The organism is Maritimibacter sp. 55A14 (genome assembly GCF_003122205.1).
Classification (GTDB): Bacteria; Pseudomonadota; Alphaproteobacteria; order Rhodobacterales; family Rhodobacteraceae; genus QEYE01.
On sequence record NZ_QEYE01000001.1, the window covers coordinates 278,440 to 330,366 of the forward strand.

Below are 51,927 nucleotides of genomic sequence, written 5' to 3' on the forward strand. Positions count from 1 at the left end.
ACATGTTCAAGGTCTCGGGCATCTGGGTCTCGCCTTTCGAGGTGGAACAGGCGCTGACCTCCCACCCCGCCGTGCTGGAGGCCGCAGTCGTCGCGGCGCAGGACGAAGACGGGCTGCAAAAGCCCAAGGCCTTCGTCGTGCTGAAATCCGGCGCCGACCGCGACGGGCTGGAGGAGGCGCTCAAGGAGGTGGTCAAGGACCGGATCGGCAAGTGGAAATATCCGCGCTGGATCGAGATCGTGGAGGAATTGCCGAAGACCGCGACCGGCAAGATCCAGCGCTTCAGGCTCAGGGGAGAAGGCTGATGGAATGGTCGGATGGCGCGAACGTGATGATCGAGGCCGGCGGCAAGCGGCTGGAAGGCGCCTGTTTCGGCCCCTCGCCGGAGAAGGCCCCGACCATCGCGCTGCTGCATGAGGGGCTGGGCTGCCTGGCGCTCTGGCGCGACTTTCCGGCCCGGCTGGCCGCGGCGACGGGATTTGGCGTCTTCGCCTGGTCGCGCGCAGGTTACGGGCGGTCCGACCCGGCCGACCTGCCCCGCCCGCTCGACTACATGACGCGCGAGGCGGTCGATGTGCTGCCCGAGGTGCTGTCGGCTATCGGCTTTCGCCGCGGCATCCTGATGGGCCATTCCGACGGCGCGACAATCGCCGCGGTCTATGCCGGCAGCGTCGAGGATTTCCGCATCCGCGGCCTGATTCTGATGGCCCCGCATTTCTTCACCGAACCCGGCGGGCTGGCCTCCATCGCCCAAGCCAAGACCGCCTACGAGACCGGCGACCTGGCCGCGCGGATGGCGAAATATCACGACAATCCCGACATTGCCTTCCGCGGCTGGAACGACGCCTGGCTCGATCCCGGCTTCAAGGCGTGGAACGTGGCCGAGGTGATCGACTATCTGCGCATCCCGGTGCTGGCGATCCAGGGCGAGGCCGACGAATACGGGACGCGCGCCCAGATCGACGAGCTGGAGACGCGCAGCTACGCGCCCGTCGACGTGACCATGCTGCCCGGCTGCGGCCATGCCCCGCAAATCGACGCGCCGGAGGCGACGCTGGCCGCGGCGGCCGAGTTCACCGCCCGGCTGGAGCGGATCGAACATGCCGAGGTGGCCGTGTCGTGACCCGCAGCCCGCCCCTCCCCACGCGCGCCTACTTGCCCGGCCGCACCCCCCGCCCTGCAAAGGGCTTCATGGATGGGGTGATTGCCGAGGCGCCCGCGGTCACGCGCGATGCCGGGCACGGGTCCAATATCGTCTGGACCTACGGGCGGCGGCTGATCGCGGAAGGCTTCTACTGGGAGGCGCACGAGGTGCTGGAGCCGGTCTGGATGAACGCACCGCCCAACTCGCGCGAACGGCATATGGTGCAGGCCGTGATCCACTTGGCCAATGCCGGGTTGAAGCGGCGTATGGGCAAGCCGCGCGCGGCGGCCAGGCTCGACGCACTGGCGGCCGAATGCGCCGGGCGCGCCTTTGCCGGGCGCGACGGCGCGGTGATGGGCCTTTCCCCGGCAGCGCTGGATGAGATGCGACAGGGAATCGCATGCGTAACGGAGGCGGAACAGGTATGATGCATTATATTTCACATTTCGGATATGGCAGAAAAAGCGCTCAACGCTTTGTGTTTAAACAACATAATGCCAGGAAATGCCAATCCACCTCTTCTCTTGCCCTGACGCCAAAATGCACTATCTTGCAGAAACGTTACGGCGCCGGCCCGACGCCCCGCCCGCAGCAGACAGGAGACCGACCGTGACCAAGCGCATCGACTTTCAGACCGACCCGTCAAAGTACCGGCACTGGCGCGTGGAATATGACGGCCCGGTCGCGCATCTCTACATGGATGTGGACGAGAAGGGCGGACTCTTCGACGGCTACGAGCTGAAGCTCAACTCCTACGATCTGGGCGTCGATATCGAGCTGTCCGACGTGGTGCAACGGATGCGCTTCGAGCACCCGGAGGTCGGCGCGGTGGTGATGCGTTCGGGCAAGGACAAGGTCTTCTGCGCCGGCGCGAATATCCGCATGCTGGGCGGGGCGGCCCATGCCCACAAGGTCAATTTCTGCAAATTCACCAACGAGACCCGCAACACCTATGAGGCCGCCGGCGCCGAGAGCGGACAAAGCTATATCTGCGCGGTGCGCGGCGCATGCGCGGGCGGCGGCTACGAGCTGGCGCTGGCCTGCGACCACATCATCCTGACCGATGACGGCTCATCTTCGGTGGCGCTGCCCGAGGTGCCGCTCCTGGCGGTGCTGCCGGGCACCGGCGGGCTGACCCGCGTGACCGACAAGCGCAAGATGCGCCGCGACCTGGCCGATGTCTTCTGCGCGATGGAGGAAGGCGTGCGCGGCCAGCGCGCCAAGGAGTGGCGGCTGGTGGACGAGGTGGTGAAGAACTCGCAATTCGATCAGACCGTGGCCGAACGCGCCGCCGAATTCGCGGCCCGCAACAACCGCCCCGCAAACGCCGAAGGCATCGCCCTGCCCCCGCTCGAGCGCAGCTTCGCCGAGGACGGCAGCGTCAGCTATTCGCTGGTCGAGGTGTCGATGGACCGCGACGCGGGCGTGGCGACGGTGACGATCAAGGGCCCCGACACGCCGCCGCCGGCCAACACCGGCGAGTTGCACGCGCAGGGCGCACAGGGTTGGGCGCTGCGGGCGGCGCGCGAACTGGACGACGCCATCCTGCATCTGCGGCTCAACGAAACGGAAGCCGGGGTTATCGTACTGCGCACCCAGGGCGACCCGGCGGCGGTGGCTGCGCATGAGGCATTCCTGCTGGCGCATCGCGATTTCTGGCTGGCCAACGAGATCCTGCTCTACTGGAAACGGCTGCTCAAGCGCATCGACGTGACCTCGCGCACCCTGACCGCGATGGTCGAGCACGGCTCCTGCTTCGCGGGCATGCTGGCGGAGCTGATCTTCGCCGCCGACCGCAGCTACATGATGGAGGACGAGTTCGAGGGCGACAATCGGCCGACGGCCACGGTCACGCTGACCGAGGGCAATTTCGGCCCCTACCCGATGGGCAACGAGCTGACCCGGCTTCAGACCCGTTTCCTGGGCACGCCGGAGGCCGTGGAGGCCGCCAGGGAACGTATCGGCGAGCCGCTCGAGGCATCTGATGCCAGCGATCTGGGCCTCGTGACCTTCGCCTTCGACGATATCGACTGGGAGGATGAGATCCGCATCTTCCTGGAGGAGCGCGCGAGCTTCTCGCCCGATGCGCTGACGGGGATGGAGGCCAATCTGCGCTTTGCCGGCCCCGAGACGATGGAGACACGGATTTTCGGCCGCCTGACCGCCTGGCAGAACTGGATTTTCCAGCGCCCCAACGCGGTGGGCGAGGACGGCGCACTGCAACGCTACGGCACCGGGCAGCGCGGCGCTTTCGACATGCGCCGGGTCTGAGGATTTCACGCGAGGAGAGACGACATGCTTGATCTGAACAATGTCAGCTACGACACCATGATCCCCAACAATGTGGGCCTGTCGCAGGACCGGCGCGTGCTCAAGGCCCTGGAAAAATGGCACCCCGGCTATATCAACTGGTGGAACGACCTGATCCCGCAGAATTTCCAGGAGAGCCTGGTCTATCTGCGCACCGCCGTCAGCGTGGACCCGAAGGGCTGGGCCAAATTCGACTACGTGAAAATGCCGGAATACCGCTGGGGCATCCTGCTGGCCCCCGCGGTGGAGGACCGGCGCATCCCCTGCGGCGAGCATGCCGGCCAGCCCGCATGGCAGGAGGTACCGGGGGAGTACCGCGCCATGCTGCGCCGGCTGATCGTGATCCAGGGCGACACCGAGCCCGCCAGCGTCGAGCAGCAGCGCTTCCTGGGCAAGACCGCGCCCTCGCTCTATGACATGCGCAACCTCTTCCAGGTCAATGTCGAGGAGGGCCGCCATCTCTGGGCGATGGTCTACCTGCTGCAGAAATATTTCGGCCGCGACGGGCGCGAGGAGGCCGACGGGCTGCTGCAACGCTCCTCCGGCTCGGAGGAAGCGCCGCGGATGCTGGGCGCCTTCAACGAGGAGACGCCGGACTGGCTGTCGTTCTTCATGTTCACCTATTTCACCGACCGCGACGGCAAGATGCAGCTCGAGTCGCTGGCGCAGTCGGGCTTCGATCCGCTCTCGCGCACCTGCCGCTTCATGCTGACCGAGGAAGCCCACCACATGTTCGTGGGCGAAACCGGCGTGGGCCGCACCATTCAGCGCACCTGCGAGGCGATGAACGAGGCCGGGATCACCGACCCCTACGAAATAGACAAGGTCCGTGCCCTGGGCGTGATCGACCTGCCGACGATCCAGAAGAAGCTGAACCTGCATTACACGCTGTCGCTCGATCTCTTCGGCGGCGAGGTCTCGACCAACGCGGCCAATGCCTTCAACGCGGGCATCAAGGGCCGCTACATGGAGAACCGGATCGAGGACGATCACAAGCTGACCGGCGCCACCTACCCGGTGTCCGAAGTGGCCGGCGACGTGATCCGCGTGGCCGACGCCCCGGCGCTCACCGCGATCAACATGCGGCTGCGCGACGACTATACCCGCGACGCCGCGGGCGGCGTGGGGCGCTGGAACAAGATCATCTCCAAGGCCGGCATCGACTTTGAACTGAAACTGCCGCATGAAGGGTTCCACCGCCAGATCGGCGTCTTCGCGGGCGTGCCCGTGACCCCCGAGGGCCGGGTGATCAGCGCGGAGGAGTGGGAGGCAAAGCGCGCCGAATGGCTGCCCACCAGGGCCGATGGCGATTTCATCCAGTCGCTCATGGTACCGACATTCGAGACGGGGAAATACGCCGGCTGGATCGCGCCCCCGAAAGTGGGCATCGACAACAAGCCGGGCGACTTCGAATATGTGAAACTGCACATGGCCTGACCGCTGCGCCCCGCCCCGGCCGGTCGGTGGCGGGGCACCGGCAGGATTTGAGTATTTCGGGAAAGATGAAGCGGCGGGAGGGCCGTGCCGCCCGGATCGCCGCAGGGGAGAGATCATGACCAAGCCGATGAAGCAGCATCTCATCGACCCGGAGATCTGCATCCGCTGCTACACCTGCGAGATGACCTGCCCGATCAACGCGATCGAGCACAATGACGACAATGTCGTGGTCGATCCCGATATCTGCAACATGTGCATGGCCTGCATCCCGGTCTGTCCCACCGGGTCCATCGACGAATGGCGGGTGGTGCGCGAGCCCTATTCGCTGGAGGACCAGTACGGCTGGGACGAGTTGCCCGAGCAGGAGGAGTTCCCCGCCACAGCGTCAGAGGCCGAGACATCCATCGAGGCGATGGACGAGGCGATGGCCGCGCTGCTGGCCGATGCGCACAAGGGGGCGGGCGGACGCGCCAGGGCGCCGGTCTCCGCCTCCAAGCCCACGGTCAATCTCTACACGATTTCCAAGCCGGTTGAGGCCACGGTGCAGGGCAATTACCGGCTGACGGGCGACGACGCCGACAACGACGTGCGCCACATCATCCTGGATTTCGGCGCGACGTCCTTTCCCGTGCTCGAAGGCCAGAGCATCGGCATTACCGCGCCGGGCACCGATGCCGGGGGCAAGCCGCACCTGCCCCGGCTCTACTCCGTATCCAGCCCGCGCGACGGCGAGCGGCCGAATTACAACAACCTGTCGCTGACCGTGAAGCGCGAGCCGCATGGCGTTTGCTCCAACTATGTCTGCGATCTGAAGGCGGGCGACAAGGTGGCGGTGACCGGGCCCTTCGGATCGACCTTCCTGATGCCCAACGACCCGGAGGCGAAACTGTTGATGATCTGCACCGGCACGGGCTCTGCGCCGTTCCGGGCCTTCACCATGCACCGGCGGCGCACCAATCCGGGTGCGACCGGGCGCATGAGCCTCTTCTTCGGCGCCCGCGCCCCCGACAGCCTGCCCTATTTCGGCCCGCTGAAGAAAGTGCCCGAGAGCGCGCTCGCCAAGAATTTCGCCTTCAGCCGGGTCGCGGGCCAGCCAAAGACCTATGTCCAGGACAAGCTGCGCGAGCAGGAGGAAGCCGTGGCCGAACTGATCTGCGACCCTGCCACGCATGTCTATATCTGCGGGTTGCGCGGTATGGAGGAAGGCGTCGAGAAGGCGCTCTCGAACATCGCCGAAAGCACCGGCACGCAATGGCTTGCCTTGCGCGACACGATGCGCGAGGAAGGCCGGTATCACGTGGAAACCTATTGATGGATCAGACGAATTTGCCCGAAGTGGCTGTTTTCCGGCACCGGATCAAGGTGCGCTGGTCGGATTGCGACCCGGCGCAGATCGCCTATACCGGGCGCATCCCCTATTTCGCGCTGGAGGCAATCGATGCCTGGTGGGAATCGGTCACCGGCACGGACTGGTTCCGGCTCAACGTCGATCGCGGCATGGGGGCGCCCTTCGTACATCTTTCGGTCGACTTCCGCGCCCCGGTCACGCCGCGCGCGCCGCTCGATTGCGAGGTCCGGCTGACACGGCTGGGGGAAAGCTCCATCGGGTTCGCGGTGCGCGGGTTGCAGGACGGCACGCTCTGCTTCGAGGGCCGTTTCGTGGAAGCCTTCGTGATCGCCCATCCGATGCGCAAGACGGCGATCCCCGCCGGGATCCGCGCCCGGATGGAGCCTTATCTGGTGGCCGAAACGGCGCGCTGAGTCGGCAAGGCGTCGCAGGGGCCTGGAAATATATTGCATGTCATTGCCCGCTATGGCTAGATTTTGCGGCAGGTAGCCGAAGTGGAGACCAAGGATATGCGCGCCAGTCCCGGATTGAGCGACACGATCTTGCAGGATACTGCGCAGGACGCCGCATCGGCGGATGTGGACGCGTTCATCGCACTGGTGGGTGCTCGGACGCGGCGCGCCCGTGCGTTGCGGGCCATGTCGCGCCGCGTGCTGTCGGAACGCTCGGGCGTGTCGCAGCGCTATCTCGCGCAGCTTGAAAGCGGCCAGGGCAATATCTCCATCGGGCTTTTGATGCGGGTGGCGCAGGCGCTTAAAATGCGCATCGAGTTCCTGGTCGGCGAGGACGACCCGTGGGAGTCGGAGACCGTGCAGATGGCGCAGCATTTCCGCGACGCCTCGCCTGAGCAGCGCCAGCGCGTGCGCCAGATCCTCAATGTCGGCCCCGATCACGAGACCCGGCGTCAGCGCATCTGCCTGATCGGGTTGCGCGGTGCGGGCAAGTCCACGCTGGGCCGGCTCCTGGGCGCCGAGCTGGGCCTGCCCTTCACCGAGCTCAACCAGCACATCGAGGAGCAGAGCGGCATGCCCGTGGCCGAGGTCATGGCGCTTTACGGCCAGGAAGGCTATCGGCGGCTGGAACACGAAGCGCTGGAGCGCATCGTCACCGAGCGCGACGCGGTGGTGCTCGCGGTCGCAGGCGGGATCGTTTCCGAATCCGAGACATTCACCCTGCTTCTGCGGAATTTCCACACGATCTGGCTGCGCGCGAGCCCCGGCGAGCATATGGAACGGGTCCGCGCCCAGGGCGACCGGCGTCCGATGGCCGGCAATCCCAAGGCGATGGAGGAACTCACCTCGATCCTGACCAGCCGCGAGGCGCTTTATGCCCGCGCCCAGGCCACGGTGAACACCTCGGGCGAGAGCGTCGAGGACAGCCTGGCCCGGCTCCGGCACGTGGTGGAGGAGTTGGGCATCGCCGCCGATGAAGACTGAGGCCGACGGCAGGGCGCATATCGCACACGCCGAGGCCCGCGCGCGTGCGCAACCCGCGGGGTTCCGGCCCGTCCGTTCGGCCCTGCTGGCAGGATGCGGCAATGTCGGAGCCGGGCTGGCCTTCGCGCTCGACGCGGCGGGTATCGCGGTTCATGTGGCGGAACGGCCCGACGCGGTGGCGCGCTGCACGGACATGCTGGGCCGGCTGGTGGATGACGCGGTGGCGCGCGGGCTCTGCCCCGCGGGCGAGGCCGCGGCGCGCAAGGCACGGCTTGCCCCCCGCGCCGGGCTGGCGGACCGGCCGCCTGCGCAGATCGCCATCGAGGCCGTGGACGAGGACCCTGACGAAAAGGCCCGCGCCCTGCGCGCGCTGGAGGCCGCCGCGCCCGAAGCGGAGGCCGTCCTCACCTGCAGCGCCAGCCTGCCCGTCGATGCGCTGGCCGGGGCCTGCACCCTGCCCGCGCGACTGACTGGCCTGCGCATCCAGCCGCCCGCGCATCTCAGCCGGCTGGCGGAGATCGCGCCGGGGCCGCGCACTGCGCCCGAGGCGCGCGCGGCCGCACTGTCGCTCGCGCATATGCTGGACAAGCTCGCCCTGACGCTGGCCGCCGGCGCCCCCTCGCCCGTCGAGCGGCTGCGCCGCCGGATGCTGGAGGTCGCGGAGATGATCCTGCTCGACGGCTCGGTGCCCTGGGAAGTGGACGCGGCGATGGAAGCGTTCGGCTTCTCCCCCGGTCCTTTCGCGGCGCAGGACATCACGGGGCTCGACGCGGATTACGTGATCCGCCGGCGCGCCGCCCCCACCCGCGACCCGGCGCGCCGCTATGTGCCGATCTCCGACCGGATGGTGCAGGAGGGGCGGCTGGGCCGCAAGGTGGGCGTCGGCTGGTACCGCTATCCCGGCGGCGGCGGCGCAGTGATCGACCCGCTGCTGGAGGACATGATCACCGAGGAGGCCCGCTTCGCCCGCGTCAGCCGACGGGAATTCGACGCAGACCAGATCCGGACCCGGCTGATCGCCGCACTGGTCAACGAGGCCGCCGCGATACTGGACGAGGGCGTGCTGGCAAGCGCCGCCGAGATCGACTTGGTGTCGGTCCACGCACTCGGCTTCCCGCGCGCCCGCGGCGGGCTGCTGTGGCATGCCGACCGGATCGGGCTCGCGCGGATCCTGGACGACCTGACCCGGCTGGCGCGCGAGGACCCGGCGGTCTGGACGCCCGCGCCGCTTCTCGCGCGACTGGTCGCGGAGGGGCCGGGTTTCACCGATGCGGCGGGCTGAGAGACGGCTGAGAACCTGTTTCGAGACCCTGAACCGAAACGGTGAGGATGGACCTCGCGACCGCTTGCAGGTCCGGACACGAGCCACGCGGGGCCAAGGGACAAACCTTCGCCTATGTATCGCGCCAATTCGAAGTCACGCCCGCCCCGGCCTCCGCGCCGGGGGCCCGTCGCCGGATGCGCGAGGCCCCGGACCAAGTCCGGGGCGGGGCTCCGATCAGACGCGACAGGCTCCAGGACCATGAATTGCGGATCGAAACGGAGCCTGCCTAGCGCGGCGTCACCGGACCTGCGGCCACGACCGGGTTGCGGATTGTGCCGATGCCGTCCACCCCCGCCTCGATCACATCGCCGGGCCAGAGCCATTCCTGCGGCGTCCGGCCGGCGCCCACGCCCTCGGGCGTGCCGGTGGCGATGATGTCGCCGGGCTCCAGCGACATGCCACGCGAGATGTCGGCGATCAACTCGGGTATCTTGAAGAGCATGAAGCGCGTGTTGGAGCGCTGCTTCTCGACACCGTTCACGGTCAGCCAGAGGTCGAGCGCATGGGGGTCTTCCAGTTCGTCCGCGGTGACGATGCAGGGACCGAAGGGCGCGTAGGTATCCATTCCCTTCGAATAGATCCACTGCCCCGCCCGGCGGTTGTCGCGCGCGCTGATGTCGATCATGATCGAATATCCGAAGACGTGATCCATCGCCGCCGCCTCGCTGACGCGGCGGGCGCGGTTGCCGATGATGACCGCCAGTTCCACCTCCCAGTCGAGCTGTTGCGTGATCGAGCCGTCATGCTCCACCGCGCCACCCGGCCCCACCACGGCGGTCGGCGGCTTGGTGAAGATCACCGGCTCCTTGGGCAGGTCCTTGTCGGTGTCGAGCGCGGCGCTCGATTCGGCCACGTGCTCGGTATAGTTCAGCCCGATGCCGAAGATGTTCTTGCGCGGCCGCGGGATCGGCGCCAGCAGGTCCACATTGGCCAGCGGCCGAGCGCAGCCCACGGGCCAGTCGCCCTCGGCATGGTCGAGCGCGCCCGCCAGCGCGTCGAGCCCCGGACGGCCCAGGTCGATCAACGCGTTCATCTCGTCGGGCAGATCCTCGCCCAGCGCCGCGCCAAGCGCCGCGACATCCACCACGAGATCGTCGCGGATCACACCCAGAACGGCAGGCGCATATAGGTTTTCCCTGTATGTTATCAGTCTCATGCACTGCTCCCTTGATTCTGGATCGGTTGCTGGCCGCCGTTTTCGCCGAAGGCTTCCTCGCGAAAGAGGCCCAGTGCCTGCATCACCGGCAGGTCGTTGAGGCAGAAAAGGCAGGCGTCCTCGGTCTCCGACCCGTTCGCGTGTTCGTGCCAAGCCCATGACGGCACGCAGAAAATGTCGCGCTCCTGCCAGTCGAAACGCCGGCCGTCGATGACAGAATGTCCGCTCCCCTTGCAGACCTGGTAGAGAAAGCTTCCGGTGTGCCGGTGCGCCTGCGTGGCCTCGCCCGGCCGCAGCATCTGCATGCTGGCCCCCAGCGTCTGCATCACCGGGCCCGATGTGACCGGGTTCATGTATTGCATCAGGATGCCGTCAAAGGGCGACCCGTCGCTGGCCGCGGCATGGGCCTCAAGCGCCTCGTATGTCCGGTCCCATTCATATTTGAACATTGGCGAATAACCCTTGTCCCAGGCCCCGCCGCCGGGCCGCAAGCCCGGATTGCCCCAGATCGCGGTCATGTCGTCCACCGGATGCGCGACGGCCTGTGTCAGATCGGGATGCACCTCGTAGAAATTCGCCTCCAACGCGTTGACCAGCGGGATGTCCAGCCCGTCCTGCCAGATGCAGGGCGTACCGTCACAGGCCACGGCATGCTCATGCCAGGTGCCGTTCGGGGTGAGCACGAAATCATTGGCGTTCAGGGTCATCTTGTGGCCGTCCACCACCGTATAGGCGCCACGCCCCTCCATGATGAATCGGATCGCGCTGGCGGAATGCCGATGGGCGGAGGCCTGCTCGCCCGGATGCATGACCTGCAGCCCGGCATAGATCCAGCCTACCGCGGCGGCCACGTCCGAACGGCCCGGATTGTTCAGGTAGACCACGCGCCGCCCCGCCTTCTCGGGCGTGACCAGTTCGACCGAGCGCAACACATGCGCGCGCAAATCGGTATAGCGCCAGATCATCGGCACCGATGACGATTGCGGCTCCCAGGGCTCGATCTTGTTGGCCACGGTCCAGAGCGCTCCCGCGCCGTGGCGCTCCAACTCGTCGTAATAGGCCAACAGTTCCGGCGTGTCCTCGACATTCGCGCGGCCGGGGACATCTTCGCGATAGCGGTCATGGCGTGCCATCCTCGGGTCTCCCTTCCCGTTGACATCGGCATGCCCGCAGGCTCTCCCATTCGCGGCAGAGGGTAAAGCGGTTTCTCCCCTGCGCGCTACTCCCCCGGCCGGCTGATCTGTCCGCCGCCGACCGCGGCAGCCACGCCGGTTGTTCCCGGGCAGCTTGTCGGCAGCCCGTAGAGCACCCGCACGCCCAGATAGGCGAAAGCCTGCGCCTCCAGCATGTCGCCGTCGAGGCCCACATCCTCCACCGGCTGGACAAGAACATCAAGTTCCGCCTGCAATACATTCATAATATGAGCGTTTCTTCGCCCACCACCTGCCACCAGAAAACGCTCCACCGGGGCCGGGAAATGCTCCGTCCCGCGCGCCACCGCAGCCGCGATGCATGCGGCGAGCGTCGCGCAGGCGTCTTCGGTCGTCAGCTCCGACATGGCGTCGAGGAGAAATGAAAATTCGTTCCTGTCCAGAGACTTGGGCGGTATTCTGAAGAAATGCGGCTGCTCCAGCATCCGCGCCACCACGGCCGCGTCCGCCCGCCCGGCGGCGGCCAGCGCGCCGCCCTCGTCACAGGCCGGCCCGCCGCGCGCGCGCAGCAGATCGTCGATCGGCGCGTTAGCCGGACCGGTGTCGAAGGCCAGCAGCGCGCCCTCGGCCTCCGGCGCGGCGGCCCGCGGATCGACCCAGGTCAGGTTGCCCACCCCGCCGAGATTGAGGAAGGCCACCGGTCCGCCGGCGCCGATCCGGCGCGCGCAGGCCCAGTGGTAGAAGGGCGCCAGCGGCGCGCCCTCGCCGCCCAGTGCTACGTCGGAACTGCGGAAATCCCAGACCACGGTCAGGCCGCTTTGCTCCGCCAGCCGCGCGCCGTCGCCTGCCTGATGCGTGCCGCGCCCGCGCGGCTCATGCGCCAGCGTCTGGCCGTGAAATCCCAGCAGGTCCACGCCCTGCGCCCCGGCCAGCAACTCGGCATGGGCGGCACGCACCACCGCCTCGGCCGCCGCCACGCCGGGCTCGCCCGGCCAGCGGCCCTGTGCGGCGGCCAGCGTCGCGCGCTCGGCGTCGGTATAGGGGCGATAGCCCGTCTCGCCGAATTCCAGGATCTCCACCCCGTCGGTGCGCAGGAGAGCCATATCCACCCCGTCCATCGACGTGCCCGACATCGCCCCCAGCGCCCAGAGCGGCGCGCGCTCCCTGCCGTGTTTGCGCATGGCCTTTTCCTTTGCCCCCGGCGCCTGTATGGAGAAGCGCCCGGTGACAGAATGGACCACGCCCGCATGACCTACCACCCGAAATCCGAGTTTCTTCAGGTGATGACCGAGCGCGGCTATCTCGCCGATTGCACCGATCTGCAAGGCCTCGACAAGGCGCTCGCCGCCGGCGCGCTGCCCGGCTATATCGGCTTCGACGCGACCGCCCGCTCGCTGCATGTGGGCTCGCTCATCCAGATCATGATGCTGCGCTGGCTGCAGAAGACCGGCCACAAGCCGCTGGTGCTGATGGGCGGGGGCACCACCAAGGTGGGCGATCCCAGCTTCCGCGCCGACGAGCGCCCGCTGCTGACCCAGGCGCAGATCAACGACAACATTGCCGGCATCCGCGCGGTCTTCGCCTCCTATATCGACTTCGGCGACGGGCCGACCGGCGCGGTCATGCTCGACAATTCCGAATGGCTCGACGGGCTCAACTACCTGGACTTTCTGCGCGATATCGGGCGGCATTTCTCGGTCAACCGGATGCTGGCCTTCGAGTCGGTCAAGTCGCGCATCGACCGCGAACAATCGCTGAGCTTCCTGGAATTCAACTACATGATCCTGCAGGCCTACGACTTCCTGGAGCTCTACCGCCGATTCGGCTGCCGGCTGCAGATGGGCGGCTCGGACCAGTGGGGCAACATCGTCAACGGCATCGACCTGACCCGCCGCGTGGCGGGGGCCGAGGTCTTCGGACTGACCTCGCCGCTACTGACCACGTCGGATGGCCGGAAGATGGGCAAATCGGCAGGTGGCGCGGTCTGGCTCGATGCGGGCATGCACTCGGTTTTCGATTTCTGGCAGTTCTGGCGCAACACCGCCGATGCCGATGTCGGGCGCTTCCTGAAGCTCTATACCGAACTGCCGCTCGACGAATGCGCGCGGCTGGGCGCGCTCGGGGGGGCGGAGATCAATACGGCCAAGATCGCGCTGGCCAATGCGGTGACGACGCTCGCCCACGGGGCCGAGGCCGCCAAGGCCGCCGAAGAGACGGCGCGCGAAGTCTTCGAGAAAGGGGTTTCTGGACCTATGTCTGCGCATGAGTCAGGCGAGGATGTGGCGTCAATTCAAGGGCGCGTTAGCAGCTTACCCACTCTGAAGCTCACACGGGAAGAACTTGGAAAAGGTCTGTCTATTGTCCAAGTCTTCGTCCGCTCGGGCCTGGCGAAATCCGGCAAGGACGCCAAGCGCCTGATCGCCGAGGGCGGCGCGCGGCTCAACGACGAACCGATCACCGATCCGGGCCTCGTGCTCGACGCGGGCGCGCTGGCGCAGCCGGTCAAACTCTCCGCCGGCAAGAAACGCCACGCGCTCGTCACGCTGGACGGCTAGGCGCACCCCCCCCCCTTTCATCTTTCCCCAAATACTCACTTTCCCGGCGCCAGCCACAATCGGCGGCGCCGGGACGGGGCGCCTTACATGCCAAGTGCCTCGCGGTAAAGCTCCAGGATCGCCTCTTCCTCGCTCAACTCCTGCGGGTCCTTCTTGCGCATCGCCACGACCTTGCGCAGCACGCGCGTGTCGTAGCCGCGCGCCTTGGCCTCGGCCATGACCTCCTTCTGCTGATCGGCGATGTCCTTCTTCTCGGCCTCCAGCCGCTCGAAGCGCTCCACGAAGGAGCGCAGCTCCTCCCGCGTCACGCGCGTGGTCTCCGAAATGCCGTCGCTCTCGTCGTTCATCCTGCCTGTCCTCGTCTCTGTCGCGGACCCCGTTCCTAGAGCGCGCGCGCGCGCCCCGCAAGGCCCCCGAATGCGGGGTGTCACACCAGTCCCTCGAGACCCTCCAGCAGCGGCCCCAGATGGGCCTCATAGCGCCGCCAGTCCTGCGAGCTGCCGCGATAGACCGGCCGGCGGACCTGCGCGGCGCTGGCCGTGCTGACCGCGCGGGCCGAGCGGTGCGGTGCCAGGCAGGCCGCATCCCAGTCCAGCCCGCAGGCCGCCAGCAACCGCCGCGTGCCCGCCTCCGGGTCTTCGGTGAAGGCCTCGTAATCCAGATCGGCGATGCGGCCGGGCAGACACGCGTGCCAGCGCGCCATCAGATCGGCATACATCCGGTAATAGGCCGCGATATCGGCAAGGTCGCAGGCAAAACCCGCCCGCGCGCTGGCAAACCAGGTACGGAAGACCGACCAGCAGACGGCCCGCGCGTCGCGCCGCAGATGGATGACCGGGGCCTCGGGAAAGGCCGCGGCGATCAGCCCGGCCAGCAGGAAATTCTGCGGCATCTTGTCGGTGACGAACGCGCGCCCCGCGCCGCGCTGCGCCAGCCCGGCGAGATAGGCCTCGCGCAGCACTTCCAGGCCCGTGCGATCCGGCCCCGCGAAGCCCGGATCGGCGGCGGCGCGCAAGAGCGGCCCGGCCGAGCGGCTGAGCAGTTCCAGCTCGCCCTCGCCCGCCACGTCGCGGTGGCAGGCCAGGACCTGTTCGATCAGCGTGGTGCCCGATCGCGGCATTCCGACGATGAAGATCGGACAAGGCGCGGCGCGGCGGCGCGGCGCCAGCGGCGGGGCGGTCAGCCGCGCTGCCCGGTCGAAGAGCGCACGGTCGGCCTCGATCCGGTAGTCCAGCGCGGATTTGCGCAGCGCGCCGGCACGGGCGAAATGATCGAAGGCCGCCGCCGTCTCGCCCAGATCGTCGTGCGCCTTGCCCAGCGCGTGATGGAGCATCGCCCGGCCGGTGGCGTCGCGGCCCGGATCGGCGGCAAGCGCTTCCATCCGGTCGAGCCGCGAATCGCCGGGCTGTGCGGGTGCCACGAGCCCCAGCGCCATATGCGCGGCGGCATGATCCGGATCGGCTGCCAACGCGCGCCGGTACGCCTCGGCGGCTTCCGCCATCCGGCCCAGATCCTGGAGCGCGACCCCCATCCCGAACTGCGCCGCGGCGCGTTCGGGCGCAAGCTCGGCGGCGCGGCGGTGGCTCTCCAGCGCCGCCTCCGCCCGGCCCGCCAGGCGCTGCACATCGCCCAGCCGGCTCAGCACCCGCGCGTCGCCCGGCGCCAGGCGCAGCGCCTCATCGAGGCTCGCGATCGCGGCCAGGTGCCAGGCCCCCGCACTCAGCTTCTCGCCGAGTCCGTAATGGGCGCGCGCCGCGTCGGGCTCGGCGTTGAGCGCGCGCAATTCGGCCAGCACCTTGCGGTTGCGCGGGAAGCGTTCCAGCACTGCGGCCAGCAGGTCGAACGCAGCCTGCGGGTCGCCCTCGCGGGCAAGCCGCCGGGCGCGCGGCACCGCCTGCGCAACATTGGGAAGCGGTCCGGCCATCCTGCCCTGCCCCGTCTGCAATTCTTTGCCGGGCCGAACGTAGGGTCAGGCCCCGTTATCTGCAACCCGCCAGCGCGGATGCTTGCGCGCGAACCGGCGGCGGGGTATTGGCGGGCCATGGAATGGCTCGTCTATATCGGCGCGGTTTTCGCGCTCGCCGGGTTCGGCCTGCTGGTCTGGTGCATCCTGCGTGTGGCCCGGGCGCGGCGCGCCAACCTCTCCGACGAGGCGCTGCGCGCCGAGGTGCAGAAGGTGGTGGCTCCCAATCTGGGCGCGCTCTTTCTGTCGGCTCTGGGGCTGATGATGATCGTGGTGGGCCTCTTTCTGAACTGACCGCTCAGAGCCCCGCCACCCAATCCAGTATCTCCGCGACCATCGGTCCGGTCTGGCCGGGGCTCAGGATGTCGCCGGCGATGACATGGGCGAACGGGTCGTCGCCCATCCCCATGCGGCGCGGAGCGACCGTCACCGGTCCGCCCCAGCGCCCTGCCACCAGCCGGGCCGCGGCCGGGTCCACCACCTGGTCCGCGTCGGAGAAGGTGAAGAAGGCGGGCAACGCGAGCGCGGAGTAGTCGCGCGCCCGCGCTTCGGCCACCATCGCGGCCATCGGCACCAGCGCCTCGGTGGGATAGCGCGTGGTCCAGTAGCGGGCGTGGGCGTCGTTCTGCGCCGCGAAGCTCCGCTCCGCGCCTGCGATCAGTGGCACCCAGCGACGCGCGTAAGGCAGGGTTAGCAGCGCGGCGGCCGGGTTCTGCACCCGGAAGTTGGGCGAGACGAAGACAAGCGCGTCGATCTTATTGGCCAGGTCGGGCTCCGTCGTGGCGAGCGCGGCCAGCGTGGCCCCGGTGGAGGTGGCAAGCACCAGCACCCGGTCGCCCAACCGCCGGCCGATGGCCAGCGCCTCTTCCGCGTCACGCCACCAGGCTGCGACTCTGGCTTCGGCCAGCGCCGCCCCGCCGCGCCCGTGTCCGGCGAGCCGCGCGAAATAGAGATTGGCGCCCAGCCCTTCGGCGAGCCTGTCGGGCACCGGGCGAATCTCCTGCGAGGTGGCCGAGAAACCGTGCAGATAGACCACCGCCCAGCCAGTGCGCGCGCCGGGCTCTCCGGCCCAGAGGACGTGCTTTTCCGTACCGGACGTGATGTCGGTGAACCGCGCCTCCCGCCCCGCCAGATAGGCGTCAATGTCGGCGCCGATCACGGCCGGGTCGAAGGCCGGGCCGCGCGCCACCGGCTCTCGCGGCCCGTAGAGCGCCAGCAGCACGCCGGCGAGCGCAAGCGCGGCGAGAGCGACCAGCGCGCCCTTCAGGACGCGGCGCAACGCGCTCATCCGGCGCGCTCGAGCACTTCGGCCAGGCTCTGCTCGATCAGCATCAGGCATTCGGGGTCCGAGAAGCGGTGATCGGCGCCCTTCACCAGCGTCAGCCGGATATCCCCGCCGTCGGCATGGTCGAGAAGCCTGAGTGCGACCGAGATGTCCACATCGGCATCCGCCGTTCCTTGCAGCAGCCGCACCGGAAAGGGCAGCGCCAGCGGGGCGCGCAGCACCAGATGTGCGCGCCCGTCCTCGATCAGGCGGCGGGTGATGCGGTAGGGCTCGTCGGAATAGTCGGAGGGCATGTCCACATGGCCCGTATCCATCAGCGCCGCGCGCTGCGCGGCATCGAAACCCGCCCACATGCTGTCCTCGGTGAAATCCGGCGCGGCGGCGATGCCGAGCATCCCGGCGATGCGGCCGGGCCGTGCCTTCGCGGCCAGGAGCGCGATCCAGCCACCCATCGAAGAGCCGACCAGTACCTGCGGCCCCTCGGTCAGCGCGTCGATGGCTGCGACCGCGTCCTCGGCCCAGTCGCCGATGGCCCCTTCCAGGAAAACGCCGGAGGACTGCCCGTGGCCCGAATAGTCGAGCCGCAGAAAGCTTCGGCCCATCGCGCGCACCCAGGCTTCGAGATGGAGCGCCTTGGTGCCCTCCATGTCCGAGCGGAAGCCGCCCAGAAAGACCACGCCGGGGCCGGAACCCGAACTCTGCTCATAGGCGATGTGCCGGCCCTGCGGCGTGTCGAGAAATTGCGGCATGCGGCCCTCCCCGGCGCTGGCTTCTTCCAGTGCCGCGGAGCCTAGCGCGCCGGGCGCGCGCCGCGCAACAGCGCCCCGGCGTCAGCCCGCGCCGACCTTCCGCGCCTCGGCCGGGAGGGCGGCGCGCATCGCGTCGGTCAGCCGCTCCAGCCCGCGCTCCTCCAACTGACGTATACGTTCCTTGGAGACACCCATCTGCACACCCAGTTCCGACAGGGTCGGCGGATCCTCCGTCAGGCGGCGTGCAACGACGATGCTGCGCTCGCGCTCCGGCAGGGTCCCGAGCGCATCTTCCAGCGCGTCGTGAAGCCGCGCACGGTGGCTGCGCTCCATCACCTCGTCGGCGCCCAGCGGCGTCTCGTCCTCCAGCAGGTCGAGCCATTCGCGCCCGTCCTCGTCGGCGCGCTGCGGCGCGTTGAGCGACATGTCCGGTCCGGACATGCGCCCGAGCATGTCGCGCACCTGCTCCTCGGGCACGTTGAGCTCCCGCGCGATGGCGCCGACCGGGTCGCGGGCGGCGGGGCTGTCGGGGTCGTCGGCGGCGCGGCGTTCGATCTGCGCGCGCACGCGGCCCAGATTGAAGAAGATCGACTTCTGCGGCGCCGTGGTGCCGGTGCGCACGATCGACCAGTTGCGCAGGACGTAGTCGCGAATCGACGCCTTCACCCACCAGCTTGCATAGGTGGAGAAACGCGCGCCGTGGTCCGGGTCGAACTTTTCGGCCGCCTTGAGCAGGCCGAGATTGGCCTGTTGCAGCAGGTCCTCCTGCGACAGCCCGTAGCGGCGGAACCCACGCGCCAGTGACACCGCCAGCCGCCCATAGGCATTGATCAGGCGGTGCAGCGCGGCCTCGTCGTGCTCGTCACGCCAGGCGCGCGCCAAGCGCTGCTCGGTTTCGGCATCGAGCATTTCCGTAGCCATCGCCTGCTTGCGGAAATCGCGATCCGCGCTGACATGCATGTTCATGGCGTTTCCCCCGGAGTTAGTAGCGTGTCGAAACTATTTCCCAAAGCGCCGGTCTTGTCAAGATAATGTCGGAACGCTATTTCACCGTCATGACAGCGTCACGCAGGGCGGCGCATTGCGCCGAGTTGATCATCCATCTTGCCCGGCTCGCCCAGAGCGGCGAGACCGATCCGCGCCTGACGCCAGCACAATGGACGGCGCTGCGCTATTTCGCGCGCGCCAACCGGTTCTCCCGGACGCCATCGGCCTTTTCCAGCTTTCACGCCACCACGCGCGGGACCGCCTCGCAGACCGTGAAATCGCTGGTTGCGCTGGGGCTGCTCGAAGGCCAACGCAGCGAGGCGGACGGGCGTTCCACGCTCTTCGAGCTGACCGCGACGGGGCACGCGCTGCTGGAGCGCGATCCGCTCTGCTGCCTGACCGCGGCGCTGGACGGGCTCGCGCCCGAGACCCGCGCCGCCCTGCTGGACGGGTTGCGCGACGTGCAGACCGGGCTGGCTTCCGCCCGCGGGACCGAGCATTTCGGCACCTGCGGCGATTGCTGCCACCGCGAGAAATCCTCGGGCGGGGGATGCTACTGCGCCTCGGTGCTCGCGACCGTGCCCGAGGGTGAGGAAGGCAAGCTCTGTATCGGCTTCGCGCCGCGCGGCGGCAGCGGGCCGGCATGACGGAAACCCTGCCGAACCGGCTGCGCGCGTATGTCATGGGCCTGAAACGCCGGGATCTGCCAATCGCTTACGCCGCACTGGCGCAGGCGCTTGACGTGCCGGGTCCGGGCCGGATCGCCCGGCTGGGCGCGGCGCTGGAGACGTTGATGGCCGAAGATCAGGCCGCCGAGCGGCCCTTCCTGGCCGCGCTCGTGATCAGCCGCAGCGGCAGCGGCATCCCGGCGCCGGGATATTTCGACGCCGCCACCGCCCTGCGCGGCACACCCGATCACGACCACGCGGCCGAGATGGCCGCGGCCCTGCGCCATTATTTCACGGGCTGACTGACGCGAAGGCGCGTTGACTTCCCGCGCCGGTCCGTCCAAAAACCCTTCCCGACACATCTGACCCGCAACCGGGCGTTTCGTAGGCGCCAAACCGACGAGGAGACAGGCCGATGGCCGATATTTCCCTGACATTTCCAGATGGCAACGCGCGCAGCTTCCCGCAGGGCGTCACCCCCGCCGATGTCGCAGCCGAGATATCCAAGTCACTGGCCAAGAAGGCGATCTCGGCCACCGTGAACGGGCGGCACTGGGATCTGCAATGGCCGATCGAGGACGACGCGACGATCGCAATCCACACGATGAAGGATGAAGATCAGGCCAATGAGCTGATCCGCCACGATCTGGCCCATGTCATGGCCCGCGCAGTGCAGGAGCTCTGGCCGGACGTCAAAGTCACCATCGGCCCGGTCATCCGGAACGGCTGGTATTACGATTTCGACCGCGAGGAGCCCTTCACCCCTGAAGACCTGGGCGCGATCGAAAGGAAAATGAAGGAAATCATCAACCTGCGCGATCCCGTCAGGACCGAGGTCTGGGACCGCGACCGCGCGATCCAGCACTACAGGGACACCGGCGAGCCCTTCAAGGTCGAACTGATCGAGGCGATCCCCGAGGGCGAACCGGTGCGCATGTACTGGCACGGCCACTGGCAGGATCTGTGCCGCGGCCCGCATCTGCAGCACACCGGCCAACTGCCCGCCGACGCCTTCAAGCTGATGAGCGTGGCGGGCGCCTATTGGCGCGGCGATTCCAACCGCCCGATGCTGCAGCGGATCTACGGCGTGGGCTTCACCGGCAAGGAAAAGCTCAAGGCGTATCTGACCTTCCTCGAAGAGGCCGAGAAACGCGACCACCGCAGGTTGGGCCGCGAGATGGAGCTGTTTCACTTCCAGGAAGAAGCGCCCGGCATGGTGTTCTGGCATCCCAACGGATGGTCGATCTACCGCACGCTCGAAGACTACATGCGGCGCAAGCTGGACCGTGCCGGTTATCGCGAGATCAACACACCTCAGGTCGTCGACCGCAAGCTGTGGGAGGCCAGCGGGCACTGGGACAAATACCGCGAGAACATGTACATCACGGAGATCGACGAAGAGCACGCGAATGAAAAACGCGTCAACGCCCTGAAGCCGATGAACTGCCCCTGCCATGTGCAGATCTTCAACCAGGGCATCAAATCCTACCGCGATCTGCCGCTGCGGCTGGCCGAGTTCGGATCGTGCCATCGGTACGAGGCGCATGGCGCGCTGCACGGGCTGATGCGGGTGCGCGGGTTTACGCAGGATGACGCGCATATCTTCTGCACCGAGGACCAGATCGAGGACGAATGCAGCAAGTTCATAGACCTGCTGGGTTCGATATACAGCGACATGGGATTCTCGAAGTTCGACATCAAGTTGTCGACCCGCCCCGAGGTGCGTGTGGGCTCGGACGCGGTCTGGGACAAGGCCGAAGCGGCCCTGGAAAAGGCGATCCTGTCGGTGCGCAACGATTACGAGCTCGACCCCGGCGAAGGCGCCTTCTATGGACCGAAACTGGATTTCAAGCTGACCGACGCGATCGGGCGGGAATGGCAATGCGGCACCTTCCAGGCCGATTTCAACCTGCCCGAGCGGCTGGACGCGACCTATGTGGGCGAGGACGGCGCAAAGCACCGCCCGGTGATGCTGCACCGCGCGATCCTGGGCAGTTTCGAGCGTTTCCTGGGCATCCTGATCGAGAACCATGCCGGGCGGCTGCCGCTCTGGCTGGCGCCTCGGCAGGTCGTGGTGGCCTCCATCGTCTCGGACGCCGATCCCTTCGTGGATGAGGTCGTGGCGGCGCTCACGGCCACCGGGCTGCGGGCCGAGGCCGACACCCGCAACGAGAAGATCAACTACAAGGTGCGGGAGCATTCGCTGGGCAAGGTGCCGGTGATCCTGGCTGTCGGCGCGCGCGAGGTCGAGGCGCGCAGCGTCTCGATGCGGCGGCTGGGCGACAACCGTTCCGAAGTGGTGGCGCTGGAGGACGTGGTCGCGCATCTGGCCGCGGAGGCCCGCCCGCCCGACCTGCGCTGACGCGCCGGGCACAAAAAAGGCCGGGAATATGCATGCAAGCCCCTTACCGGCTGCGTTGTGGATCGCGACTGGCTTCAGGCGCGATCTGCAACCGCGCACTGACTGCTTTGAGCCACAGTGCTTGGTGCTGCGCTATGCATGAATGTCCATTTTAAGAAGAACTGCCTTTAACCGTAACCGCGTGCTTAATCTAGGGGGTACGTCTTAAAGATGCCAAATTGGATGACTAATGTCATGGCCGAAGAAATGCGTTGAATAACAACCGACAGGCGATGACATGACAAAGATCAGACGTCTTTCGATGCTGGGCAGACGTCTTTCGATGCTGGGCAGACGTCTTTCGATGCTGGGCAGACGTCTGGTCATTGGGGCGACGTGCGGCGTTTTCGTGCTATCCAATGTTGCGATGTCGCAAACCTCTAAGGCCTCTGACGGTCCGAGATTCCTAGGGGTCGGAGAGCGAAGCAGCATGTTTAAAGACGCCCCTATACCGGATGAATGCGACTTCATTTCCTACAACGTCAGTTTTTGTACTGATGGGACAGATTGGGTATTGGAACGTAAACCGATACACGGTGAACAAGCGCTTTATCAGCTTTCCGAAGATCGCCGCGCGTCATTTACGGTGATCCCTATGAAAAAAAACGCTGCGCTCAACCTTACCCCGGTTGAAATAGAAACACTGTTAGATCAGCGAATTTTTGCGGACGGTCCACGGGGCCAAATGACAATCGAGACAAATGCCTCAGAAATACTAGTGCCCAATGGAGGGATACTGCATAGGCGGGCTTTTGTCAGAGACACCGAAGGCCATGTCCACCTGTTGCAGGTTACTGTGTCGACACTCAACTATGGACTTGGCTTTTTTGAAACGACGATGGCGCTTTCCAGCACAGTTGAAACACCACAGATTTCAGAGGAACACTTTGCTTTTCACGATGAGTTTCTCAAAATCATACGGATATCAATAAGCGTCAAGGGGGTTCTGACCTATTGAGGAAAGCCGCCATCTGCATAACCGCTGCGGACGGCAGCTCCGTCCCGCAGAGCAAACCTCCAGGATAAAACACGCCCTCGCAGACATCTGCGAGGGCGCAAATCCATCGAGGCCCGATAAGGCAGCAAGGCAGCCCACTCGGCCCGAGGATGCAACCAATCCCGAAAGGGGCTTGATCTGCACGTCCGGCCTTTCCGTTTTCAGGGGCGGCCGCGTCAGTTCGACAGGGCAGTCCTGATCTGCTCGACCACCTGCGAAATCATGTCCGGGTCGTCGCGTGCCTGTTCGAGAGAAGCCTCGATGGCGGCCCGCTCCATCGGGTCGATATCGGCATCCTCGATCAGCGCGCTCAATTCCTCAACGGTCGGGTCTTCCATCGCATTGAGCTGCTCCAGCGTGGAGCCGGTCGCGGTATCCTGCGCTTCGTCGATGGCATCGGCAGTGGCGTCCGCGGCGTCTGTCGCCGTCTCGGTGGCCGAATCGACCGCGTCGGAAGCCGCGTCACCCGCCGCATCGGCGGCATCGCCTGCGGCATCCATCGCATCGCCGGCCGTATCCGCGGCGGCGTCCGCTGCATCCTGCATGGCCTGCCCTGCGGCTTCGGCCTCGTCCTGCATGTCAGCGGCCGCATCGTCCCCGGCCTCGCCAGCCCCCTCGACAACATCGGGGGCCGTGATCTCTTCATCCGCGACCGAAACCGGCGCGGGCTCCTCGCGGGCCCCGAAATACAGATACCCGGCGACAGCGGCCACGACGACCAGGCCTATCCAAACATACTTCATGATCAATCCACCCTCGGTAGGCCGCGTCGTCCTTCCGGGCAAGCCCCGGACAGGATGCGGCGCCGTTGAATTAGGTGCGGCGCCAGGATGGGTCAATGCGTGGATCAAGATGCCGCGGGTTTCGGCGGACGGACGCCGTCCTCCGGGCCGAATCAGCTTGATTGCCCACTGGCCCCTGTCTATTTTCGCCCGAGTTACGTTTTACCACAGAAGGACTTGAACCCATAGCCCGCAGACCTCACAACGCGCCCCCGACGCGCGACACCGGCCCCCGTGTAAATGAACGCATAAGGTCGACCGAAATCCGGCTCATCGGCCCCGAAGGCGAAAATCTGGGCGTCTCCACCCCCGAACATGGTATGCGGCTGGCCGACGAGGCCGGGCTCGATCTGGTGGAGATTTCCCCCAACGCGAATCCGCCCGTCTGCAAGGTGATGGATTTCGGTAAGTTCAAATACGAGACGCAGAAGCGCGAATCCGAGGCCCGCAAGAAGCAGAAGATCATCGAGATCAAGGAGGTCAAGTTCCGGCCCAACACGGACACGCATGACTATCAGGTCAAGCTCAGGAACGTGCTGCGCTTCCTTGAGAACGGCGACAAGGTGAAGGTCACGCTGCGTTTCCGCGGCCGCGAGATGGCGCATCAGGAATTGGGCCGCGAGTTGCTGGAACGCGTGGCCGAGGATGTGAAGGAAATCGGCAAGGTCGAGAACATGCCGAAGATGGAAGGCCGCCAGATGATCATGATGGTCGGCCCCGTCAAATAGCGATGAACCGCCCGCCTTCCGCGCAGGCCCCGAAATACGATGCGGTGGCCGAAGACGGGCGGATCTCCGCGCCCACCTATGACCGTAACATCGCGCCCCTAACCGAGGCGCTCGCCCCCTGGCTGGAAGGCCGGACGGGGCGCGCGCTGGAGATCGGCTCGGGGCCGGGCCAGCATGTCACCGCGCTGGCCCGCAGCTTTCCGTCGCTCTCCTGGACCGGCTCCGACCCCGATCCGGCACATCTGCGCAGCATCGCCGCCTGGACCGCCCATCTGGGCGTCCCCGTGGCGCCGCCGCTGGCGCTCGACGCCGCGACCGAATGGGCCGCGCGTCCGGACATCGCAGCCATCGCCCCGCTGGAGCTGATCCTGAACCTCAATGTCATCCACATCACCCCGATGGAGGTTGCGCGGGGCATCCTGCGAGGCGCGGGGCAATGCCTGGCGCCGGGCGGGCTGCTGGCCTTCTACGGCCCGTTCCGCGAGAACGGCGCGCATACCGGCGAGGGCAACGCCCGCTTCGACGAAGGCCTGCGCGCGCGCAACCCCGACTGGGGCATCCGCGACGCCGGCGAGATTGCCGAGCTGGGCGCGGCTGAGGGGCTTGAACACACCGCCCTGATCCCGATGCCCGCGAACAACCGCATCCTGCTTCTGCGGCGCGGCTGAAAACCGTTTGCCAAGCCGGGGGCGGCCGCCCTACGCTTGGGCCATGAGTGAATTCGACGGACATCGCTGGCATGACATGGGCGGGCGCGAGGCCGGTGCGATCGACCTCGCGCAGCACGATTATGCGCTCTGGGAGAAGCGCGTCGACGCGCTGATGGTGCTGGCCTCGGAAAAGGGCCATTTCACCGTGGACGGCTTGCGCCGCGCGCTGGAGGACATGGGCGAGCAGGCCTTCGAGACGATGAGCTATTACGAGCGCTGGATCGCGGCGGTGAACCAGAACCTGCTGGAGGCCGGGGTCTACACGATCGAGGAACTGGGCCGGCGCATGGAAGAGGTGCAGGCCCGCGGCGCGACCTATGGCGAGGCGGCGGAGAAGCGCGATGCCTGAGCGCGTCCGCGTCAGCCGCAGGATGCCGCCCGGCCATGTCCGCGCGCCAGCCTATCTGCGCGGCAAGACCGGCGTGGTGGAACGCGCCCTGGGCCGGTTCGCCAATCCCGAGCAACTGGCCTACGGCCTGCCGGCCGGCAAAGAACCGCTCTATCGCGTGCGCTTCACCATGGCCGAGGTCTGGGGCGCGGCGGCGGAACGCCCGGACGACACGATAGACGCCGAGATCTTCGCCCATTGGCTGACCCCCGTGACGGAGCGGCAGGATGCCCCATGACCACCATGACCACGACCATCTGAGCCCCTCCGGCCACCCGTACCGGAAGGATCAGGATCACCCGCTGAGCTATTGGCAGACAATGGAAATCGCCGTTCGCGAGCTTCTGGTGGAGAAAGGCGTGACCTCCGACGCCGAGATCATGGCGCAGATCGACAGGATGGATGCGCGCTCCCCCGCCGACGGGGCGCGGGTGGTGGCGCGGGCCTGGACCGACCCGGAGTTCAAGGCGCGGCTGCTGGCGGATGCCTCCGCCGCCTCGCGCGAGATGGGCTTCGATATCGGCGCACTGCGGCTGATCGCGGTGGAGAACACCGCGCAGGTCCACAATGTCATCGTCTGCACGCTCTGCTCGTGCTATCCGCGCAACCTGCTGGGCCTGCCGCCGGACTGGTACAAGCAGCGCGCCTATCGGTCCCGCGTGGTGCGCGAGCCGCGCAAGGTGCTGCGCGAATTCGGGCTGGAACTGCCTGACGACGTGACCGTCCGGATCCATGATTCGACCGCCGACATGCGCTACATCGTGTTGCCGCGCCGCCCCGATGGCACGGAGGGGATGGACGAGGCCGCGCTGGCCGCCCTCGTCACCCGCGACGCGATGATCGGTGTTGGCGTAGCGCGCATGCCCGGCTGACCGGGCCGCGGGCTTGTCGCGCCCTGCTCCGGAGCTTATGACCGCTGACAGAGCTTCGCGAGCGGGAGAGCAGGCCGATGGCCGGAACCTTCAAATCCATGACCGACCGACTGAGCGACCTTGCCATTCGCGGCCTGATCCGCGCGGCGTTCCTGCTGCCCTATCGTTGGCGCGTCCCAGCGGTGGGCTGGCTCACGGGGCAGATTCTGGCGCCTCTGGTGGGCTGGCGGGCGCGCATCCGCGCCAATCTGGCCCATGTGCTCCCCGACCTGCCGCGCGCCGAGGTCCGGCGGCTCTGCCGCGAGGTGCCCGACAATGCCGGGCGTACCTTCATCGAATTCTACTCGGTGGAGGAGTTCCACGACCGCATGAGACGCGCCCCCCTGGTCGGTCCGGGCCTTGCCGTCTTCGACGCTGCCAAGGCCGAAGGCCGCCCGGTGGTGATGATCTCGGGACATTTCGCGAATTACCAGGCGATCAATGTCGCCATAAACCTGCATGGCGAGCAGATCGGCGTGCTCTACCGCCCGATGAACAACCCCTATTTCAACAAGCATTACGTCGAGACCACCCGCCGGATCGCCGAGCCCATCTTCCCGCGCGACAAACGCGGCATGGCGCAATTGATCCGGCATCTGCGCGGCGGCGGCAATGTCGGCATCCTGATCGACCAGTTCTTTCGCAACGGGGCGGCGCTCGACTTTTTCGGCAAGCCCGCACCCACAGCGCTGTCGGCGGCCGAGCTTGCGCTGAAAACCGACGCGCTTCTGCTGCCAGCCTTCGCGATCCGGCAGGAGAACGGGCTGGATTTCATCGTCGAGATGGAAGAGCCGATCCCGCATAGCGACGCCGAGACGATGACGCAGGACTTCAACCGCCGGCTGGAGGCGCGGGTGCGCGCGCATATGGGACAATGGTTGTGGATTCACCGGCGCTGGAAGCCGGAGCTTCAGCGCAGGCGTGCCGCCGCGAGTATCGGTCCCTGAGCCTCGGCCTGGACGATCACGGCCACCGGCGCGTCGCCAGTGATCTCCACTTCGGTCGACCAGTTGCCGCCGCCGTCCCAGACGCCCAGATCGGTCCAGTTCGTGACGATGTTGTGATAGTCGATCTCGCGCCCGGCATTCTCGCCACGCTCGATCTTCACCGTCTGCTTGGGATCGTAGCGCACGAGTTGCACGACGCAGGGCACGCTTTCCATCGCCTCGGCCGTCAGTTCAATCGACAGCCTGTCGCCAATGCGTTCCAGCCGGATATCGACCGGCGCGGGCTCGGCCTTCTGCTCTTCGATGGTGGCATCGACATTCTCGCGATGCGCGCCCATCAACCGCTTTTGACCGTTGACCACGATCTGCGGCGTGTAGATCGTGGAGGTACCCGCGGCCTGCGCATAGGCGCGCTGCCGTTCGGTATGAGACGGGGTCGCAAAAATGTCCTTCCAGCCGATATAGTCCCAGTAATCCACATGCAACGCCAGGGCGATGACATCGTCGCGCTCCGCCAGTTGCCCCAGATAGGCATCGGCCGGAGGACAGGACGAACAGCCTTGCGACGTGAACAACTCCACCACGACGACAGGCTCCGTCTCCGCAACCAGGGGTGTTGCGGTCAGGGACAGGGAGAGGATCGCGGCGGAAAGCAGGCGCATGAAACTTTTATCCGTTTGCGGTACGGGGCTTGAATACCGCGCTCCCTCTTGAAAGGCCAATCAAGCCTTCGAGAGATGAATGTCACCCATGTTAACAGAAAAAAGACCCCGGCAAAGGGCCGGGGTCCATCATTTTCGCGCATTTTTTTTTGCCTGTCAGCCGGCCTTGGCCAGGTTGCGCAACACGTAATGCAGCACGCCGCCATTCTGGACGTATTCGATCTCCACCTCGGTGTCGATCCGGCTTTTCAGCGTGATTTCCTTCGTCGTTCCATCGGCATAGGTGATCGTGCAGGGTATCTCCGCCTGCGGGCGCATGTCGCCTTCGAGCCCGGTGATCGACACGGTTTCCGCGCCGGTCAGGCCCAGCGACTTGCGCGTGTCGCCGCCGGTGAATTCGAATGGAATCACGCCCATCCCCACCAGGTTGGAGCGGTGGATGCGCTCGAAATTCTCGGCGATCACCGCCTTGACGCCCAGCAGCGCGGTGCCCTTGGCCGCCCAGTCGCGCGACGATCCGGCACCGTATTGCTCGCCCGCGAAGATCACCAGCGGCGTATCCTTGGCCTGATAATCCATCGCCGCGTCGAAGATCGTCGTCTCCTCGCCATCGGGACCCTTGGTGTAGCCGCCCTCGACTCCGTCCAGCATCTCGTTGCGGATGCGGATATTGGCGAAGGTGCCGCGCATCATCACCTCGTGATTGCCGCGCCGCGATCCGTAGGAGTTGAAGTCGCGCGGCGCGACCTGCCGCTCGGTCAGGTATTTGCCCGCCGGGGTCGACGGCTTGAAGCTGCCCGCCGGGCTGATGTGGTCAGTCGTGACCATATCGCCCAGCACCGCCAGGACGCGCGCATCGGAAATGTCGGAAATCGTGCCCGCCTCCGGTGACATGTCCTGGAAATAGGGCGGGTTCTGCACATAGGTCGATTGCGGCGGCCAATCATAGGTCAGGCCCTCGGAGGTTTCGACCGCGCGCCATTTCTCGTCGCCCTTGAAGACGTCGGCATATTTCGACCGGAACGCCTCGCGGGTGACGGTCCGCTCGACCAGTTCGGCGATCTCCTTCTGGGTCGGCCAGATGTCCTTCATATAGACGTCATCGCCGTTCTTGTCGGTGCCGATCGGGTCGTTCGTCAGGTTGATGTTCATGTCGCCGGCCAGCGCGTAGACCACCACCAGTGGCGGCGAGGCCAGGTAGTTTGCGCGCACATCGGGGCTGATCCGACCCTCGAAGTTGCGGTTGCCGGACAGAACCGAGGTGGCGATCAGGTCGTTGTCGCTGATCGCCTTGGAGATCTCGGGCTGGAGCGGGCCGGAATTGCCGATGCAGGTGGTGCAGCCATAGCCCACGAGGTTGAAGCCGATGGCGTCCAGATCCTCCTGCAGGCCCGCCGCCTCGAGGTAGTGCGACACGACCTGGGAGCCCGGCGCGAGCGAGGTCTTGACCCAGGGTTTGCGGTTCAGACCCAGTTCGCGCGCCTTGCGCGCCACCAGCCCCGCGCCGATCATCACGTAGGGGTTGGAGGTGTTGGTGCAGGACGTGATCGAGGCGATCACCACCGAGCCGTCGCGCAACTCGTAATCCTCGCCCTCGACCTTGGCCGTCTGGCGCGGATCGTTGTTCACGTCGGGGGCGGGGCCTTCGGCGGCCATGTCGCAGGCGGCCTTGCTCTCGTCCTCGCCGCGGTATTCGGCGACCACTTCGAAGAACCTGGCAGCCGCCTCGGTCAGCGCGGTGTGATCCTGCGGCCGCTTGGGGCCCGAGATCGCGGGCACCACGTCGCCCATGTCCAGATGCAGCGTGTCGGTATAGACCGGGTCGTAATCGCTGTCGCGCCATAGCCCGTTCTCGCGCGCATAGGCCTCGACCAGTGCGATGCGGTCCTTGTCGCGGCCGGTTTGTTCGAGATAGCGCAGCGTCTCGCCGTCGATCGGGAAGAAGCCGCAGGTGGCGCCGTATTCGGGGGCCATGTTGGCGATGGTGGCACGGTCTGCCAGCGGCAGGTGGTCGAGCCCGTCGCCGTAAAACTCGACGAACTTGCCGACCACGCCCTTCTTGCGCAGCATCTGCACGACCTTGAGCACCAGGTCGGTGGCGGTGGTGCCCTCGACCATCGCGCCGGTCAGGCGGAAGCCCACCACTTCGGGGATCAGCATGGAGATCGGCTGGCCCAACATCGCGGCCTCGGCCTCGATCCCGCCGACGCCCCAGCCCAGCACCGCCAGGCCGTTGATCATGGTGGTGTGACTGTCGGTGCCGACCAGCGTATCGGGATAGGCGACCTCCTCGCCATTCTGGTCCTTGTCGGTCCAGACCGTCTGCGCCAGGTATTCCAGGTTCACCTGGTGGCAGATGCCGGTGCCCGGCGGCACGACGCGGAAATTGTTGAATGCGCCCTGCCCCCATTTCAGGAACTGGTAGCGTTCCATGTTCCGCTCATACTCGCGGTCCACGTTCATCTGGAAGGCGCGGGGATTGCCGAACTCGTCGATCATCACCGAATGGTCGATCACCAGATCGACCGGGTTGAGCGGATTGATCTTCTCCGCATCGCCGCCCAGCGCCACGATCCCGTCGCGCATCGCGGCCAGGTCCACCACCGCCGGGACGCCGGTGAAGTCCTGCATCAGCACGCGCGCCGGCCGGTAGGCGATCTCGCGCCGGGTGCTGCCGCCCTGCTCGGCCCAGTCCGAGAAGGCCTTGATGTCGTCGATATGGACCGTCTTGCCGTCCTCGAAACGCAGCATGTTCTCCAGCACGACCTTCAACGCCGCCGGCAGGCGGGTGAATTTGCCGAGACCGGCGGCCTCGGCGGCCTTGATGGAGTAATAGGCGACCGACCTGTCGCCCACGGTCAGTGTCTTTCTGGTTTTTGCTGAATCATGTCCGACGGTGATGGTCATGGCGGCCTCCTGGCATATGGCTAAGCTCCGGGTCCTTGTGGCCGATATGCCCAGTCACGGGCGCGGGTGCAAGGAGTCGCACGCAATGTATGCAATTGTGTACTGACAATCCAGAGGCATTTTCGCACCCCCGCACAACCTTCCACAAGGCCCGGCGCAGCGCTCAGCCCTTGCCTTTCCAGGGAACCAGAAGCCGCTCCAGCCAGCGCATGACCATCTCGATCGCATAGCCGATGGCGCCGATGATCAGGATGCCGATCACCACGGTATCGGTTTGCAGGAAGTTCTTGGCGATCATGATCATCGAGCCCACGCCGCGATCCGCGGCCACCAGTTCCGCCGCCACCACCGTACCCCAGCAGACGCCCATCGCGGTGCGGATGCCGGTGAAAATCTCGGGCAGCGTGTTGGGCAGGATGACGTGGCGCAGGATCTGTATCCGGGATGCGCCCAGCGAGTAAGCGGCATGGACCTTTGAGATCTTCACGCTCGACACGCCGGAGCGCGCGGCGATCGTCATGATGAAGAGCGAGGCCAGGAAGAGCAGGAATATCTTTGCGGTCTCGTCGATGCCGAACCACAGGATGATGAGCGGGATGAGCGCCAGCGGCGGAATGGGCCGCATGAACTCCACGATCGGATCGAAGAGCCCGCGCGCAATCGACGACAGGCCCATCGCGAAGCCCAGCGGAATGCCCACGAGCGCGCCCAGGAGCACCCCCGAGATCACGCGGTAGACGCTGATCCAGACATGCTCCCACAGGGCGACGTTGCGGAAGCCCTCGTTGATCAGCTTTGCCGCACGCTCCACCGTGCCGTCGAGAGGGGGCCAGAAGAACGGCTCCACCCACCCGAAGATCGACGAGAGCGTCCAGAGCGTGAAGAGAACCACCACCACGGCGATGGAATAGAAGCGCCCGGAATTGACCGCGCTCGCATCGCCGAATTTCACGGTCTTCTGGCGGGTGAAGGCATTGTCGGCCAGCCCCAGCCACATCATCAGCGCCGATGGCCGCTTTCCGTTCTCCGCCATGCGTTCACTCCCCCGTTCCGCCGGCCATGATCTCTTCCTCCATGCTCCAGATCATTGAGAGGATTTCCTCGCGCCGTTCCACGTAATCGGTCGAGGATTTCACCTCGCGCGGATCCTGCGTCAGGCCGCGTTCGGCGAAGGGCAGGCGATAGTCCTTCTCGATCCGGCCGGGCCGCGGCGCCATGACGATCAGGCGCGAGCCCAGGAAAAGCGCCTCCTCCACCGAATGGGTGATGAGGAGGATCGTCTTGCCGGTCTCCTGCCACAGCTTAAGAATCAGCCCCTGCATCTTCTCGCGCGTCAGCGCGTCGAGCGCGCCCAGCGGCTCGTCCATCAGGATCACGTCCGGATCGTTGGCCAGACAGCGCGCCAGCGCGACGCGCTGCTGCATCCCGCCCGAAAGCTGGTAGACCGGCTTTTCCCCAAAGCCCGCGAGCCCGACGAGATTGAGCAGGTTTTCTACCTTCGCGCGGGTCTCGGCGCGCGGCCGCCCGGCCATGTTGGGGCCGAAGGCGATGTTCCTCTCCACGTTCAGCCACTCGAAGAGCGCACCCTGCTGGAAGACCATACCGCGTTCGGCGTCCGGCCCCCTGACCTCGTGACCGTTCAGCCGGACGGCGCCCCGCGTGGGCGACAGGAAGCCCGCGATGATGTTGAGCAGCGTGGTCTTGCCGCAGCCCGACGGGCCCAGGACGGTGACGATCTCGCCCGCACCGATCTCCAGGCTTACATCCTTGAGCGCGTGGATATCCGCCGCCCCCGGCAAGGTGAAGGTCATCGAGACGTTGTCGATATGGATGCCGTCCATCGGCGCCTCCGGTCGGGTCTTTCGGGCAGCGGCGCAGACGGGCGGCGGGCCGGGGCGCGCCGCCCGGTGCCGGGTCACTTCAGGAAGCTGTCGTCCACGAAACCGGAATAGTCGTCGAGCACCGTCTCCAGCCCGCCGTTTTCCTTCATCACCTTGGCGACGCCGGCTGTCATGTCCTGAATGCCGCCGCCCAGCCAGTTCGGGCCAAGCTGCGCCTCGGCGCTGGGAAAGCCGAAATTGCCCAGCATCGCCCTGGTGGCATCCTCGTCCATGCCGGCGGCCTTCGCGATGGTCGGGATCCTGGCGTCGGGGTCGGCCTTGTAGGCGATGTTGGCGGCCTCGGTCACCTCCATGAAGCCGCGCACCAGGTCGGGATGTTCGGCCGCAAAACTCTCGGTCACGGTGACGATGTCGAAGGTGTTGATGCCGATGGCCTCCTGCTCGGCGCCGGTCATCAGCGGGCTGCCCACGGTCTTCATCCGGTCGATCGCGCCACCGAAGGCGCAGCCCATCACCACGTCGCCGCGCACCAGCGCCACGGCGGCGTCGGCTGGGTTCATCTGCACCAGGTCGACCTTGTTCACGTCCACGTCCAGATGCTCCAGCGTGCGCAGGAGCTTGTAATGGGTGACGTTGCCGAAGGGCGTGGCGACCTTCTTGCCTTCCAGTTCCTTGGCGTTCTCCTTGGTGATGCCGCTGTCGTCGCGCACGACGCAGAGGTCGTTCTCCGCATAGGTCACCGCGACGCCCACGAGCTTGAGCGGCGCGCCGTTGGTCACGCCCACCACGAAGGGCACGAAACCCTGACTGTAGGCGATCTGGACATCGCCCGACACCATCGCCTGCGTCATCTCGTTTCCGTTGCCGAAGGCGCGCCATTCCACGTCGACGCCCATCGCCTCGTCATAGGTCTCCTCGATCTGGGCCACCTGGTTGGCGGTCGGCCATTCGAGGAAATAGGCCACTGTCACCTTGTCGAGCGCGCTGGCCGCCGAGACCGCCAGCCCGGCGGCGAGTGCGGTTGCGCAAAACAGTCCGGTCCGTGTCGCTGTTTTCATGATGCAATACCCCCTGTTGTCGTGCGGCGCTTGCCCGGCTGCGGCGAAACCCGCGACCCGCGGCGCCCGTTTTCGTGGCCGTTTCCACGTGACGCATGGTGAACCGATACGAGCGTGACGCAAGCCCCGCCCGCCCGATACATCCAGATTTTCGCTTCCACTAGTCCAGTTGCGGCAATCCCGTGCGCCCCGTCCGCGCTGCGGCCGATCGGCGCTTCCCGCCGCCCGCGCCTTGGGCTAGACCGGCGGGGATGGAACTGCGCGTGCATGATCTGGCCTGCCGCCGCGGCGAGGTGACGGTGATCGAGGGGCTGAACTTCCGGCTCGCCCCCGGCGATTGCCTGGTATTGCGCGGGCCCAACGGGTCGGGCAAGACGACGCTCCTGCGCACGCTGGCCGGGCTGGCCCCGCCGGCGGCGGGCCGCATCGAACTGGACGAGGACGCGATCCTCTATGCCGGCCATGCCGACGGGATCAAGGCGCAGCTCACCGTGGCCGAGAACCTGGCCTTCTGGGCGCGCGTCTATGGCGGGGCGGATATCGCCCCGGCGTTGGCGGCCTTCCGGCTGGGCGACCTGCGCGACCGGCAGGCACAGCATCTCTCGGCCGGGCAGAAGCGGCGGCTGGGCCTGGCCCGGCTCAAGGTCTGCCCGCGGCCGGTCTGGGCGCTGGATGAGCCCACCGTGTCGCTCGACCGCGAGACCGTGGCGACCTTCGCCGATGTGGTTGCCGACCATTGCACCGCCGGCGGCAGCGCGATCATCGCGACCCATGTGGATCTGGGGATTGCCGGGACGCGGCTGCTCGACATCGCGCCCTTCCGCGCGCGAGAGGACGGCGATGCGGGCTCGCCTTTTCTCGATGCGGCGTTCGACGCGGAGCCCGCACGATGATGGCGCTCTTGCGCCGCGACCTGACGCTCGCGCTGCGCAGCGGCGGCGGGTTCGGGCTGTCGCTGGCCTTCTTCCTGATCGTGGTCACGCTGGTCCCCTTCGGCGTCGGCCCGCAGACCGCGACCTTGGCGGGCATCGCGCCGGGCATCCTGTGGCTCGGCGCGCTGCTGGCCTGCCTGCTCTCGCTCGACCGTATCTTCCAGCTCGATTTCGAGGACGGATCGCTCGACCTGCTGGCCACCGCGCCGCTGCCGCTGGAGGGCGTGGTCGCGGTCAAGGCGCTGGCCCACTGGCTGGTCACCGGGCTGCCGCTGACGCTGGCCGCCCCGGTCCTGGGGTTGCTCCTGAACCTGCCCGACGGCGCCTATTCGTGGCTCCTGCTCAGCCTCGCAACGGGCACGCCGGCACTGAGCTTCCTGGGCGCCTTCGGCGCGGCGCTGACGGTGGGTCTCAAACGCGGCGGGCTTCTGCTTTCGCTTCTCGTGCTGCCGCTCTACATCCCCACGCTGATCTTCGGGGCCGAGGCGGTGCGCCGCGCCGCCGACGGCCTCTCGCCCGCCACGCCCGCGATGATCCTGGCCGCGATCACCGCGGCCACGGTCGCGCTGATCCCCTATGCCGCCGCCGCCGCGCTGCGGATCAATCTGAAGTGACCGCCTGCGACCGTGCGGCACTTTCGGCGCCACCGCACAAGGCTTAGAAAGAGACCCATGTCGATCTGGGAATACGCAAATCCCGTGCGATTCATCCGCACCGCAGACCGCGTCCTGCCCTGGGCCGCGGCGCTGACTGCCGCCGCGCTGCTGGTGGGGCTGATCTGGGGCTTCTTCTTCACCCCCGACGACTACCGGCAAGGGTCGACCGTGAAGATCATCTTCCTGCATGTCCCCGCCGCGATGATGGCGATCAATGCCTGGGCAATGATGCTGGTCACCTCGATCATCTGGCTGGTGCGCCGCCACCACGTCTCGGCGCTGGCGGCCAAGGCGGCGGCGCCGATCGGCATCACCATGACGCTGATCGCGCTTTACACCGGGGCGGTCTGGGGCCAGCCGATGTGGGGCACTTGGTGGGAATGGGACCCGCGGCTGACCGCCTTCCTGATCCTCTTCATCTTCTACCTGGGCTACATGGCGCTCTGGGCCGCGATCGAGAACCCCGACACCGCCGCCGACCTGACCTCGGTGCTCTGCATCGTCGGCTCGGTCTTCGCGCTGCTATCGCGCTACGCGGTGAATTTCTGGAACCAGGGGCTTCATCAGGGCGCATCGCTGTCGCTCGATGCCGAAGAGAATGTGCACGACGTCTTCTACTACCCGTTGCTCTTCTGCATCGCGGGCTTCATCCTGCTCTTCGTCACGCTGGTCCTGCTGCGCACCCGGACCGAGATCCGGGCCCGCCGCATCGCCGCGCTGCTGGCACGGGAGGCGCGCGCCGCATGATGCCGGAACTGGGGAAATACGCGGTCGAGGTGCTCTCGGCCTATGCCGTCTCCATCCTGCTGATCGCGGGGCTGGTGGCGCTGTCGCTCTGGCGCTCGGCGCGGATGCGGCGCGAGTTGAGGCAAATCGAGGAAAGGCATCGCCGCAATGGCCGGTAAACTCTCACCCATGGTGGTCCTGCCGCCGCTGGTCTTCGCCGCACTCGCCGCGCTTTTCTTCTTCGGCCTGAACCGCGAGGATCCGGACGCCCTGCCCTCGGCGCTGGCGGGCAAGTCCGCGCCCCCGGTCGCACTGGAGCCGCTGGGCAGCGCACCCATCTTCGACGACGCGATGCTGCGCGCGCCGGGCGTCAAGCTGGTGAATTTCTGGGCAAGCTGGTGCGCGCCCTGCCGGGTCGAACACCCCAATCTGGAGGCGCTGGGCGCCGAGGGCGTGGCGATCTACGGCGTCAACTACAAGGACAAGCCGGGAAACGCGCTGCGCTTCCTGGACGAGCTGGGCAACCCCTATGCGGCGCTGGGCGCCGATCCGGAAGGGCGCATGGGGATTGACTGGGGCCTCTACGGCGTGCCGGAAACCTACATGATCGACGGCCAGGGCAATATCGTGCTGCGCTTCGCCGGACCGATCACGCAGCGCGCGCTGGAAAGCCGCATCCGCCCCGCAATGGCCGAGGCTGGCGCCGGCGGCTGAGCACCCCCGCAAGCGGCTGGAAATGCCCGGCCGCTTGGTGTAGGCGACAGAGCGGCTTCTCGAGGAACCCGATGACCCGGACATTGACAATCCGCCGCCCCGACGACTGGCACCTGCATCTGCGCGACGGCGCGATGCTGGACGGCGTCGCCCCCGAAAGCGCGCGCCATTTCGCCCGCGCGATCGTCATGCCGAACCTCGTGCCACCGGTGCTGACCGGCCGCGACGCCGCCGCCTATCGCGACCGCATCCTGGCCGCCCTGCCCGAGGGCGCGGGCTTCACGCCGCTCATGACGCTCTACCTGACCGAGACCACGGACCCCGCCGACGTGACCGCCGCCCATGCCGCAGGTCTGATCCACGCGGTCAAACTCTACCCCGCCGGCGCCACCACCAACTCCGCCTCGGGCGTGCGCGATTTCGACCGGGTCCGCCCGGTGCTGGAGGCAATGGCCGAAGCCGGCATCCCGCTTTGCGTGCATGGCGAGGTGACGGAGCCGGATGTGGACATATTCGACCGCGAGGCGGTTTTCATCGACCGCGTACTCGATCCCCTGCGCCGCGCCACGCCGGGGCTCAGGGTGGTGATGGAACATATCACCACCGCGCAGGGGGTGAACTATGTGAAGGCTGGCGGAAACGGGCTGGGGGCCACGATCACCGTCCATCACCTGGTCATCAACCGCAACCACATCCTGGCGGGCGGCATCCGGCCGCATTACTATTGCCTGCCCGTGGCCAAGCGCGAGGAACACCGTCTGGCGCTTCGCGCCGCCGCCACCTCCGGCGAGGCGCGCTTCTTCCTGGGCACCGACAGCGCGCCCCATGCCGACCCGCTGAAGGAAAGCGCCTGCGGCTGCGCGGGCTGCTTCACTGCGCCCAACGCCATGTCGATCCTCGCTCATGTCTTCGAGGAGGAGGCGGCGCTCGACCGGCTCGAAGCCTTCACTTCGCTGAACGGTCCCGCCTTCTACGGCCTGCCGCCGAACGCCGCGACGCTCACTCTCACGAGGGGCGACCCCGTCGCCTACCCCTACCGGATCGAGACCGGCGCGGGTCCCGTCACGCTATTCGATCCGGGCTTCCCGCTGCATTGGCGGGCCGCCTGATTTCTTCTTGCTCCAAATATCCCCGCCGGAGGCACTGATCCCGCTCGCGCCCCGGCCCCGCGAAAGGACCGACAGATGATCCCCACCTCCTTCCCGCCAGCCCAGGACATCGCCCGTCTCACGGCCCGGATGCTGCTGGAAATCGAAGCGGTGCATTTCAATGCGGCCGAGCCTTACACGCTGGCCTCCGGCCTGCCCTCGCCCGCCTATATCGACTGCCGCAAGCTCATCTCCTACCCGCGTATCCGCGCCACGCTGATGGATTTCCTGGCCTGCACGGTGATGCGCGAAGCGGGCTTCGAGGCGTTCGACAATATCGCCGGCGGCGAGACCGCGGGCATTCCCTTCGCCGCGATGGTGGCCGAACGCATGGGCCTGCCGATGAGCTACGTGCGCAAGAAGCCCAAGGGCTACGGGCGCAACGCGCGAATCGAAGGCGCGATGGCCGAGGGCGACCGTGTCCTCCTGGTCGAGGACCTGACCACCGATGGCGGCAGCAAGCTGAGCTTCGTCGATGCGATCCGCGACACCGGTGCGAGTTGCGCGCATACCGCCGTGATCTTCTATTACGGCATCTTTCCGGAGACCGAAAAGACGCTTGGGGATCATGGCGTTGCGCTCCATCACCTGTGCACCTGGTGGGACGTCCTGGCGGAGGCGAAATCGGCTGGCGCCTTCGATGCGGCGACCCTGTCGGAGGTGGAGAAATTCCTGTCCGAACCGCGCGCCTGGCAGGAGGCGCAGGCCACGCGCTGACGCCGGGCCGGTAAAAAAAATCTGCCACCGCCATCCACCCCAGAGCACACCAGCAGTTGACGGAAGACCCACACATGCCCCAATATGTGGGGGATTGTGGAGGATTCACATTCTATCCACAGAAACATACAATTTGCCAGGCAGGGCGCTCAGCCGTTAAGAAATGGTCCCAAAAGGGGACAGGCAGGCATGAACGAGATCAGCGTATTCCGACCGGATGCGGCGGGCAGCGACGGCACGGGTGCAGGGGCAGGCACCCTGCCGCACAATATCGAAGCCGAACAGCAATTGCTGGGGGCGGTTCTCACCAATAACGACATCTACGACCGGATCGCGGCGATCGTCCGGGCCGAGCATTTCTACGACCCGGTCCATGCCCGCATCTTCGAGGTCGCCGCGCAGCGCATCCAGAAGAACGCGCTGGCCTCGCCGGTCACGCTCAAGGCTTTCCTGGAGGAGGACGAGGGCCTGGCCGAACTCGGCGGGCCGTCCTATCTGGTGCGGCTCGCCGGTGCCTCGATCTCCGCCTTCGCGGCGCGCGACTATGCGCAGATGATCTATGACCTGGCGATCCGGCGCGAGCTCATGGCGCTGGGTCAGGACATCGCCGCGCGCGCCGGGCGCGTCGATGTCGAGAGCGACCCGAAGGACCAGATCGTCGAGGCCGAGCAGAAGCTCTACAAGCTGGGCGAGGAAGGCAAGTCGGAGACCGGCTTCCAGAGCTTCCTGAAGGCGGTGACGGACGCGGTCAATGTCGCCAATGCCGCCTATCAGCGCGACGGCGGGCTCGCCGGTGTCTCCACCGGGCTGACCGACCTGGACAAGAAGCTGGGCGGGCTGCACCGCTCGGACCTGCTGATCCTGGCCGGGCGACCGTCGATGGGCAAGACCTCGCTGGCCACCAACGTGGCCTTCAACATCGCACGCGCCTACCGCAAGGGCGCCCTGCCCGACGGGCGCGAGGGCGCGGTGGAGGGCGGCGTGGTCGGCTTCTTCAGCCTGGAGATGTCGGCCGAACAGCTTGCCGCACGCATCCTCTCGGAATCCTCCGAAGTGCCCTCCGAGCAGATCCGGCGCGGCGACATGACCGAGGCCGAGTTCCGCCGCTTCGTGGAGGCCGCCAAGACGCTGGAGGCCTGCCCGCTCTATATCGACGATACGCCGGCGCTGCCGATCAGCCAGCTTGCCGCCCGCGCCCGGCGCCTCAAGCGCACGCATGGGCTCGACGCGCTCTTTGTCGACTATCTGCAACTCGTCCGCCCGGCCACCGCCAAGGACAGCCGCGTGAACGAGGTCTCCGAGATCACACAGGGGCTGAAAGCCATCGCCAAGGAGCTCGACATTCCCGTGGTCGCGCTCAGCCAGCTCTCCCGGCAGGTCGAGAACCGCGAGGACAAGCGCCCGCAGCTCTCCGACCTGCGCGAGTCCGGCTCCATCGAACAGGATGCCGACGTGGTGATGTTCGTGTTCCGCGAAGAATACTACAAGGAGCGCGAGAAACCGGGCGACCACGATCTCGACGCGATGGTGAAATGGCAGGAAGCGATGGAGTCGGTCCACGGCAAGGCCGAGGTCATCATCGGCAAGCAGCGCCACGGCCCGATCGGCGCGGTGGAGCTCAGCTTCGAAGGCCAGTTCACCCGCTTCGGCAATCTGGTCAAGCCGTGGCAATCGGGCGGCGGCGATTTCGGCTGACCCGTTGGTGACTTGCCTTGCCGGGCGGGTGCGGATATTGCCGCCCCGAGACCACCGGACGAGGCCCATGACCCGCCCCATGCTGACCATCGACCTCGATGCGCTCGCCGCCAACTGGCGCGGGCTCGACGCCGCGTCCGCGGCCACGGTCGAGACCGGCGCCGTGGTCAAGGCGGATGCCTACGGGCTGGGGCTGGAGAAGGTGGCGCCGGTGCTGGCCGACGCGGGCGCGCGAAGCTTCTTCGTGGCCCTGGCCGAGGAAGGTGCAGCACTGCGGCGCGTGCTGGGCCCCGGCCCCGCGATCCATGTCTTCTCAGGCCATATGGACGGCGACGCCGCGGCTCTCGCGGGCAGCGACCTCATCCCGCTGCTGAACTCCGCCGAACAGGCCGCGCGCCATTTCGCCGCCCTGCCGGGCCATCCATTCGGCGTGCAGCTCGACAGCGGCATGAACCGGCTGGGAATGGAGCCCGGTGAGTTCGCCGCACTGCGCGACCGGATCGCGGAGGCCGGACCGCGGCTGCTGCTCAGCCACCTGGCCTGCGCGGACGAACCCGATTATGCGATGAACGCCGCGCAGCTTCAGAGCTTCGCCGCGATGACGCAGGGCCTCGACGCGCCGCGCTCGCTCGCGGCCACGGGCGGCACGCTGCTGGGGGCGGCCTATCATTTCGAACTCTGCCGACCCGGCATCGGGCTCTATGGCGGGCGGCCCTATGGCGACGCGCAGGCGGTCGTGCAGGTCTCGGTGCCGGTTATCCAGACCCGCACCGTCACGGCTGGCGAGGCGGTGGGCTATGGCGCCACATGGACCGCGCCGCGCGACAGTAATATTGCTACGGTTGCAGTCGGTTACGCCGATGGCTTCACGCGCCACCTTAGCAATGCGGCGACGCTCTGGGCCGGGGCGCGCGCCTGCCCGCTCGTCGGCCGTGTCTCGATGGACCTGCTGACCGTCGACGTCACCGGGCTGGACCGGGTTCCCGACAGCCTCGATGTGCTCGGCCCCCACCAGGGCATCGACGCGCTCGCGGATGCCGCAGGCACGATCGGTTACGAGATACTGACAAGCCTTGGCGCACGATACGCGCGCGGCTACATTCGCCGAAATGAGGCAGGAGCAGCATGACAGCCGCCGATATCCTTACCCTGATCCCCGCCGCCGTGGGCAGGTCCACCCTGGCCTTCTGCCGCATCATCGGCTCGGTCGCGATCTTCGCGCTCTCGACGCTCAGCCATCTGCTGCGTCCGCCCTTCTACCCGAAGGAGTTCCTGCACGCGCTGCTGCATATCGGCTATTTCAGCCTTCCCGTTGTGGGCATGACGGCACTTTTCACGGGCGGCGCGCTGGCCTTGCAAATCTATTCCGGCGGCTCACGCTTCAACGCGGAATCGGTCGTCCCCTCGATCGTCGCCATCGGCATGGTGCGCGAGTTGGGGCCGGTGCTGGGCGGGCTGATGGTGGCCGGGCGCGTCGCAGCCTCCATCGCGGCGGAAATCGGCACCATGAAAGTGACCGAACAGATCGACGCGCTGACCACACTCTCCACCCATCCGATGAAATACCTCACCGTGCCGCGCGTGCTGGCCGCGACCTTGGCAATGCCTGTCCTGGCCGCGATCGGCGACGTGATCGGAATCATGGGCGGCTATCTGGTCGGGGTCACGCGGCTCGACTTCAACTCCGCCGCCTATATCAAGAACACCTACGACTTTCTCGAGGTCGCCGATGTCACTTCGGGACTCTGGAAAGCCGCCGCCTTCGGCTTCATCGTGGCGCTGATGGGCTGCTATCACGGAATGCGCTCGGGCCGCGGGGCGCAGGGCGTGGGCAAAGCCACCACCAACGCCGTTGTCTCGGCCTCGGTGATGATCCTGGCCTCCAACTACGTGCTGACGGAGGTGTTCTTCTGATGGGCGCGCAGATGATCGAGATGCAGGACGTGCGCAAGTCCTTCGGCTCCAACCACGTGCTGCGCGGAATCGACCTCGACATCGCCAAGGGCGAGAGCATGGTGATCATCGGCGGCTCGGGGACGGGCAAGTCAGTGCTGCTGAAATGCATCCTCGGGCTCGTTCAGCCCGACAGCGGGAAAATCCTCGTCGACGGGCGCGACGCGACCCGTGGCGATCACGACGCCTTCCTGGCGCGGTTCGGCATGCTTTTTCAGGGTGGCGCGCTCTTCGACTCGCTCGCGGTCTGGCAGAACGTGGCCTTCCGCCTGCTGCGCGGATCGCTCAAGCGGCCCAAGGCGGAGGCCCGCGAGATCGCCATCGAGAAGCTGCGCCGGGTCGGCCTGAAATCCGAGGTTGCCGATCTCTTTCCCGCGGAGCTTTCGGGCGGCATGCAGAAGCGCGTGGGCCTGGCGCGCGCCATCGCCGCGGAGCCCGAGATCATCTTCTTCGACGAGCCCACCACCGGGCTCGACCCGATCATGTCGGGCGTCATCAACGAGCTGATCCGCGAGATCGTGGTGGAAATGGGCGCCACCGCCATGACCATCACCCACGACATGTCGAGCGTGCGCGCCATCGCCGACAAGGTCGCCATGCTGCACGACGGCGTGATCCAGTGGACCGGCCCGGTGGCCGATATGGACGCTTCTGGCGATCCCTATCTCGACCAGTTCATCCATGGCCGTGCCGAGGGCCCGATCGAGTCGGTGCGCTGAGAGGGCCATGCGCCACCAGCCGCGCAGCCAACGGCCGGGAGGCGCTTGCCCGCGGCGGTCAAAACCGGCATGGCTTGGCTGCCCCGCCCCGATGGACCCGCCCCCGATGATCCTGCGCCTCGCAAACCTTTCTCTGCTCGTCCTCTTTCCCATCGCCTGGTTCGCGCCGCTCTTGCGCGCGGGCTTCCTGCCGCTTTTCGGCCTGTCGGAGATCTCGGTCGTCACCGGACTTCAGGAACTCTGGCGCACCGATATCTTCCTGGCGCTCGTGGTGACGGCCTTCGCGCTCTTCGCGCCCTATCTCAAGACGATCGGCCTGGCGCTTGTGCATTTCGGCTGGCTCGACACGCGCGCCACACCCTGGCTCATGCTTCTGGGCAAGCTCGCGATGGCGGATATTTTCCTGATCGCGCTCTATATCGTGGTGGTCAAGGGCATCGGGCTGGCCAGGGTGGAGACCGCCTGGGGGCTCTACCTCTTCACCGGGCTTATCCTCGTCTCGCTGGCAATCTCGGCCCTGGGCACGCGCGCGGTGGGCCGGCCGGGCTGACGCCTGCTGACGCAGGCGGCCTCCGGCGGGAATACTTGGACCAGAGCAAGCGGCATTGGGGAATTCTTAACCTTCTCCTGCCCAGACTGGAGACACGGTACAGGCGGGAACGCCGATGACCGTCCAAAGCAAGGCGCCCCGTCTCCCCCGCCCCCCGTGCGGCCCGAGGCGGGGCGCCCCACCCCGCCCTTGCTCTGGCCGAAGTATTCCGGGGGGCGTTCCCGCAAGGCGGGAACAGGGGGCAGAGCCTCCACATCGCGCCGCGTCTTGATCCGGGCGCGGGGCTCGGGCACAAGGCTGCATGGCAAAGGCATCCTCCCCCTCCTTCACCTGTTCGGCCTGCGGCGCCGCGCACAGCAAATGGCAGGGCCGCTGCGACGCCTGCGGCGCCTGGAACACGCTTATCGAGGAGGCGCCGCTTTCCGCCGGTCCGGCCGGGCGGACACTGGGCCGCGGGCGCGCCCTCGGCCTGAGCGATCTGGCCTCTGACGAGGCCCCGCCGCCGCGGGTCTCCTCGGGACTGGCCGAACTGGACCGCGTCCTGGGCGGCGGCCTGGTCGAAAGCTCGGCCATCCTGGTGGGCGGCGATCCCGGCATCGGGAAATCCACCATCCTGCTTCAGGCCGCGGCGCGGTTCGCCCGCGCCGGGCTCAAGGCGATCTATGTCTCGGGCGAGGAGGCCACCGGCCAGATCCGCCTGCGCGCGCGCCGTCTGGGCCTGGCGGACGCGCCGGTCAGGCTCGCGGCCGAGACCAACCTGCGCGACATCCTGTCCACGCTCGATGCCGAGCGGCCGGGCCTGGTGATCATCGACTCGATCCAGACGATGTGGGCCGACAATGTCGAGAGCGCGCCCGGCTCCGTCTCACAGGTGCGGGCCAGCGCGCATGAACTGGTGAGCTTCGCCAAGCGCCGCGGCGCCGCGGTGATCCTCGTCGGCCATGTCACCAAGGACGGCCAGATCGCGGGCCCGCGCGTGGTAGAGCACATGGTCGACACGGTGCTTTATTTCGAGGGCGAGCGCGGTCATCAGTTCCGCATCCTGCGCAGCGTCAAGAACCGCTTCGGCCCGGCCGACGAGATCGGCGTCTTCGAGATGACCGGCGCGGGCCTGATGGAGGTCGCGAACCCCTCGGCGCTCTTCTTGTCGGAGCGCGACGCGCCGGCGCCGGGCTCGGCGGTTTTCGCCGGCATCGAGGGCACGCGCCCGCTGCTGGTGGAAATACAGGCGCTGGTTGCGTCCTCGCCGCTGGCCACGCCGCGGCGCACCGTCGTGGGCTGGGACAGCGGCCGCCTGGCGATGATCATGGCGGTGCTGGAGGCGCGCTGCGGTATCTCCTTCTCCGGATCGGATGTTTATCTCAACATCGCGGGCGGATTGCGTATCTCCGAGCCGGCCGCGGATCTGGCCGTGGCTGCCGCGCTTTTGTCGGCGCGCGGGGGCACCGCTCTACCCGCCGATACCGTCTTTTTCGGCGAGATCAGCCTCTCGGGGGCACTTCGCCCCGTCTCGCAGGTGGAAAACCGGTTGAAAGAAGCGCAAAAACTTGGTTTCTCGAACGCGGTTGCGCCACCTCAGGCAAAGACTGTATCGATAGAGGGGATCGACGTGCGGAGTTTCAGGGATCTCGGCGCGCTCGTGGAGAACATGTTGAAAGCCGGTTAAGGCGGACGCGAAGGGACAGCGCATGGAAGGTTTCACCATCATCGACGGCGTGGCCGCGGCGATCGTTCTGATCTCCGGTATCCTCGCCTTTTCCCGCGGGCTGGTGCGCGAGACGCTGTCCATCGCGGGCTGGATCGCTGCGGCAATACTGGCCTTCATCTTCGCCACTACGGTGGAGCCGCTGATCAAGGAAATTCCCGTACTGGGCGAGTTCTTTGCCGAGAGTTGCGAATTGTCGATCATCGCGGCCTTCGCGGCGGTTTTCGCGGTCGCACTGATCGTCGTGTCACTGCTCACACCGCTCTTCTCGGGCGCGGTGCAGCGCTCTGCGCTGGGCGGTGTCGACCAGGGGCTGGGCTTCTTTTTCGGCGTGCTGCGCGGGCTCCTGCTGATCGTGGTGGCCTTCCTGGTCTACGAGCGCGTCGTGGTGAACGATTCCATCGCCATGGTCGACGATTCGCGTTCTGCGGCGATCTTCGCCTCGGTTCGCGACAATATCGAAGCGCAGATACCCGACGAAGCCCCGCAATGGATCGTCGAGCGTTATGAACAGCTTGTGGGCGATTGCGGCAGCGCCGAGCCGGTCGAGACGACGCTGCCCCAGGTCGATGGCGGATCCTGAGGGATCGGCGCGTGACACTGCCGTGACAAAGCACTATATGGTGGGCCGAAAACGGCCCGATCCCAATTGCGCGAGCGCATGAGCCACTATCCAAGCCATCCATTCGACGATGACAAACTCCGCGAGGAATGCGGCGTCTTCGGTGTAACGGGCGTGGCCGACGCGGCCAATTTCGTGGCCCTGGGGCTGCATGCGCTCCAGCATCGCGGACAGGAGGCCGGCGGCATCGTCGCCCATCATCCCGAGAGCGGCTTCAACTCGGTCCGCCGCTTCGGCTACGTGCGCGACAATTTCACCAAGGCCAGCCTTATGGAAACGCTGCCCGGCCCGCTGGCCATCGGGCATGTGCGCTATTCCACCTCCGGATCAAAGGGGCAGACGGCGATCCGCGACGTGCAGCCTTTTTTCGGCGAGTTCTCGATGGGCGGCGCGGCGATCGCCCATAACGGCAACCTGACCAACGCCGACGCGCTGCGCCGCGAGTTGATCGAGCGCGGCTCGATCTTCCAGAGTTCCTCGGACAGCGAATGCATCATCCACCTGATGGCGCGCTCGATCCAGAAACGCACCTCCGAGAGGATCAAGGACGCGCTGCGCAGCGTGGAGGGCGCCTTCTCCATCGTCGCGATGACCCGCACCAAGCTGATCGGCGTGCGTGACGCGCTGGGCGTGCGCCCGCTGGTGCTGGGCAAGCTGGGTGACGGCTGGGTGTTGAGTTCGGAGACCTGCGCACTCGACATCATCGGCGCGGATTTCCTGCGCGAGGTCGAGCCGGGCGAAATGGTGGTGATCGAGGACGGCAAGCTGGAAAGCTACCACCCGTTCGAACCGCGCAGTCCCCGCTTCTGCATTTTCGAGCATGTCTATTTTTCCCGTCCCGACAGCATCCAGGGCGGCCGTTCGGTCTATGAGACGCGCCGGCAGATCGGGGTGGAACTGGCGCGCGAGGCCCCGGTGGAGGCCGATCTGGTCTGCCCGGTCCCGGATTCGGGTACGCCCGCGGCCATCGGGTACAGCCAGGAATCGGGCATTCCCTATGCCATGGGGATCATCCGCAACCAGTATATGGGCCGCACCTTCATCGAACCGACCGAACAGATCCGCAACATGGGCGTGCGGCTGAAGCTCAACGTCAACCGGGCGCTCATCCGAGGCAAGCGCGTGATTCTCGTGGATGACAGCGTGGTGCGCGGCACAACCTCGCGCAAGATCAAGGAGATGGTTCTCGATGCCGGCGCGGCGGAGGTGCATTTCCGCATCGCCAGCCCGCCGACCTCCTGGCCCTGCTTCTACGGCGTGGACACGCCACAACGCGAGAAACTGCTGGCCGCCTCGATGTCGGAGGAGGAGATGCGCAGACATCTCGGCGTGGACAGCCTGCGGTTTATCTCTCTCGACGGGCTTTACCGGGCGGTGGGCGAGAGCGGCGGGCGCGACGCCATGGCGCCGCAATATTGTGACGCCTGTTTTTCGGGTGACTATCCCGTTGCCCCCTCGGACCGGATCGCGGAAGGCTTCGAGATCAAGGCGGCGGAATGAGCCGCGCGGCAAACCCGCGCCGGTCACTGCCGCGGGCTTCTCTCGCTTCTGGACATTTGCGCCACAGCCGGGCATGACGGCCCCCCATGCCTGACGGATCGCTGAAATGACAGATCGCATCGCCCTCGTAACCGGGGCCTCGCGCGGCCTCGGCGCAGCCCTCGCCGAAGCCCTGGCGCCCACCCATCACGTCATCGCGCTGGCGCGCACAACCGGCGGGCTGGAAGAAGTGGACGACCGCATTCAAGCCGCGGGTGGCGCGGCCACGCTGGCGCCGATGGACATCACCAACGAGGACGCCCTGGCGCATCTCTGCCGCGCCATCTTCGACCGCTGGGGGCGGCTCGACCTGCTGGTCCATGCCGCGATCCACGCCGCCCCTCTCTCGCCCGCGGGTCATGTCGATGCGCGCGACTGGGACCGCTCGATCGACACCAACCTGCGCGCCACCGGGCGGCTCATCGCCCTGGCCGAGCCGCTCTTGCGCGCCGCGCCGGCAGGCCGCGCGGTCTTCTTCGCCGATCCCCGCGGGGGACAGAAATTTTTCGGCGCCTACGGCGCCACCAAGGCCGCCCAGGAAGCGCTGGTGGCAAGCTGGCGCGCCGAGACGCAGCGCACCGGGCCGCTTGTCCTCAGCCTCGCGCCCCGGCCGATGGCCACCGCGCTCCGCGCCCGCTTCTTTCCCGGCGAGGACCGCGCGCCGCTGGCCGCCCCCCGCGACGAGGCCGCCCGGCTCCTTCCGGAAATCCTCGTCGAGACCGAAACCGGCTGACCGCGCCCGCTTTCTTCTTGCTCCAAATATCCAGCCTTCCATGTCCGACGCACCAGCCCGAGCGCTAAGCGGGGTGCTGGCAGACAAGCCCGAACGAGTCTTCGCTGATCGGATGGCCAATGTGAAGTCCTTCAGGTCTTCTTCTTGTCTCCGATATTAACTGGCGCTTTGCCCCTGGAGAAATCGGCCGTCGCGACGACCTTTTCCTTGGCCTTCTTCCGTTTTTCACTTCGCGGTTGCCGCGTCTCTTGTCACCTTTGGTCATCGTCGGGCGCTACGATTTGCCCCCGCCCGCCGCAAGCCAGCGTTTGACGGACGTGACCGTTCCGAGCGGCCCCACGCTCAGAACACGGACCAGCCAGTCGATCTGGCCAGCATCGCCGCGGCCCGCGTCCCGGCGTGGGAATTGCCATAACCGTTCAATCCCGGCGACCAGATCGCAATGGAGGCCTTTCGTGGGGCAATCAAGAGAATGCCGCCTCCGACGCCGCTTTTTCCGGGCAGCCCGACCTTGAACGCGAACTCACCCGATGCATCGTAATGGCCACAGGTCATCATCAGCGCGTTGGCGCGTTTGGCATGCATACGCGAAATGGTACGTGGGGCGCATTCGAGACCTGCGAGCACGCGGCCGGACATCGCGAGCTGCTCGGTCGTCATTTCGATCGCGCATTGATGGAAATACGTGCCCAGGGTCAGGTCGGGATCGTTGCGCAGGTTTCCGTGCGATGCGAGATAATGCGCCAGCGCCTTGTTGCGCGCCCCGGTGCGTTTTTCGGAATCCGCCACTTCGTTATTGATGTAAATGTCATCCGTTCCTGCCATCGCCCGGATCAGCCCCAGTATCTCGGCCAGGGCCTGCCGGGGTTCACGCCCCGAAAGGAGAGCATCGGTCGTCACGATGGCGCCTGCATTCACGAACGGATTTGGGGGCCGGCCGCTGTCGGTTTCCAGCAGCATGATCGAATCGAATGCGGTTCTGGTCGGTTCGCGTCCAACCCGTGTCCAGAGTTGATCCCCGATCCGGCCCAGGGTCGCGATCAGCGCAAACACCTTGGATATACTCTGGATCGAGAAAGGGCGCTGCGCCTGTCCCACGGAATGGCAGCTTCCGTCTGCTGTAACGACGCTGATGGCAAACTGCTCCGGGACAACGTTCGCGAGTTCGGGAATATACTGCGCCGGCAGACCCCAATCAGCCTCTTCGTGGATACGGTCATGGATTTCTTCCAGGGCTTGGCCAAGACTGTCCATGTCGATCCCCCCATCAAGCGCCGCATGGGCATCAGTCAATCTGGTATTGTCAGAGGAATTGCCATTGGCCACCCGGCCCCGCCCTCTGACAAGAAGAGGGAATAAAGACTATTCTGTAAGGATAAAAGCCTTCCAGTGCACCGCCAGGAACAAGAACCGCGTAAAACGCAGCCTAGGGTCAGTGAAACTCACTAACGCGTGGTCCAACAGACCTTTCTGAGATATCCAAGCCAATGCAATGGGGGAGGCTTAGGGGGGATGTTATTTTATATAAGTCATAACTAAATAATTAAATCATATACTTACGTGATTCATGTGGTGGTTCTGTCAGACGGATTCGAACTGGTCTCCACAAGGACAGTATGACTGTCCCTATGCCGCGCCGAGTTGACGCCACTCAGCAAGAGCAGCGGCGCGGTTGGTCTTGAAAATGTCCCGACTGGAGAGGCTGCGTTCCCGGTTGAGATGGTTGGTGACGGAAGAGTGGACGGCGGCGAATTTCTGAAAACTTCGCATGCGCCGGAACCGGAGCATAGCTCGCTCGCGTCTTCGGAATGGCAGGTGCGAGTTCTCCGCCCTGTTATTCATCCAAGGGCCGGTTTCCTGCCGGTCTGCCGCGCCGATCTCCTTCATGGCGGCGCCGTAAGACCGGAGCTTGTCCGTGACGATGACCTCAGGGCGACCGCGACGCCGCATGGATTTCCTGAGGAATTTCAACGCTGCCTTCCTGTCTCGCGTCTTCGTCACGAAACTCTCGTCGAGATGCCGCCGCCAGCGGCTGAACCTCATTCCCTCAATACGGCGTTTTCGGATCTCGGCTGCAAACATAGGACCGAACCGGTGCCACCAGAAGCGTGCCGCCGGTACTGTTAGAGCAATCAGCCTTGGCATCTCCCTACCCGCCCTCCTCGCTGAGGAATGGACGTAAAAACATGATCAGTAAGGGAATTTAACCTTCAGAGCAGCGCAGAGCTGAACAATCGGACGTACATGAACCTACCAGAGCGGTTTAATCTGACAGGACCACGTCCCGGAACCATGCGCTGCTTCATGTGTTCCCTCTCTGCACCCTATGACAGGGCGCCAGAGTGAGGAGAACTAACAATGGCACATCTAATCCGAAGTACCGTTCTGGTGGCAACCCTTGCAACTGCGGCAGTGGCGGAGACAAAAGTCTCCAAGATCGATGTCGTGGTCGATCTCTCTGCAATCGAGACATACGAAGCGGCGGGTGCTTGGAAGAGCCTTGAGGCCGATCTTGAAACAGCGATTGCGGAAAGGCTCGTGACTCAAATCGCGGATGAGGACGCTGACGCCGCCGAAATCGAAATCGATATCGACGCAGTTGCCTTGGCGAACAATTTCGAGGCGGCCGTTGGTATCGGCGAGTGGACGATAGTCGGCGATGTGGACATCGACATGCCGTATCCGAGAAAGGACGAGGACTACACGCTGACTGTAACCACGGATCAACTCAATTCGTATTTCCCCGAAGGCACCGATACTTCGACGCTGACCATTGGCAGTGAAGTATACTATTCCGCCGTGGTTTCAGCCTTTGCCGACAATGTCGCATCAAAGCTGAAGTAAGGAGGAACCTGTTCGGGGGGCGGTGACCTGCCCCCAAAAAACCGGGCCATTCAAAATGAGAGTTTGTTCTCGTAACGTTCAAAATGACGAGGAGAACAGACGATGCGCAAATCACGTTTCACCGAAGAACAGATTGTCGGGATCCTGCAGGAGTATGCGGCCGGGGCGAAGGTTTCGGAGCTGTGCCGTAAGCACGGTATGTCAGATGCGACGCTCTACAAGTGGAAGGCCAAGTATGGCGGCATGACGGTTTCCGAGCTGCGCCGCCTGAAGGGTCTGGAAGCTGAGAATGCCGAGCTGAAGCGGCTTCTGGCCGATGCCATGCTCGACAACGCCGGTCTCAAGGGGCTGCTGGCAAAAAACTCCTGACGCCTGCACACCGCCGGGCCGCAGTGAGGAAGCTGATGGACGAGCATCAGTTCACGGAACGGCGGGCGTGCAGGCTGGTCGGGATTTCGCGGTCGAGCCTGGCCTACCGGGCGCGGCCGGAGCGTTACGCGCGGCTGAGGGAACGCCTGATCACGCTGTCGGGCAAGCACAGGAGGTATGGCTATCGCATGTTGCATGCCAAGCTGGTTCGCGAGGGCTTCAGGGTGAACGTCAAGGTCGTCGAACGCATCTACCGCGAAGAGCGGCTGTGGCTGCGCCGCACCAAGCGCAAGAAGATCCCGCGCGAGGGCCGTGAGGGCACCTGGTGCCCGATCGCCCCCAATCAGCGCTGGTCGCTCGACTTCACCAGCGACGCGCTGGCCAATGGCCGCAAGTTCCGCACCGCCAATCTCAAGGACGACTGCACCCGGGAGTGCCCGGCGATCGAGGTGGATTTCTC

General features: G+C 66.3%; 55 protein-coding genes and 1 pseudogene (1 of these 56 only partly in view). 40 read left to right on the forward strand and 16 right to left on the reverse strand.

The window, feature by feature from the left end:
* The 9 genes from DDZ14_RS01340 to DDZ14_RS01380 all read left to right on the forward strand — a co-directional run.
* Positions 1-305: the final stretch of a benzoate-CoA ligase family protein gene (locus DDZ14_RS01340; RefSeq protein WP_109423132.1), read on the forward strand. Its footprint begins 1,243 nt before the window's first position; only the last 305 of its 1,548 coding nucleotides appear in the window; its start codon lies off the left edge, out of view; it ends in the stop codon at positions 303-305.
* Positions 305-1,123, forward strand: coding sequence for an alpha/beta fold hydrolase (locus tag DDZ14_RS01345; protein ID WP_109423133.1), 819 nt, complete (start codon positions 305-307; stop codon positions 1,121-1,123). The genes DDZ14_RS01340 and DDZ14_RS01345 overlap by 1 nt, the downstream gene beginning before the upstream one ends.
* Before the next feature lie 68 nt (positions 1,124-1,191).
* A complete protein-coding gene (locus DDZ14_RS01350; RefSeq protein ID WP_109423134.1) occupies positions 1,192-1,572 on the forward strand; it encodes a DUF309 domain-containing protein in 381 nt (126 codons plus the stop codon).
* A gap of 181 nt (positions 1,573-1,753) precedes the next feature.
* Positions 1,754-3,415 (forward strand): 2,3-epoxybenzoyl-CoA dihydrolase, encoded by a 1,662-nt coding sequence (boxC, locus tag DDZ14_RS01355; protein WP_199221256.1) that lies wholly within the window; start codon positions 1,754-1,756, stop codon positions 3,413-3,415.
* 24 nt (positions 3,416-3,439) lie between these two features.
* A complete protein-coding gene (gene boxB / locus DDZ14_RS01360; RefSeq protein WP_109423136.1) occupies positions 3,440-4,891 on the forward strand; it encodes a benzoyl-CoA 2,3-epoxidase subunit BoxB in 1,452 nt (483 codons plus the stop codon).
* Positions 4,892-5,006: 115 nt separating this feature from the next.
* Positions 5,007-6,203 carry a benzoyl-CoA 2,3-epoxidase subunit BoxA gene (gene boxA, locus DDZ14_RS01365; RefSeq protein WP_109423137.1) on the forward strand — a complete coding sequence of 399 codons (1,197 nt, stop codon included), beginning with the start codon at positions 5,007-5,009 and terminating at the stop codon, positions 6,201-6,203.
* Positions 6,203-6,652: a thioesterase family protein gene (locus DDZ14_RS01370; protein WP_109423138.1), complete on the forward strand. Its 450-nt coding sequence runs from the start codon at positions 6,203-6,205 to the stop codon at positions 6,650-6,652. The genes boxA and DDZ14_RS01370 overlap by 1 nt, the downstream gene beginning before the upstream one ends.
* Positions 6,653-6,748: 96 nt before the next feature.
* Positions 6,749-7,675 carry a helix-turn-helix transcriptional regulator gene (locus DDZ14_RS01375; protein ID WP_109423198.1) on the forward strand — a complete coding sequence of 309 codons (927 nt, stop codon included), beginning with the start codon at positions 6,749-6,751 and terminating at the stop codon, positions 7,673-7,675.
* Positions 7,665-8,957, forward strand: coding sequence for a 3-hydroxyacyl-CoA dehydrogenase family protein (locus DDZ14_RS01380; protein WP_109423139.1), 1,293 nt, complete (start codon positions 7,665-7,667; stop codon positions 8,955-8,957). Before DDZ14_RS01375 ends, DDZ14_RS01380 begins: the two co-directional genes overlap by 11 nt.
* A 268-nt stretch (positions 8,958-9,225) precedes the next feature.
* Here the strand turns inward: DDZ14_RS01380 and DDZ14_RS01390 are convergent, their stop codons facing one another.
* The 3 genes from DDZ14_RS01390 to DDZ14_RS01400 form a co-directional block, all read right to left on the reverse strand.
* Positions 9,226-10,155, reverse strand: a complete 930-nt coding sequence (locus tag DDZ14_RS01390; protein ID WP_109423141.1) for a fumarylacetoacetate hydrolase family protein — start codon at positions 10,153-10,155, stop codon at positions 9,226-9,228.
* A complete protein-coding gene (locus DDZ14_RS01395) occupies positions 10,152-11,288 on the reverse strand; it encodes a cupin domain-containing protein (RefSeq protein ID WP_109423142.1) in 1,137 nt (378 codons plus the stop codon). The genes DDZ14_RS01390 and DDZ14_RS01395 overlap by 4 nt, the downstream gene beginning before the upstream one ends.
* An 86-nt stretch (positions 11,289-11,374) precedes the next feature.
* Positions 11,375-12,487, reverse strand: coding sequence for an anhydro-N-acetylmuramic acid kinase (locus tag DDZ14_RS01400; RefSeq protein WP_109423143.1), 1,113 nt, complete (start codon positions 12,485-12,487; stop codon positions 11,375-11,377).
* 66 nt (positions 12,488-12,553) lie between these two features.
* Here DDZ14_RS01400 and tyrS point away from each other — a divergent pair, with 66 nt between their 5' ends.
* On the forward strand, positions 12,554-13,861 hold the full coding sequence (gene tyrS, locus DDZ14_RS01405) for a tyrosine--tRNA ligase (RefSeq protein WP_109423199.1): 1,308 nt from the start codon (positions 12,554-12,556) through the stop codon (positions 13,859-13,861).
* Between the two features lie 83 nt (positions 13,862-13,944).
* Here the strand turns inward: tyrS and DDZ14_RS01410 are convergent, their stop codons facing one another.
* Positions 13,945-14,208 carry a DUF2312 domain-containing protein gene (locus DDZ14_RS01410; RefSeq protein WP_109423144.1) on the reverse strand — a complete coding sequence of 88 codons (264 nt, stop codon included), beginning with the start codon at positions 14,206-14,208 and terminating at the stop codon, positions 13,945-13,947.
* Between the two features lie 80 nt (positions 14,209-14,288).
* Positions 14,289-15,785: a sulfotransferase gene (locus DDZ14_RS01415; RefSeq protein WP_109423145.1), complete on the reverse strand. Its 1,497-nt coding sequence runs from the start codon at positions 15,783-15,785 to the stop codon at positions 14,289-14,291.
* Positions 15,786-15,902: 117 nt separating this feature from the next.
* Between DDZ14_RS01415 and DDZ14_RS01420 the strand changes: the two genes are divergently transcribed.
* Positions 15,903-16,118: a hypothetical protein gene (locus tag DDZ14_RS01420; RefSeq protein ID WP_109423200.1), complete on the forward strand. Its 216-nt coding sequence runs from the start codon at positions 15,903-15,905 to the stop codon at positions 16,116-16,118.
* A gap of 4 nt (positions 16,119-16,122) precedes the next feature.
* Here DDZ14_RS01420 and DDZ14_RS01425 read toward each other — a convergent pair whose 3' ends face one another.
* The 3 genes from DDZ14_RS01425 to DDZ14_RS01435 all read right to left on the reverse strand — a co-directional run bounded on the left by DDZ14_RS01425 (position 16,123) and on the right by DDZ14_RS01435 (position 18,824).
* A complete protein-coding gene (locus DDZ14_RS01425) occupies positions 16,123-17,112 on the reverse strand; it encodes a carboxylesterase (RefSeq protein WP_109423146.1) in 990 nt (329 codons plus the stop codon).
* Positions 17,109-17,858, reverse strand: a complete 750-nt coding sequence (locus DDZ14_RS01430) for an alpha/beta fold hydrolase (RefSeq protein WP_109423147.1) — start codon at positions 17,856-17,858, stop codon at positions 17,109-17,111. Before DDZ14_RS01430 ends, DDZ14_RS01425 begins: the two co-directional genes overlap by 4 nt.
* An 81-nt stretch (positions 17,859-17,939) precedes the next feature.
* Positions 17,940-18,824, reverse strand: a complete 885-nt coding sequence (locus DDZ14_RS01435) for an RNA polymerase factor sigma-32 (RefSeq protein ID WP_109423148.1) — start codon at positions 18,822-18,824, stop codon at positions 17,940-17,942.
* 65 nt (positions 18,825-18,889) lie between these two features.
* Here DDZ14_RS01435 and DDZ14_RS01440 point away from each other — a divergent pair, with 65 nt between their 5' ends.
* From DDZ14_RS01440 to DDZ14_RS19240, 4 genes are all read left to right on the forward strand, one after another.
* On the forward strand, positions 18,890-19,492 hold the full coding sequence (locus tag DDZ14_RS01440) for a MarR family winged helix-turn-helix transcriptional regulator (RefSeq protein WP_233252431.1): 603 nt from the start codon (positions 18,890-18,892) through the stop codon (positions 19,490-19,492).
* The gene (locus DDZ14_RS01445) at positions 19,489-19,815 is read left to right on the forward strand and encodes a hypothetical protein (RefSeq protein WP_109423149.1); all 327 of its coding nucleotides are present in this window, start codon (positions 19,489-19,491) and stop codon (positions 19,813-19,815) included. Before DDZ14_RS01440 ends, DDZ14_RS01445 begins: the two co-directional genes overlap by 4 nt.
* 113 nt (positions 19,816-19,928) lie before the next feature.
* Positions 19,929-21,875 carry a threonine--tRNA ligase gene (gene thrS, locus DDZ14_RS01450; protein ID WP_109423150.1) on the forward strand — a complete coding sequence of 649 codons (1,947 nt, stop codon included), beginning with the start codon at positions 19,929-19,931 and terminating at the stop codon, positions 21,873-21,875.
* A gap of 277 nt (positions 21,876-22,152) precedes the next feature.
* Positions 22,153-22,872 carry a hypothetical protein gene (locus tag DDZ14_RS19240; RefSeq protein ID WP_146193045.1) on the forward strand — a complete coding sequence of 240 codons (720 nt, stop codon included), beginning with the start codon at positions 22,153-22,155 and terminating at the stop codon, positions 22,870-22,872.
* Positions 22,873-23,087: 215 nt separating this feature from the next.
* On the opposite strand, the gene DDZ14_RS01455 is transcribed toward DDZ14_RS19240, so the two are convergent.
* Positions 23,088-23,654 carry a hypothetical protein gene (locus tag DDZ14_RS01455; protein ID WP_146193046.1) on the reverse strand — a complete coding sequence of 189 codons (567 nt, stop codon included), beginning with the start codon at positions 23,652-23,654 and terminating at the stop codon, positions 23,088-23,090.
* A 224-nt stretch (positions 23,655-23,878) separates the two neighbouring features.
* Here DDZ14_RS01455 and infC point away from each other — a divergent pair, with 224 nt between their 5' ends.
* The 6 genes from infC (at position 23,879) to DDZ14_RS01485 (ending at position 27,377) form a co-directional block, all read left to right on the forward strand.
* Positions 23,879-24,421: a translation initiation factor IF-3 gene (gene infC, locus DDZ14_RS01460; RefSeq protein WP_109423202.1), complete on the forward strand. Its 543-nt coding sequence runs from the start codon at positions 23,879-23,881 to the stop codon at positions 24,419-24,421.
* Positions 24,422-24,423: 2 nt separating this feature from the next.
* On the forward strand, positions 24,424-25,089 hold the full coding sequence (locus tag DDZ14_RS01465; protein WP_109423152.1) for a DUF938 domain-containing protein: 666 nt from the start codon (positions 24,424-24,426) through the stop codon (positions 25,087-25,089).
* A 43-nt stretch (positions 25,090-25,132) separates the two neighbouring features.
* Positions 25,133-25,480 (forward strand): ScnB-like protein, encoded by a 348-nt coding sequence (locus DDZ14_RS20190; protein WP_369914270.1) that lies wholly within the window; start codon positions 25,133-25,135, stop codon positions 25,478-25,480.
* Positions 25,473-25,757, forward strand: a complete 285-nt coding sequence (locus DDZ14_RS20195; RefSeq protein ID WP_369914272.1) for an SH3-like domain-containing protein — start codon at positions 25,473-25,475, stop codon at positions 25,755-25,757. The genes DDZ14_RS20190 and DDZ14_RS20195 overlap by 8 nt, the downstream gene beginning before the upstream one ends.
* A complete protein-coding gene (nthA, locus tag DDZ14_RS01480) occupies positions 25,747-26,391 on the forward strand; it encodes a nitrile hydratase subunit alpha (protein ID WP_109423154.1) in 645 nt (214 codons plus the stop codon). Before DDZ14_RS20195 ends, nthA begins: the two co-directional genes overlap by 11 nt.
* A 77-nt stretch (positions 26,392-26,468) precedes the next feature.
* A complete protein-coding gene (locus tag DDZ14_RS01485; RefSeq protein WP_109423155.1) occupies positions 26,469-27,377 on the forward strand; it encodes a lysophospholipid acyltransferase family protein in 909 nt (302 codons plus the stop codon).
* Here DDZ14_RS01485 and DDZ14_RS01490 read toward each other — a convergent pair.
* The 5 genes and pseudogenes from DDZ14_RS01490 to DDZ14_RS01510 form a co-directional block, all read right to left on the reverse strand.
* Positions 27,341-28,039 (reverse strand): thioredoxin family protein, encoded by a 699-nt coding sequence (locus tag DDZ14_RS01490; protein ID WP_109423156.1) that lies wholly within the window; start codon positions 28,037-28,039, stop codon positions 27,341-27,343. The genes DDZ14_RS01485 and DDZ14_RS01490 overlap by 37 nt on opposite strands.
* Positions 28,040-28,195: 156 nt before the next feature.
* Entirely contained in the window at positions 28,196-30,946 is a 2,751-nt protein-coding gene (acnA, locus tag DDZ14_RS01495) for an aconitate hydratase AcnA (protein WP_109423157.1), read from the reverse strand.
* Positions 30,947-31,109: 163 nt separating this feature from the next.
* Positions 31,110-31,799, reverse strand: a pseudogene (locus DDZ14_RS01500) (ABC transporter permease); the annotation flags it as partial.
* A 184-nt stretch (positions 31,800-31,983) separates the two neighbouring features.
* Positions 31,984-32,787: a taurine ABC transporter ATP-binding protein gene (locus DDZ14_RS01505; protein ID WP_109423204.1), complete on the reverse strand. Its 804-nt coding sequence runs from the start codon at positions 32,785-32,787 to the stop codon at positions 31,984-31,986.
* Positions 32,788-32,861: 74 nt separating this feature from the next.
* Positions 32,862-33,845, reverse strand: a complete 984-nt coding sequence (locus DDZ14_RS01510) for an ABC transporter substrate-binding protein (protein WP_109423159.1) — start codon at positions 33,843-33,845, stop codon at positions 32,862-32,864.
* Between the two features lie 251 nt (positions 33,846-34,096).
* Between DDZ14_RS01510 and ccmA the strand changes: the two genes are divergently transcribed.
* The 16 genes from ccmA to DDZ14_RS01590 all read left to right on the forward strand — a co-directional run bounded on the left by ccmA (position 34,097) and on the right by DDZ14_RS01590 (position 48,254).
* Complete coding sequence (gene ccmA / locus DDZ14_RS01515; RefSeq protein ID WP_109423160.1) at positions 34,097-34,738, forward strand: heme ABC exporter ATP-binding protein CcmA; 642 nt, start codon at positions 34,097-34,099, stop codon at positions 34,736-34,738.
* Positions 34,735-35,391 carry a heme exporter protein CcmB gene (gene ccmB / locus DDZ14_RS01520; RefSeq protein ID WP_109423161.1) on the forward strand — a complete coding sequence of 219 codons (657 nt, stop codon included), beginning with the start codon at positions 34,735-34,737 and terminating at the stop codon, positions 35,389-35,391. Before ccmA ends, ccmB begins: the two co-directional genes overlap by 4 nt.
* Before the next feature lie 57 nt (positions 35,392-35,448).
* Positions 35,449-36,180, forward strand: a complete 732-nt coding sequence (locus DDZ14_RS01525; protein ID WP_109423162.1) for a heme ABC transporter permease — start codon at positions 35,449-35,451, stop codon at positions 36,178-36,180.
* Positions 36,177-36,338, forward strand: coding sequence for a heme exporter protein CcmD (gene ccmD / locus DDZ14_RS01530; protein WP_199221257.1), 162 nt, complete (start codon positions 36,177-36,179; stop codon positions 36,336-36,338). Before DDZ14_RS01525 ends, ccmD begins: the two co-directional genes overlap by 4 nt.
* A complete protein-coding gene (locus tag DDZ14_RS01535) occupies positions 36,328-36,873 on the forward strand; it encodes a DsbE family thiol:disulfide interchange protein (protein WP_109423163.1) in 546 nt (181 codons plus the stop codon). The genes ccmD and DDZ14_RS01535 overlap by 11 nt, the downstream gene beginning before the upstream one ends.
* 71 nt (positions 36,874-36,944) lie before the next feature.
* Positions 36,945-37,982: a dihydroorotase gene (gene pyrC / locus DDZ14_RS01540; RefSeq protein ID WP_109423164.1), complete on the forward strand. Its 1,038-nt coding sequence runs from the start codon at positions 36,945-36,947 to the stop codon at positions 37,980-37,982.
* A gap of 75 nt (positions 37,983-38,057) precedes the next feature.
* A complete protein-coding gene (locus DDZ14_RS01545; protein WP_109423165.1) occupies positions 38,058-38,738 on the forward strand; it encodes an orotate phosphoribosyltransferase in 681 nt (226 codons plus the stop codon).
* Between the two features lie 189 nt (positions 38,739-38,927).
* Positions 38,928-40,433: a replicative DNA helicase gene (locus DDZ14_RS01550; RefSeq protein ID WP_109423166.1), complete on the forward strand. Its 1,506-nt coding sequence runs from the start codon at positions 38,928-38,930 to the stop codon at positions 40,431-40,433.
* Between the two features lie 67 nt (positions 40,434-40,500).
* Complete coding sequence (gene alr / locus DDZ14_RS01555; RefSeq protein ID WP_109423167.1) at positions 40,501-41,562, forward strand: alanine racemase; 1,062 nt, start codon at positions 40,501-40,503, stop codon at positions 41,560-41,562.
* Positions 41,559-42,347, forward strand: coding sequence for an ABC transporter permease (locus tag DDZ14_RS01560; RefSeq protein ID WP_109423168.1), 789 nt, complete (start codon positions 41,559-41,561; stop codon positions 42,345-42,347). Before alr ends, DDZ14_RS01560 begins: the two co-directional genes overlap by 4 nt.
* A gap of 11 nt (positions 42,348-42,358) precedes the next feature.
* Positions 42,359-43,105, forward strand: coding sequence for an ABC transporter ATP-binding protein (locus DDZ14_RS01565; protein ID WP_109423206.1), 747 nt, complete (start codon positions 42,359-42,361; stop codon positions 43,103-43,105).
* Positions 43,106-43,211: 106 nt separating this feature from the next.
* Complete coding sequence (locus tag DDZ14_RS01570) at positions 43,212-43,655, forward strand: paraquat-inducible protein A (protein ID WP_199221258.1); 444 nt, start codon at positions 43,212-43,214, stop codon at positions 43,653-43,655.
* 301 nt (positions 43,656-43,956) lie between these two features.
* Positions 43,957-45,321 (forward strand): DNA repair protein RadA, encoded by a 1,365-nt coding sequence (gene radA, locus DDZ14_RS01575; RefSeq protein ID WP_109423169.1) that lies wholly within the window; start codon positions 43,957-43,959, stop codon positions 45,319-45,321.
* A gap of 22 nt (positions 45,322-45,343) precedes the next feature.
* Positions 45,344-45,943: a CvpA family protein gene (locus tag DDZ14_RS01580; RefSeq protein WP_109423170.1), complete on the forward strand. Its 600-nt coding sequence runs from the start codon at positions 45,344-45,346 to the stop codon at positions 45,941-45,943.
* A 78-nt stretch (positions 45,944-46,021) separates the two neighbouring features.
* Complete coding sequence (gene purF, locus DDZ14_RS01585; protein WP_109423171.1) at positions 46,022-47,482, forward strand: amidophosphoribosyltransferase; 1,461 nt, start codon at positions 46,022-46,024, stop codon at positions 47,480-47,482.
* A 106-nt stretch (positions 47,483-47,588) separates the two neighbouring features.
* Entirely contained in the window at positions 47,589-48,254 is a 666-nt protein-coding gene (locus DDZ14_RS01590; RefSeq protein ID WP_109423172.1) for an SDR family oxidoreductase, read from the forward strand.
* Positions 48,255-48,596: 342 nt separating this feature from the next.
* On the opposite strand, the gene DDZ14_RS01595 is transcribed toward DDZ14_RS01590, so the two are convergent.
* Both DDZ14_RS01595 and DDZ14_RS01600 read right to left on the reverse strand, forming a co-directional pair.
* Positions 48,597-49,508, reverse strand: coding sequence for a glutaminase (locus DDZ14_RS01595; protein ID WP_109423173.1), 912 nt, complete (start codon positions 49,506-49,508; stop codon positions 48,597-48,599).
* 372 nt (positions 49,509-49,880) lie between these two features.
* Complete coding sequence (locus DDZ14_RS01600; RefSeq protein ID WP_369914278.1) at positions 49,881-50,399, reverse strand: DDE-type integrase/transposase/recombinase; 519 nt, start codon at positions 50,397-50,399, stop codon at positions 49,881-49,883.
* A gap of 213 nt (positions 50,400-50,612) precedes the next feature.
* Here DDZ14_RS01600 and DDZ14_RS01605 point away from each other — a divergent pair, with 213 nt between their 5' ends.
* From DDZ14_RS01605 to DDZ14_RS01615, 3 genes are all read left to right on the forward strand, one after another.
* A complete protein-coding gene (locus DDZ14_RS01605) occupies positions 50,613-51,098 on the forward strand; it encodes a hypothetical protein (RefSeq protein WP_109423174.1) in 486 nt (161 codons plus the stop codon).
* A gap of 102 nt (positions 51,099-51,200) precedes the next feature.
* On the forward strand, positions 51,201-51,467 hold the full coding sequence (locus DDZ14_RS01610; protein ID WP_109423175.1) for a transposase: 267 nt from the start codon (positions 51,201-51,203) through the stop codon (positions 51,465-51,467).
* A 35-nt stretch (positions 51,468-51,502) separates the two neighbouring features.
* A partial coding sequence (locus DDZ14_RS01615) for an IS3 family transposase (protein WP_146193047.1) occupies positions 51,503-51,927 on the forward strand: 425 nt, incomplete at its 3' end.

Coding starts and splice junctions, on each gene's coding strand:
- DDZ14_RS01415 (WP_109423145.1), bottom strand. CDS start 15,785: ATGGCCGGACCGCTTCCCAATGTTGCGCAGGCGGTGCCGCGCGCCCGG.
- DDZ14_RS01490 (WP_109423156.1), bottom strand. CDS start 28,039: ATGCGCCTGCTTTCCGCCGCGATCCTCTCCCTGTCCCTGACCGCAACA.
- DDZ14_RS01375 (WP_109423198.1), top strand. CDS start 6,749: ATGCGCGCCAGTCCCGGATTGAGCGACACGATCTTGCAGGATACTGCG.
- thrS (WP_109423150.1), top strand. CDS start 19,929: ATGGCCGATATTTCCCTGACATTTCCAGATGGCAACGCGCGCAGCTTC.
- DDZ14_RS01350 (WP_109423134.1), top strand. CDS start 1,192: ATGGATGGGGTGATTGCCGAGGCGCCCGCGGTCACGCGCGATGCCGGG.
- DDZ14_RS01590 (WP_109423172.1), top strand. CDS start 47,589: ATGACAGATCGCATCGCCCTCGTAACCGGGGCCTCGCGCGGCCTCGGC.
- DDZ14_RS01345 (WP_109423133.1), top strand. CDS start 305: ATGGAATGGTCGGATGGCGCGAACGTGATGATCGAGGCCGGCGGCAAG.
- DDZ14_RS01605 (WP_109423174.1), top strand. CDS start 50,613: ATGGCACATCTAATCCGAAGTACCGTTCTGGTGGCAACCCTTGCAACT.
- DDZ14_RS20195 (WP_369914272.1), top strand. CDS start 25,473: ATGCCTGAGCGCGTCCGCGTCAGCCGCAGGATGCCGCCCGGCCATGTC.
- DDZ14_RS01580 (WP_109423170.1), top strand. CDS start 45,344: ATGGAAGGTTTCACCATCATCGACGGCGTGGCCGCGGCGATCGTTCTG.
- DDZ14_RS01600 (WP_369914278.1), bottom strand. CDS start 50,399: ATGCCAAGGCTGATTGCTCTAACAGTACCGGCGGCACGCTTCTGGTGG.
- radA (WP_109423169.1), top strand. CDS start 43,957: ATGGCAAAGGCATCCTCCCCCTCCTTCACCTGTTCGGCCTGCGGCGCC.
- DDZ14_RS01430 (WP_109423147.1), bottom strand. CDS start 17,858: ATGCCGCAATTTCTCGACACGCCGCAGGGCCGGCACATCGCCTATGAG.
- DDZ14_RS01410 (WP_109423144.1), bottom strand. CDS start 14,208: ATGAACGACGAGAGCGACGGCATTTCGGAGACCACGCGCGTGACGCGG.
- acnA (WP_109423157.1), bottom strand. CDS start 30,946: ATGACCATCACCGTCGGACATGATTCAGCAAAAACCAGAAAGACACTG.
- DDZ14_RS01435 (WP_109423148.1), bottom strand. CDS start 18,824: ATGAACATGCATGTCAGCGCGGATCGCGATTTCCGCAAGCAGGCGATG.
- DDZ14_RS01510 (WP_109423159.1), bottom strand. CDS start 33,845: ATGAAAACAGCGACACGGACCGGACTGTTTTGCGCAACCGCACTCGCC.
- boxB (WP_109423136.1), top strand. CDS start 3,440: ATGCTTGATCTGAACAATGTCAGCTACGACACCATGATCCCCAACAAT.
- DDZ14_RS01465 (WP_109423152.1), top strand. CDS start 24,424: ATGAACCGCCCGCCTTCCGCGCAGGCCCCGAAATACGATGCGGTGGCC.
- DDZ14_RS01550 (WP_109423166.1), top strand. CDS start 38,928: ATGAACGAGATCAGCGTATTCCGACCGGATGCGGCGGGCAGCGACGGC.
- DDZ14_RS01455 (WP_146193046.1), bottom strand. CDS start 23,654: ATGAAGTATGTTTGGATAGGCCTGGTCGTCGTGGCCGCTGTCGCCGGG.
- DDZ14_RS19240 (WP_146193045.1), top strand. CDS start 22,153: ATGACAAAGATCAGACGTCTTTCGATGCTGGGCAGACGTCTTTCGATG.
- DDZ14_RS01610 (WP_109423175.1), top strand. CDS start 51,201: ATGCGCAAATCACGTTTCACCGAAGAACAGATTGTCGGGATCCTGCAG.
- DDZ14_RS01370 (WP_109423138.1), top strand. CDS start 6,203: ATGGATCAGACGAATTTGCCCGAAGTGGCTGTTTTCCGGCACCGGATC.
- DDZ14_RS01445 (WP_109423149.1), top strand. CDS start 19,489: ATGACGGAAACCCTGCCGAACCGGCTGCGCGCGTATGTCATGGGCCTG.
- DDZ14_RS01545 (WP_109423165.1), top strand. CDS start 38,058: ATGATCCCCACCTCCTTCCCGCCAGCCCAGGACATCGCCCGTCTCACG.
- DDZ14_RS01505 (WP_109423204.1), bottom strand. CDS start 32,787: ATGGACGGCATCCATATCGACAACGTCTCGATGACCTTCACCTTGCCG.
- ccmD (WP_199221257.1), top strand. CDS start 36,177: ATGATGCCGGAACTGGGGAAATACGCGGTCGAGGTGCTCTCGGCCTAT.
- tyrS (WP_109423199.1), top strand. CDS start 12,554: ATGACCTACCACCCGAAATCCGAGTTTCTTCAGGTGATGACCGAGCGC.
- DDZ14_RS01420 (WP_109423200.1), top strand. CDS start 15,903: ATGGAATGGCTCGTCTATATCGGCGCGGTTTTCGCGCTCGCCGGGTTC.
- DDZ14_RS01395 (WP_109423142.1), bottom strand. CDS start 11,288: ATGGCACGCCATGACCGCTATCGCGAAGATGTCCCCGGCCGCGCGAAT.
- ccmB (WP_109423161.1), top strand. CDS start 34,735: ATGATGGCGCTCTTGCGCCGCGACCTGACGCTCGCGCTGCGCAGCGGC.
- DDZ14_RS01390 (WP_109423141.1), bottom strand. CDS start 10,155: ATGAGACTGATAACATACAGGGAAAACCTATATGCGCCTGCCGTTCTG.
- ccmA (WP_109423160.1), top strand. CDS start 34,097: ATGGAACTGCGCGTGCATGATCTGGCCTGCCGCCGCGGCGAGGTGACG.
- alr (WP_109423167.1), top strand. CDS start 40,501: ATGACCCGCCCCATGCTGACCATCGACCTCGATGCGCTCGCCGCCAAC.
- DDZ14_RS01595 (WP_109423173.1), bottom strand. CDS start 49,508: ATGGACAGTCTTGGCCAAGCCCTGGAAGAAATCCATGACCGTATCCAC.
- DDZ14_RS01570 (WP_199221258.1), top strand. CDS start 43,212: ATGATCCTGCGCCTCGCAAACCTTTCTCTGCTCGTCCTCTTTCCCATC.
- nthA (WP_109423154.1), top strand. CDS start 25,747: ATGCCCCATGACCACCATGACCACGACCATCTGAGCCCCTCCGGCCAC.
- DDZ14_RS20190 (WP_369914270.1), top strand. CDS start 25,133: ATGAGTGAATTCGACGGACATCGCTGGCATGACATGGGCGGGCGCGAG.
- DDZ14_RS01565 (WP_109423206.1), top strand. CDS start 42,359: ATGATCGAGATGCAGGACGTGCGCAAGTCCTTCGGCTCCAACCACGTG.
- DDZ14_RS01400 (WP_109423143.1), bottom strand. CDS start 12,487: ATGCGCAAACACGGCAGGGAGCGCGCGCCGCTCTGGGCGCTGGGGGCG.
- purF (WP_109423171.1), top strand. CDS start 46,022: ATGAGCCACTATCCAAGCCATCCATTCGACGATGACAAACTCCGCGAG.
- DDZ14_RS01440 (WP_233252431.1), top strand. CDS start 18,890: ATGTCGGAACGCTATTTCACCGTCATGACAGCGTCACGCAGGGCGGCG.
- DDZ14_RS01380 (WP_109423139.1), top strand. CDS start 7,665: ATGAAGACTGAGGCCGACGGCAGGGCGCATATCGCACACGCCGAGGCC.
- DDZ14_RS01525 (WP_109423162.1), top strand. CDS start 35,449: ATGTCGATCTGGGAATACGCAAATCCCGTGCGATTCATCCGCACCGCA.
- DDZ14_RS01560 (WP_109423168.1), top strand. CDS start 41,559: ATGACAGCCGCCGATATCCTTACCCTGATCCCCGCCGCCGTGGGCAGG.
- DDZ14_RS01485 (WP_109423155.1), top strand. CDS start 26,469: ATGGCCGGAACCTTCAAATCCATGACCGACCGACTGAGCGACCTTGCC.
- pyrC (WP_109423164.1), top strand. CDS start 36,945: ATGACCCGGACATTGACAATCCGCCGCCCCGACGACTGGCACCTGCAT.
- DDZ14_RS01535 (WP_109423163.1), top strand. CDS start 36,328: ATGGCCGGTAAACTCTCACCCATGGTGGTCCTGCCGCCGCTGGTCTTC.
- boxA (WP_109423137.1), top strand. CDS start 5,007: ATGACCAAGCCGATGAAGCAGCATCTCATCGACCCGGAGATCTGCATC.
- DDZ14_RS01425 (WP_109423146.1), bottom strand. CDS start 17,112: ATGAGCGCGTTGCGCCGCGTCCTGAAGGGCGCGCTGGTCGCTCTCGCC.